The sequence below is a fragment of the Stenotrophomonas sp. YJH_SMC_16 genome, assembly GCF_059367875.1.
Genome location: NZ_JCAFRH010000013.1, coordinates 1 through 57,671, shown reverse-complemented (window position 1 = coordinate 57,671; position 57,671 = coordinate 1). Strand labels below are relative to the sequence as shown.

Annotated in this window: 44 protein-coding genes and 1 riboswitch (1 of these 45 running past the window's edge); of the genes, 26 read left to right on the top strand and 18 right to left on the bottom strand. The window is 67.1% G+C overall.

Going from position 1 to position 57,671, the window contains the following annotated elements; translation table 11 throughout:
• Together AC5P6E_RS20235 and AC5P6E_RS20230 are read left to right on the top strand one after the other, a co-directional pair.
• On the top strand, nucleotides 1-2,771 hold the 3' portion of the coding sequence (locus AC5P6E_RS20235; protein ID WP_019336387.1) for a hybrid sensor histidine kinase/response regulator. It extends 775 nt beyond the left edge of the window; the window shows 2,771 of its 3,546 coding nt (coding positions 776-3,546); its start codon lies beyond the left edge, outside the window; the stop codon is at nucleotides 2,769-2,771.
• A 96-nt stretch (nucleotides 2,772-2,867) separates the two neighbouring features.
• Nucleotides 2,868-6,395 carry a hybrid sensor histidine kinase/response regulator gene (locus AC5P6E_RS20230; protein ID WP_010482758.1) on the top strand — a complete coding sequence of 1,176 codons (3,528 nt, stop codon included), beginning with the start codon at nucleotides 2,868-2,870 and terminating at the stop codon, nucleotides 6,393-6,395.
• A gap of 517 nt (nucleotides 6,396-6,912) precedes the next feature.
• Here AC5P6E_RS20230 and mdtD read toward each other — a convergent pair.
• The 5 genes from mdtD to AC5P6E_RS20205 all read right to left on the bottom strand — a co-directional run bounded on the left by mdtD (nucleotide 6,913) and on the right by AC5P6E_RS20205 (nucleotide 11,535).
• Nucleotides 6,913-8,322 carry a multidrug transporter subunit MdtD gene (mdtD, locus tag AC5P6E_RS20225; RefSeq protein ID WP_029550647.1) on the bottom strand — a complete coding sequence of 470 codons (1,410 nt, stop codon included), beginning with the start codon at nucleotides 8,320-8,322 and terminating at the stop codon, nucleotides 6,913-6,915.
• Nucleotides 8,323-8,414: 92 nt separating this feature from the next.
• Nucleotides 8,415-9,497: a uroporphyrinogen decarboxylase gene (gene hemE, locus AC5P6E_RS20220; RefSeq protein ID WP_019336385.1), complete on the bottom strand. Its 1,083-nt coding sequence runs from the start codon at nucleotides 9,495-9,497 to the stop codon at nucleotides 8,415-8,417.
• A 26-nt stretch (nucleotides 9,498-9,523) separates the two neighbouring features.
• On the bottom strand, nucleotides 9,524-9,763 hold the full coding sequence (locus AC5P6E_RS20215) for a WGR domain-containing protein (protein ID WP_019336384.1): 240 nt from the start codon (nucleotides 9,761-9,763) through the stop codon (nucleotides 9,524-9,526).
• Between the two features lie 120 nt (nucleotides 9,764-9,883).
• On the bottom strand, nucleotides 9,884-10,996 hold the full coding sequence (gene aroB, locus AC5P6E_RS20210; RefSeq protein ID WP_019336383.1) for a 3-dehydroquinate synthase: 1,113 nt from the start codon (nucleotides 10,994-10,996) through the stop codon (nucleotides 9,884-9,886).
• Nucleotides 10,993-11,535 carry a shikimate kinase gene (locus tag AC5P6E_RS20205; protein ID WP_010482764.1) on the bottom strand — a complete coding sequence of 181 codons (543 nt, stop codon included), beginning with the start codon at nucleotides 11,533-11,535 and terminating at the stop codon, nucleotides 10,993-10,995. The genes aroB and AC5P6E_RS20205 overlap by 4 nt, the downstream gene beginning before the upstream one ends.
• A gap of 98 nt (nucleotides 11,536-11,633) precedes the next feature.
• Between AC5P6E_RS20205 and AC5P6E_RS20200 the strand changes: the two genes are divergently transcribed.
• Complete coding sequence (locus AC5P6E_RS20200; RefSeq protein ID WP_005410663.1) at nucleotides 11,634-11,837, top strand: dodecin family protein; 204 nt, start codon at nucleotides 11,634-11,636, stop codon at nucleotides 11,835-11,837.
• 6 nt (nucleotides 11,838-11,843) lie between these two features.
• Here the strand turns inward: AC5P6E_RS20200 and AC5P6E_RS20195 are convergent, their stop codons facing one another.
• On the bottom strand, nucleotides 11,844-12,671 hold the full coding sequence (locus tag AC5P6E_RS20195) for a kinase (RefSeq protein WP_262102848.1): 828 nt from the start codon (nucleotides 12,669-12,671) through the stop codon (nucleotides 11,844-11,846).
• Between the two features lie 40 nt (nucleotides 12,672-12,711).
• Here AC5P6E_RS20195 and pdxH point away from each other — a divergent pair, with 40 nt between their 5' ends.
• Nucleotides 12,712-13,311, top strand: coding sequence for a pyridoxamine 5'-phosphate oxidase (gene pdxH / locus AC5P6E_RS20190; protein ID WP_019336381.1), 600 nt, complete (start codon nucleotides 12,712-12,714; stop codon nucleotides 13,309-13,311).
• An 84-nt stretch (nucleotides 13,312-13,395) separates the two neighbouring features.
• Here the strand turns inward: pdxH and prpR are convergent, their stop codons facing one another.
• Entirely contained in the window at nucleotides 13,396-14,979 is a 1,584-nt protein-coding gene (prpR, locus tag AC5P6E_RS20185; RefSeq protein ID WP_019338679.1) for a propionate catabolism operon regulatory protein PrpR, read from the bottom strand.
• A 156-nt stretch (nucleotides 14,980-15,135) separates the two neighbouring features.
• On the opposite strand from prpR, the gene prpB reads away from it, so the two are divergent.
• The 9 genes from prpB (at nucleotide 15,136) to pbpC (ending at nucleotide 30,840) form a co-directional block, all read left to right on the top strand.
• The gene (gene prpB, locus AC5P6E_RS20180) at nucleotides 15,136-16,029 is read left to right on the top strand and encodes a methylisocitrate lyase (RefSeq protein ID WP_019338678.1); all 894 of its coding nucleotides are present in this window, start codon (nucleotides 15,136-15,138) and stop codon (nucleotides 16,027-16,029) included.
• A gap of 36 nt (nucleotides 16,030-16,065) precedes the next feature.
• Complete coding sequence (prpC, locus tag AC5P6E_RS20175) at nucleotides 16,066-17,223, top strand: bifunctional 2-methylcitrate synthase/citrate synthase (RefSeq protein ID WP_010482770.1); 1,158 nt, start codon at nucleotides 16,066-16,068, stop codon at nucleotides 17,221-17,223.
• A 97-nt stretch (nucleotides 17,224-17,320) separates the two neighbouring features.
• Nucleotides 17,321-19,939 carry a Fe/S-dependent 2-methylisocitrate dehydratase AcnD gene (acnD, locus tag AC5P6E_RS20170; RefSeq protein WP_010482771.1) on the top strand — a complete coding sequence of 873 codons (2,619 nt, stop codon included), beginning with the start codon at nucleotides 17,321-17,323 and terminating at the stop codon, nucleotides 19,937-19,939.
• A gap of 100 nt (nucleotides 19,940-20,039) precedes the next feature.
• Entirely contained in the window at nucleotides 20,040-20,297 is a 258-nt protein-coding gene (locus tag AC5P6E_RS20165) for a type II toxin-antitoxin system ParD family antitoxin (RefSeq protein ID WP_019338677.1), read from the top strand.
• Complete coding sequence (locus AC5P6E_RS20160) at nucleotides 20,284-20,610, top strand: type II toxin-antitoxin system RelE/ParE family toxin (RefSeq protein ID WP_019338676.1); 327 nt, start codon at nucleotides 20,284-20,286, stop codon at nucleotides 20,608-20,610. Before AC5P6E_RS20165 ends, AC5P6E_RS20160 begins: the two co-directional genes overlap by 14 nt.
• A 23-nt stretch (nucleotides 20,611-20,633) precedes the next feature.
• Nucleotides 20,634-21,812, top strand: coding sequence for a 2-methylaconitate cis-trans isomerase PrpF (gene prpF, locus AC5P6E_RS20155; protein WP_019338675.1), 1,179 nt, complete (start codon nucleotides 20,634-20,636; stop codon nucleotides 21,810-21,812).
• Between the two features lie 71 nt (nucleotides 21,813-21,883).
• Entirely contained in the window at nucleotides 21,884-23,344 is a 1,461-nt protein-coding gene (locus AC5P6E_RS20150; protein ID WP_019338674.1) for a bifunctional 2-methylcitrate dehydratase/aconitate hydratase, read from the top strand.
• 157 nt (nucleotides 23,345-23,501) lie between these two features.
• Nucleotides 23,502-28,409, top strand: coding sequence for an alpha-2-macroglobulin family protein (locus AC5P6E_RS20145; protein WP_329835642.1), 4,908 nt, complete (start codon nucleotides 23,502-23,504; stop codon nucleotides 28,407-28,409).
• A 49-nt stretch (nucleotides 28,410-28,458) separates the two neighbouring features.
• Nucleotides 28,459-30,840: a penicillin-binding protein 1C gene (gene pbpC / locus AC5P6E_RS20140; RefSeq protein ID WP_019338672.1), complete on the top strand. Its 2,382-nt coding sequence runs from the start codon at nucleotides 28,459-28,461 to the stop codon at nucleotides 30,838-30,840.
• 154 nt (nucleotides 30,841-30,994) lie between these two features.
• On the opposite strand, the gene AC5P6E_RS20135 is transcribed toward pbpC, so the two are convergent.
• Both AC5P6E_RS20135 and AC5P6E_RS20130 read right to left on the bottom strand, forming a co-directional pair.
• A complete protein-coding gene (locus AC5P6E_RS20135; RefSeq protein WP_010482780.1) occupies nucleotides 30,995-31,570 on the bottom strand; it encodes a ferritin-like domain-containing protein in 576 nt (191 codons plus the stop codon).
• 29 nt (nucleotides 31,571-31,599) lie between these two features.
• Nucleotides 31,600-32,082, bottom strand: coding sequence for a peroxiredoxin (locus AC5P6E_RS20130; RefSeq protein ID WP_043399087.1), 483 nt, complete (start codon nucleotides 32,080-32,082; stop codon nucleotides 31,600-31,602).
• A gap of 261 nt (nucleotides 32,083-32,343) precedes the next feature.
• Between AC5P6E_RS20130 and AC5P6E_RS20125 the strand changes: the two genes are divergently transcribed.
• Complete coding sequence (locus AC5P6E_RS20125) at nucleotides 32,344-33,237, top strand: DnaJ C-terminal domain-containing protein (protein WP_126560722.1); 894 nt, start codon at nucleotides 32,344-32,346, stop codon at nucleotides 33,235-33,237.
• A 144-nt stretch (nucleotides 33,238-33,381) separates the two neighbouring features.
• On the opposite strand, the gene pilH is transcribed toward AC5P6E_RS20125, so the two are convergent.
• Nucleotides 33,382-33,753: a twitching motility response regulator PilH gene (gene pilH, locus AC5P6E_RS20120; RefSeq protein ID WP_005410644.1), complete on the bottom strand. Its 372-nt coding sequence runs from the start codon at nucleotides 33,751-33,753 to the stop codon at nucleotides 33,382-33,384.
• 88 nt (nucleotides 33,754-33,841) lie between these two features.
• Complete coding sequence (locus AC5P6E_RS20115) at nucleotides 33,842-34,837, bottom strand: YhdH/YhfP family quinone oxidoreductase (protein WP_317614549.1); 996 nt, start codon at nucleotides 34,835-34,837, stop codon at nucleotides 33,842-33,844.
• Between the two features lie 153 nt (nucleotides 34,838-34,990).
• Here AC5P6E_RS20115 and hflK point away from each other — a divergent pair, with 153 nt between their 5' ends.
• The 5 genes from hflK (at nucleotide 34,991) to AC5P6E_RS20090 (ending at nucleotide 39,593) form a co-directional block, all read left to right on the top strand.
• Nucleotides 34,991-36,124 (top strand): FtsH protease activity modulator HflK, encoded by a 1,134-nt coding sequence (gene hflK, locus AC5P6E_RS20110; protein ID WP_043399081.1) that lies wholly within the window; start codon nucleotides 34,991-34,993, stop codon nucleotides 36,122-36,124.
• Complete coding sequence (gene hflC, locus AC5P6E_RS20105) at nucleotides 36,121-36,984, top strand: protease modulator HflC (RefSeq protein WP_010482785.1); 864 nt, start codon at nucleotides 36,121-36,123, stop codon at nucleotides 36,982-36,984. Before hflK ends, hflC begins: the two co-directional genes overlap by 4 nt.
• 67 nt (nucleotides 36,985-37,051) lie before the next feature.
• The gene (locus AC5P6E_RS20100; protein ID WP_005414170.1) at nucleotides 37,052-37,237 is read left to right on the top strand and encodes a DUF2065 domain-containing protein; all 186 of its coding nucleotides are present in this window, start codon (nucleotides 37,052-37,054) and stop codon (nucleotides 37,235-37,237) included.
• A gap of 273 nt (nucleotides 37,238-37,510) precedes the next feature.
• Nucleotides 37,511-38,803: an adenylosuccinate synthase gene (locus tag AC5P6E_RS20095; protein ID WP_005410639.1), complete on the top strand. Its 1,293-nt coding sequence runs from the start codon at nucleotides 37,511-37,513 to the stop codon at nucleotides 38,801-38,803.
• Nucleotides 38,804-38,930: 127 nt separating this feature from the next.
• A complete protein-coding gene (locus AC5P6E_RS20090; protein WP_495231286.1) occupies nucleotides 38,931-39,593 on the top strand; it encodes a hypothetical protein in 663 nt (220 codons plus the stop codon).
• Here AC5P6E_RS20090 and AC5P6E_RS20085 read toward each other — a convergent pair.
• Both AC5P6E_RS20085 and AC5P6E_RS20080 read right to left on the bottom strand, forming a co-directional pair.
• Nucleotides 39,529-40,179 carry a M23 family metallopeptidase gene (locus tag AC5P6E_RS20085; protein ID WP_054172316.1) on the bottom strand — a complete coding sequence of 217 codons (651 nt, stop codon included), beginning with the start codon at nucleotides 40,177-40,179 and terminating at the stop codon, nucleotides 39,529-39,531. The genes AC5P6E_RS20090 and AC5P6E_RS20085 overlap by 65 nt on opposite strands.
• 4 nt (nucleotides 40,180-40,183) lie before the next feature.
• The gene (locus tag AC5P6E_RS20080; RefSeq protein WP_495231284.1) at nucleotides 40,184-41,143 is read right to left on the bottom strand and encodes a L,D-transpeptidase family protein; all 960 of its coding nucleotides are present in this window, start codon (nucleotides 41,141-41,143) and stop codon (nucleotides 40,184-40,186) included.
• Nucleotides 41,144-41,378: 235 nt separating this feature from the next.
• Between AC5P6E_RS20080 and AC5P6E_RS20075 the strand changes: the two genes are divergently transcribed.
• Nucleotides 41,379-43,502 (top strand): methyl-accepting chemotaxis protein, encoded by a 2,124-nt coding sequence (locus AC5P6E_RS20075; RefSeq protein WP_010482791.1) that lies wholly within the window; start codon nucleotides 41,379-41,381, stop codon nucleotides 43,500-43,502.
• Between the two features lie 138 nt (nucleotides 43,503-43,640).
• Here the strand turns inward: AC5P6E_RS20075 and AC5P6E_RS20070 are convergent, their stop codons facing one another.
• Both AC5P6E_RS20070 and AC5P6E_RS20065 read right to left on the bottom strand, forming a co-directional pair.
• Nucleotides 43,641-44,135: a hypothetical protein gene (locus AC5P6E_RS20070; RefSeq protein WP_010482792.1), complete on the bottom strand. Its 495-nt coding sequence runs from the start codon at nucleotides 44,133-44,135 to the stop codon at nucleotides 43,641-43,643.
• A gap of 22 nt (nucleotides 44,136-44,157) precedes the next feature.
• Nucleotides 44,158-46,248, bottom strand: a complete 2,091-nt coding sequence (locus AC5P6E_RS20065; RefSeq protein WP_019338663.1) for a catalase — start codon at nucleotides 46,246-46,248, stop codon at nucleotides 44,158-44,160.
• A 114-nt stretch (nucleotides 46,249-46,362) separates the two neighbouring features.
• Here AC5P6E_RS20065 and AC5P6E_RS20060 point away from each other — a divergent pair, with 114 nt between their 5' ends.
• From AC5P6E_RS20060 to AC5P6E_RS20050, 3 genes are all read left to right on the top strand, one after another.
• Nucleotides 46,363-47,085 (top strand): AraC family transcriptional regulator, encoded by a 723-nt coding sequence (locus tag AC5P6E_RS20060; RefSeq protein WP_019338662.1) that lies wholly within the window; start codon nucleotides 46,363-46,365, stop codon nucleotides 47,083-47,085.
• A gap of 82 nt (nucleotides 47,086-47,167) precedes the next feature.
• A complete protein-coding gene (locus AC5P6E_RS20055) occupies nucleotides 47,168-48,535 on the top strand; it encodes an amino acid permease (RefSeq protein ID WP_043399061.1) in 1,368 nt (455 codons plus the stop codon).
• A gap of 140 nt (nucleotides 48,536-48,675) precedes the next feature.
• Nucleotides 48,676-49,086 carry a VOC family protein gene (locus AC5P6E_RS20050; RefSeq protein WP_005418291.1) on the top strand — a complete coding sequence of 137 codons (411 nt, stop codon included), beginning with the start codon at nucleotides 48,676-48,678 and terminating at the stop codon, nucleotides 49,084-49,086.
• 92 nt (nucleotides 49,087-49,178) lie between these two features.
• Here AC5P6E_RS20050 and gcvP read toward each other — a convergent pair whose 3' ends face one another.
• Nucleotides 49,179-52,046, bottom strand: a complete 2,868-nt coding sequence (gene gcvP / locus AC5P6E_RS20045; protein ID WP_019338660.1) for an aminomethyl-transferring glycine dehydrogenase — start codon at nucleotides 52,044-52,046, stop codon at nucleotides 49,179-49,181.
• 62 nt (nucleotides 52,047-52,108) lie between these two features.
• Nucleotides 52,109-52,211, bottom strand: a riboswitch (glycine riboswitch).
• Between the two features lie 301 nt (nucleotides 52,212-52,512).
• Between gcvP and AC5P6E_RS20040 the strand changes: the two genes are divergently transcribed.
• The 3 genes from AC5P6E_RS20040 (at nucleotide 52,513) to AC5P6E_RS20030 (ending at nucleotide 55,253) form a co-directional block, all read left to right on the top strand.
• Nucleotides 52,513-53,739, top strand: coding sequence for a multidrug effflux MFS transporter (locus tag AC5P6E_RS20040; RefSeq protein ID WP_010482798.1), 1,227 nt, complete (start codon nucleotides 52,513-52,515; stop codon nucleotides 53,737-53,739).
• 141 nt (nucleotides 53,740-53,880) lie between these two features.
• Nucleotides 53,881-54,777 carry a siderophore-interacting protein gene (locus AC5P6E_RS20035; protein ID WP_019338659.1) on the top strand — a complete coding sequence of 299 codons (897 nt, stop codon included), beginning with the start codon at nucleotides 53,881-53,883 and terminating at the stop codon, nucleotides 54,775-54,777.
• Between the two features lie 83 nt (nucleotides 54,778-54,860).
• Nucleotides 54,861-55,253, top strand: a complete 393-nt coding sequence (locus AC5P6E_RS20030) for a hypothetical protein (RefSeq protein WP_019338658.1) — start codon at nucleotides 54,861-54,863, stop codon at nucleotides 55,251-55,253.
• A gap of 121 nt (nucleotides 55,254-55,374) precedes the next feature.
• Here AC5P6E_RS20030 and AC5P6E_RS20025 read toward each other — a convergent pair whose 3' ends face one another.
• A complete protein-coding gene (locus AC5P6E_RS20025; RefSeq protein WP_241875326.1) occupies nucleotides 55,375-57,339 on the bottom strand; it encodes a M2 family metallopeptidase in 1,965 nt (654 codons plus the stop codon).
• 231 nt (nucleotides 57,340-57,570) lie between these two features.
• Entirely contained in the window at nucleotides 57,571-57,663 is a 93-nt protein-coding gene (locus tag AC5P6E_RS20020; RefSeq protein ID WP_495231278.1) for a hypothetical protein, read from the bottom strand.
• Nucleotides 57,664-57,671: the final 8 nt, after the last annotated feature.

Genomic DNA, 57,671 nt, shown 5'->3' with positions numbered 1-57,671 from the left:
GCTGGACCGACAGTGCACGCCTGCGTTCGGCACTGGTGCTGGCCGATCGCCAGGGGGGTTACTGGGCGGGCACCTCCGATGGCCTGTTGCGCGGAGATGCCAGCATGCTGCGGCGGCTCGACGGCGACCGTGGCAGTGGTTTCCTCACTGCCCAGAGCGGTGTGCTTGATCTGATGCAGGACCATGAGGGCGGATTGTGGGTGGCGCTGCTGACCCAGGGCCTGGCCTACCTGCCGCCGGACTGGCGCCGGTTTTCGATCTGGAACCAGCTTGACGGCAAGCCGCTGGACAGCCAGTACCTGTTGAGTGCAGCCAGTGATGGCCGGAATTACTACGTCGGCTCAGCGCATGGCGTGTACCAGCTGGACGCGCAGGGAGTGCTGAAGTTGTTGGCCAGCGATCGCGAGATCGGCCGCGGGGCGGTGTGGTCGGTGCTGCCGCGGCCGGACGGGCGCCTGTGGCTGGGGCGTGCCGGCCGCATCAGCGTGTATGACCCGGCCACCCGCGCGCTGCACGATTGGCATATCGATGGAGGGGCCGACCTGCGCCAGCGCATCGATCTGATGCGGCAGGCCCCCGATGGCACGGTCTGGCTGTCGGTGATGAACCTGGGCCTGCAGCAGCGCAGCGCCGATGGCCGCGTGCTGCGTAGTTTCCCGCTGGAGGATCTCCGCAAGACGGCCGATTCACCGGTTGAGCAGATCCGCTTTGATGCCCAGGGCAAGGCCTGGGTGATGGGCGACATGGGGATCTGGCGTGAACAGGCCGGGCGTTTCGAAGCGGTGCCGGGCGTTTCGCGTGGGCTGATCTACGATCTGGTGTGGGTGGATCCACAGCAGCTGTGGCTGGCCCGCCAGGGCGCGCTCGAGCGCTACCAGTGGGATGGCATGAGCCTGCGCCTGATCCAGCGCATCGATGGCAGTGCGGGCGTGCCGTCGGTGAGCATGGGGGGACTGGCGTTGGCCGAAGATGGCCGCCTGTGGGCGACCACGCCACGTGGCCTGCTGCGGTGGGACCCGAAGGCGCGCCGCCTGCAGCAGTTCAATGAACGCGATGGCCTGCCCGATGCCGAGTTCACCAGCCGGCCGCCAGCGGTGAATGCCGATGGTCGCGTGCTTGCGGTGGCCCAGACCGGCCTGGTGGTGTTCGATGTGAATGCTGCCGATGCCGTGTTGCCGCCGTCGTCGCTGGTGATCGCCGAGGTCCGCGTGCGGCGCGATGATGCCCGTGGCTGGCAACCACTGCCGACCACCGGCACGCTGTTGCTGGGGCCGGATGATCGTGATCTGCAGATCGATGCACGACTGCTTTCCTATGCCAATCCGCAGGGCAATCGTTACCGCTTCCGGGTGCAGGGCTATGACCAGAACTGGGTGGAGCAGGGCGGTGACGGCCAGCGCACGTTGTCGCGGCTGCCGACCGGCAGCTACGTCATTGAAGTCCAGGCAGCCACGGCCAGTGGCGCGTGGACGCCTTCGCAGCAGTTGCAGGTGAAGGTGCTGCCACCCTGGTGGCGCAGCGGCATGGCGATCTTCGGCTACCTCCTGATCGGCTCGCTGCTGCTGCTTATCCTGGTGTGGTCGATCCGTGCGCGCCTGCGCCGCCGCCAGCAATGGCAGTTGACCGTGCACAAGCAGCAGCTGGCAGAGCAGGCCTCACAGGCCAAGAGCCGGTTCCTGGCCACGCTGGGCCATGAGGTACGCACGCCGATGACCGGTGTGCTCGGCATGAGCGAACTGCTGCTGGCCACCCCGCTGGATGCGGTGCAGCGCAGCTATGCAGGCTCGATCCAGCAGGCTGGCAGCCACCTGCTGCGGCTGGTCAACGACGCGCTAGATCTGGCCCGCATCGAGGCCGGCCGGCTGGAGCTGGACCTGCGCCCGTTCGATCTGGCCGGCCTGCTCGACCAGGTGCAGGCGTTGATGCAGCCGATGGCGAAGCAGCGCAACCTGGAGTTCCAGCGTGGGAGCGATCCGCCGGGGCCGGTCAGCGTCAGCGGCGACGAGATGCGCGTGCGGCAGATCCTGCTGAATCTTCTGGGCAACGCAATCAAGTTCACCGAGCGTGGGCACGTCGGCCTGGCCGTGCGACTGGAGGAGAATGGCGGCGGCCTCTGCTTCGAAGTGCATGACACCGGCCCGGGCATCAACGCCGAGCAGCAGGACCGCCTGTTCCATCGCTTTGAACAGGCGGACGGCCCGCGCACTGCGTCGCGCTATGGCGGCAGCGGGCTGGGCCTGGCGATCTGCCAGGAGCTGGCCGTGGCCATGAACGGACGCATCGAAGTGGACAGCCAGCCGGGCAAGGGCGCGCGTTTCCGGGTGTGGTTGCCACTACCCTGGATCCGGCAGGCCACCAATGCGCCGGGCGAATCGCCGGTGCTGCCGATGCTGCCGCCACTGCGCATCCTGCTGGTGGAGGATGACGCGACCGTGGCGGAGGTCATCGCCGGCCTGCTGCGTGGCCGTGGGCACGATGTGGTGCACGTGCTGCATGGCCTGGGCGCGCTTTCGGAGATCGCCACCGATGGCTTTGACGTGGGCCTGCTGGATCTCGATCTGCCGGCGCTGGACGGCACCGCCATCGCCCGCCAGCTGCGCACCATGGGCTATGAACTACCCCTGGTGGCGGTCACCGCACGCTCCGATGCCTACGCTGAGACCCAGGTCCTGGCGGCCGGGTTCGATGGCTTCCTGCGCAAGCCGGTGACCGGTGACATGCTGGTGGCTGCCATTGCCCAAGCGCGCGCAAAACGGCAGACCACCCTTTGAATGCGGCAGTGCCGGGCGTGAACGGCGCGACTTTCGGTTTACCATGCCGACGCCCGTAGTGCGGGAATCATCAGAAGCAGCGTGAGGAGGCAATCGGTGGTGTATCTGCGGGCGGCGATGCTGCTGCTGGTCCTCCTGTGCTGCCTGTCGCCCGCTGCGGCGCAGCCGGTGCCACCGAGCCCGCGCCAGGTGACGGTGTTCGACGGCTTGCCGTCCAATACCGTGAACCGCATGGCCGAGGACCGTTACGGTTACCTGTGGATCGCCACCAACGACGGCCTGGCCCGCTACGACGGGCGCAACTACCGGATCTGGCGTTCGGAAGACGGCCTGCGCGACAACCGCATCTGGACGGTGCTGGTCGATGCCCGCAACCAGCTCTGGATCGGCACCGAGAACGCCGGTCTTGTACGGATGTCGGCCGATCGCCGCCAGCTGCATTTCTACGACCGCAGCAGCCAGCCGTTGATGGGCACCAACACGGTCTGGAGCCTGGCCACGACGCCGGATGGTTCGGTCTGGTTCGGCACCCACGAAGGTGGTCTGTACCGCCTGGACAACCAGGACCGGCTGCAGCGCTTCCTGCCCGAAGCGAACAACCCACGCAGCCTGCCGGCCGCATCGGTGCCGTACCTGGCAACCCTGGCCGATGGCAGCCTGTGGATCGGCACCAAGCATGGCGTCGCGCGCTGGACCGGCACAGACTTTGAACGGGTCGGTGCCGGCATCGTTCCCAGCCAGCTGATCAATGGCCTGACGGCCGAGCCCGATGGCAGCCTCTGGATCAGCACGATGGCCGGTGCCGTCGTGCGTCGCCCCGACGGTCGTTTCGAGGCGCCGTCCTGGAAGCTGCCCGAAGGCGAACAGGTGCTGGGCATGATGCTGCGCGACGAGCAGGGCGGGCACTGGCTGGACACCCGCACCGGCCTTGGCCGGGCGGTCGATGGCCAGTACCAGGCCGTGCCCCTGTACAGCGCCGTGGCGCGTGGTCCGGTGCGCCCGAACTGGACCGGCGCCTACGAGGATCGCGAGGGTGGTATCTGGCTGGCCAGCACCAACGCCGGCCTCTGGCACCTGCTGCCGCGTTGGTGGCAGTTCTCGGTGCTGTCGCGGCTGGAGGACGACCCCCGCTCGCTGCGCAACGCTTTCGTGCTGGGTACCAGCCCGTCCAGCAACGGCGGCATCTGGACGGTCGGCAGCCACGGCGCGCTGGACCGCTTCGATCCGAAGACCGGCAGCATCGAACAGCATCGCACCTGGGTCAACGGCATGCACTGGCTGACCTCGGTGCGCGAGGATCGCCGCGGCCAGGTCTGGATCGGTTCCAACGACGCACTGCTGCGCTATGACCCGAAGCGGCGTGATCTGCGCCGCTGGGGCCGGGATGCCGGCGCCGACGCGACCATGGAAGGGGTCATCGAATCGATGATGACCTGTGATGGTGACAGTCTCTGGCTGATGCTGTCGGCGGGTCTTCAGCAGCGCGATCTGGATGGGCGCCTGCGGCGCCAGCTGGACAATGGCCAGCGCGGATTGCAGCAGGGCCAGCTCAATCTCGACGTGGAATGCGGGCCTCAGGACCATATCTGGCTGGCCAGCAGCCGTGGCCTGCTGCAGTGGCTGCCGGAAAGCGAGCGTTTCCAGCCGGTGCCGGGTGCACCGGCGACCGCGATCCATGCTCTGCACGTGGGAAGCGATGGCCAGGTCTGGCTGTCCGAGGATGGCCGCCTGTCGCGCTACCGCTGGAGCCAGGGCCGGCTGGAGCGGCAGGCCGTGATTGGTGCCGAGCAGGGCTACCCGGCGATCTCCGCCTCGGGACTGGTGGTCGATGCCCAGGGGGTAGCGTGGGCAACCAGTGCGCGTGGCCTGGTGCGCATCGGTGCTGATGGCCAGAGCGTGCGCCTGTATGGCGTGCACGACGGCCTGCCGAGCCAGGAATTCCGTGAGCACACGCTGGTGATGTCGGGAGACGGCCATCTGGTGGCGGGTACGCCGGCCGGTGTGGTGGTGTTCGACCCGGAGCAGGTGCGGCCCTCGATGCGGCGTGCGCCGCTGGTGATCGAGCGGGTGGAGGTGCGCCGCAACGAGCAGGTGCTGGACCTCACCCACGACACGCCGTTGCAGATCGCCGATGGCGACCGCGATCTGCGCATCGTCGCGCGCCTGCTGTCATTCGCCGATTCGGCGTCCAATACCTATCGTTACCGGTTGGCCGGCTACGACCCGGACTGGGTGGAAGTGGGACCGGCCGGTGAGCGCCTGTTCTCGCGGCTGGCACCGGGCAGCTATCGGCTGGAAGTGCAGGCGCGGTCGGCCGACCATGTCTGGTCACGGGTGCAGAGCCTGGAATTCCGCGTGCAGCCACCGTGGTGGCGCAGCTTGTCCGGCCTGCTGGTGCTGGCCTCGTTCGCGCTGCTGCTGACCAGCTGGTTCGCTTGGCTATACCGTCGTCGCCTGCAGCGCCGCCACGCCTATCAGCTGGCGCTGCACAAGCAGGAGCTGGCCGAACAGGCATCGGCCGCCAAGACCCGCTTCCTGGCCAACCTTGGCCATGAGATCCGCACGCCGATGACCGGTGTGCTGGGCATGAGCGAGCTGCTGCTGTCCTCGCCTCTGGATCCGCAGCAGCGCGGCTATACGCAATCGATCCGCCATGCCGGCGAGCACCTGCTGCACCTGGTCAACGATGCGCTGGACCTTGCGCGGATCGAATCGGGTCGTCTGGAATTGCAGCACAAGCCGTTCGCACTGAGCAGCCTGCTGCAGGACCTGGCCGCGCTGATGGGGCCGTTGGCGGCGCAGAAGGGCCTGCGTTTCACCCTCGACAACCAGCTGCCCCCCGGCCTGCAGGCCACCGGCGATGCAATGCGGGTCCGTCAGATTCTGCTGAATCTGCTCTCGAATGCGGTCAAGTTCACCAGCCGCGGCACCATCACCCTGCACGCGCGCGGCGACGCCGAGCTGCGATCGCTGCATTTCGAGGTGCGCGACACCGGCCCCGGCATCAGCCAGGAGCAGCAGCAACGCCTGTTCCGCCGCTTCGAGCAGGCCGATGGTGCACGTACCGCCGCCCAGTACGGCGGCAGTGGCCTGGGCCTGGCGATCTGCCGCGAACTGGCGCATGCGATGCAAGGGCGCATCCAGGTGGAGAGCCAACTCGGTCGCGGCACCTGCTTCGGCGTGACGTTGCCGTTGCCGATGGTGGTCGATGCCAATGCCGAAGCAGATGGTGAAACGCACCGCGAGGACGCGGCGAACATGCCGCCATTGCGGGTACTGCTGGTGGAGGACGATGCGACCGTGGCCGACGTGGTGCGCGGGTTGCTGAGTGCGCGCGGGCACGAGGTCGTGCATGCGGGGCATGCGCTGGCGGCACTGCGCGAAATCAGCGCCGGTGATTTCGACGTCGGCCTGCTGGATCTTGACCTGCCGGGCCTGAGCGGCTTCGAGCTGGCCCAGCACCTGCGCAACCAGGGCTACATGCTGCCGCTGCTTGCCGTGACCGCGCGGACCGATCCGGACCTGCAGCAGCAGGTGGAAGCGGCCGGCATCGGCGGTTTCCTGCGCAAGCCGGTGACCGGTGAGCTGCTGGTGGAAGCGATCGCCCGGGTGATGGGCAGGTAGGGGTTCGGCAGGGCCTGCGGCCCTGCACCCGCTACACGCAACGGCAACAGCTGAAGCAACAGCCGAAGCAAAAGCTGGCTTCCTGTGGGATGGCGGGGTGGATCCGGTTGTGGGAGACGCCGTAAACCCATCCATGGGGGCTTGGCCGCGGCATCCATGCCGCGGACACTCCCGCAACCGGACCCACCCCGCCTTCGACAGAATCCTGCGATCTGCAGTAGATCCACGCCATGCGTGGATGCGTTTCGATTTCAATTCGAAATATTCGATCTCGATGGAGATTCATCCATGCATGGCGTGGTTCTACAGGCCACCGGGAAACTGTCGAAGGCGGGGTGCCGTGGGTTTGCGGGGTGTGAGCCGCATGGATGCGGCGACCAAGCCCCCATGGACGGGTTCACGGCGGCCCCGCAAACCCACGGTACCCCGCCATCCCACGGAATTCTGCTTTGGCTGTTGCTTCAGCTGTTGCCGTTGCGTGTAGCGGGTGCAGGGCCGCAGGCCCTGCCGAACCCCCTTATTCCGCTACGTGCTCGACCTGCCGTGGCTCCGGCTTGGTATCGGGCAGCTGCCAGAAGATCATCGTCGAAGTCAGCGTGATCGCGCCCACGCACAGGAACGTCGCATGCAGCGCCGCGGTCGCGCTGTTGCTGTCCAGGTGGTTGCCGAACGCGGCCAGCAGGCTGCCCGCAGCGGCGGCACCGAAACCAGCGGCGAGCATCATCACCATCGACAGCAGGCTGTTGCCGGAACTGGCGAATTCGCGGTCCAGGTCGCGCAGCGTCACGGTGTTCATCACGGTGAACTGCAGTGAATTGACCGCACCGAAGAACGCCAGCTGCAGCAGGCGCCACGCCAGGTGCTGGCCCGGTGTCATCAGGATGAAGCTGGCCATCGCCAGGCCGACCAGCACGGTGTTGACCATCAGCACGCGGCGGTAGCCGTAGCGCTCAACCAGCTTTACCGCCAGCTTCTTCGACACCATGCCGGCCGCTGCCACTGGCACCATCATCAGGCCGGCGTTCATCGGGCCCAGGCCCAGGCCGACCTGCAGCAGCAGCGGGATCAGCATCGGCATGGCGCCGCTGCCGATGCGCGAGAACAGGTTGCCGAGGATACCGATGCGATAGCTGGGCACGCGGAACAGGGCCAGCGAGAACAAGGGGGCGGTGGAGTTGGCGGCGTGCAGCCAGTAGCCCACCAGCGCAGCCAGGCCGGCCACGGTCATCAGCATCACCAGCGCATGTGGCGTGCCGAGTCCAGAGATGCCGTCCAGCGCCAGTGACAGCACCACCATCGCGAAGGCCAGCATGATGTAGCCACGCAGGTCGAAGCGGGTGCGATGGCTGGCGTAGTGGTCGGGCATGATCTTCATCGCGGCGATGAAACCGATCACGCCGATCGGCAGGTTGATCAGGAACACCCAGTGCCACGAGGCGATCTCGACCAGCCAGCCACCCAGCGTGGGACCGATCAACGGGCCGACCAGCGCGGGGATGGCGATGAAGCTCATCGCACGCAGGAAATCCTCGCGCGGCACCGAACGCATCACCGCCAGGCGACCGACCGGCAGCAGCATCGCACCGCCGATGCCCTGCAGCACGCGCGCACCGACCAGCTGGTGCAGGTGCTGGGCCAGCGCGCAGGCCAGCGAGCCGAGGGTGAACAGGATGATCGCCACCAGGAAGGTGCGGCGGGTGCCGTAGCGGTCAGCGATCCAGCCGGAGGCGGGAATGAAGGTAGCCACCGCCAGCGCATAGCTGAACACCACCGACTGCATCTGCAGCGGGCTTTCGCCCAGGCTGGCGGCCATCGCCGGCAACGCCGTGTTGACGATGGTCGAGTCCAGCATCTGCATGAAAATCGCCAACGAAACCAACCACAGCAGGGGGCGCTGGCGGTTGTAGGTCGATGGCGATGTGGACATGGGGCGCGGCCGGTGCAGCGTTGGGGAGACCATGATCGCGCACTGCGGGTCACGGCGCGATCAACATCGCGCCGCAACCGCATGCGCAAGGTTCAGCGCTGGCTGTGCGCGTGCACCGCGTCGACCAGCACCTGCACGTGCGCCGGGTCCATGTCCGGCGACATGCCGTGGCCAAGATTGAACACATGGCCCTCGCGCGAACCACCGTTGCCCGCGGCATAGGTGTCGAGCACGCGTGCGGCAGCGGCGGCGATCGCATCCGGCGAGGCGTACAGCGTGGTCGGGTCGAGGTTGCCCTGCAGGGCAACGCGGCCACCGGTGCGGCGCATGGCCTCGTCCAGGTCCAGCGTCCAGTCCAGGCCCAGCGCATCGGCGCCGGTCTGCGACAGCGCTTCCAGATGCAGGCCGGTGCCCTTGCCGAACAGGATCAGCGGCGTGCGCTCGCTGCCTTCGCCACGCTCCAGGCCCTCGGCAATGCGCTGCAGGTAACGCAGCGAGAACTCGCGGTACATCGACGGCGACAGCACGCCACCCCAGGTGTCGAACACCTGCAGCGCCTGCGCACCAGCCGCACGCTGCGCGCCGAGGTAGGCGATCACCGCTTCAGTGGTGACCTCCAGCAGGCGGTGCAGGGCCTGGGGGTGGTTCAGCGCCATCGCCTTGATGCGCGCAAAGTCCTTGCTGCCGCCGCCTTCCACCATGTAGCAGGCCAGCGTCCACGGGCTGCCGGAGAAGCCGATCAACGGCACCTGGCCATCCAGTTCGCGGCGGATCAGGCGCACCGCGTCCATCACATAGCCCAGGTCCTGTTCCATGTCCGGCACGGCCAGCCTGGCGATGGCCGCTTCATCACGCACCGGGTGGCGGAACTTCGGGCCTTCGCCTTCGACGAAGTACAGCTCCAGGCCCATCGCGTCGGGAATGGTGAGGATGTCCGAGAACAGGATGGCCGCGTCCAAGGGGAAGCGGCGCAGCGGCTGCAGGGTGACCTCGCAGGCGATCTCCGGATTCTTGGCCATGGCCAGGAAGCTGCCGGCCTTGGCCCGGGTCGCGCGGTACTCCGGCAGGTAGCGGCCGGCCTGGCGCATCAGCCAGACGGGGGTGCAGTCCACCGGTTCGCGGCGCAGGGCGCGCAGCAGGCGATCATTGCGGAGAGGGCTGGTCACGATGGGCATTCCTTGGACGAAAGTTGGCAGCGGCGTCAGTCGCCGTGCGAAAGGATCTGGAAGCCGCGATGCAGTTCGGCATCGCGGGCCTTCTCGAAAGCATGGCGGGCTTCGTCGGCCTGCAGGAACAGCTCGCGCCGCAGCTGCGAGCGGGCACCGACACGGCCGCTTTCGCGCAGCAGTTCCCAGCCGCCGAACAGGTCCGGCTGCAGGCTCAGGCGCAGGAAGCGCGGTGCCTGCGCACCGGCGTCGGGATGTTGCAGGTAGACGTGCATGGCGCCGATTGTATCGCCCCGGGGCGGCACGGACCTGTAGAGCCGAGCCCACGCTCGGCTGCGCTTCATGCCGCAGCACAATCCGTCAGCGCCGGGCCATGCCCGGCGAACGCGGAAAGGTCAGCCCGCGCCCAGCACCTTCAGCACCGCCTCCTCATCCACGTCCGGCACCACCTCGGCACGGCCCATGCCGCGCCACAGCACCAGGCGCAGGCGGCCGGCCACGTTCTTCTTGTCCAGCCGCATGCGGCCGAGCAGGGCCTGTGGGTCGAGCCCGGCAGGGATCGCCACCGGCAGCTGCAGCTTTTCCAGCAGCGCCTGCAGGCGCACGCGGTCGGCATCCTCGGCCAGGCCCAGGTCGGTGGACAGCTTCGCCGCCAGCACCATGCCCACGGCCACGGCCTCGCCATGGTTCAGTGCATCGCGGCCCGGGGCCGAATAGCCCTGTTCGGTCTCGATGGCATGGCCGAAGGTATGGCCGAGGTTGAGCAGGGCGCGCTCGCCCTTCTCGAACGGATCGCGCTCGACGATGGCAGCCTTGTGCCGGCAGCTGCGCGCGATGGCTTCGGAAAGCACGTTGTCTTCACCGGCGATCAGCGCATCGGCATGCTGCTGCAGCCATTCGAAGAACATGGCATCGCCCAGCGCGCCGTACTTCACCACTTCGGCCAGGCCGGCACGCAGTTCGCGCGGCGGCAGCGTAGCCAGCACGCGGGTATCGGCAATGACCGCGCGCGGCGGATGGAAGGCGCCGACCAGGTTCTTGCCGGCCGGAATGTCGACCGCGGTCTTGCCGCCCACCGACGAATCGACCATCGCCAACAGGGTGGTCGGCAGCTGCACGCAGTCCACGCCGCGCATCCAGCAGGCGGCTGCAAAACCGGCGAGATCACCGACCACGCCGCCGCCGAGGGCGAACACGCAGGCGTCGCGGGTGGCGCCAAGCGCGGCCAGTGCTTCGATCGCACGGCCGAACTCGGCCAGGGTCTTGGAGGCTTCGCCTGCGGCCAGCACGTGCTCGCCGACGATCAGGTCGGGGCGTGCGGCCAACAGCGTCTGCTTCACGGCGTCCAGATAGCGTGGGGCCACTTCGCTGTCACTGAGCAGCAGCACGTGGCGGCCGCGAACATGCGAGGCCAGCGCAGCGCCGTCGGCCTGGGCACCGGCGCCGATGGTGATGGTGTAAGGGCGGTCGCCGCCAACGGCGACCTGCAGCAGGGCGGGGGAAGTCATGCGGTCAGGTCCTGGCGCTGCCATTGCGTGGCCAGCTTGACCACCAGGTGGGCGGTCGCGTCGGCAGCGGTATACGGGTCGGTATCGAGGGTGAGGTCGGCCAGTTCGCGGTACAGCGGGTCGCGGTGTGCGGCCAGATCGTGCAGCACCTGCTCGCGGTCCGGGCGCTGCAGCAGCGGCCGGCCCTTGTCGCGGGCCAGGCGTTCCAGCTGCGCGGCCACGCTGACCCGCAGGTAGACCACGAAGCCGCGCTGGGCGATCAGTGCACGATTGCCAGGATCCAGCACCGCGCCGCCACCGGTGGAGACCAGCTGGCCGCGGCCTTCCAGCACGCGCGCAAGCGCCTCGCGTTCATGGCTGCGGAAGCCGGCTTCGCCGGAGTGCTCGAAGATGGTCGGGATACTGGCGCCGGCGGCATCAACGATGGCCTGGTCGACGTCGACGAAGTCCAGCGTGAAGCGCTCGGCCAGGCGGCGGCCGATGCAGGTTTTGCCGGCGCCCATCGGGCCGATCAGGATCAGGTTCGGAGCAGGATTCATGCTCTCTGATGCTAACACCTCCGTGCCCTGGCCTTTACGTTCTTCACGTCAGGGTAGGCGTTCCTGCGGGGTCTCCCGCGCCAGCCGGAGTACAGGCCATGACGGTCGCCAAGGTCATCGAAATCACCGCCTCCTCGCCGAAAAGCGTGGAGGACGCCGTGCGCAGCGGGCTGAAAAAGGTCTCCGAGACGGTCAAGGGCATCCAGGGCGCCTGGGTGAACGAGACCAAGGTGGTCACCAATGGCAGTGGCGAGATCACCGAATGGCGGGTCAACCTGCGGGTGACCTTCCTGGTGGAATAGGCGCGCTCAGCGCACGTCCTGCACCTGTCGCTGGCCGTCCAGCACCACCACGTGGTCGGCCAGAGCGGGCAGGGCACGCAGCGCCTGGCGGCTGACCCGCTCGTAATACTGCACGAAGCGCTCCAGCTGTGGCCGGCTCATGCCGTGCCGGCCCGGCTGCGCGGCCTGCAGGTTCTGCTCCTGCTGCCAGCGCCAGCGTGGTACCACCGAGAAATCCGGTGGCTGCAGGAACCACAGGCGGTCGCAGCGCTGCCACAGCGCAGGATAGTCGCGGGCCAGCGCCTGGTTGCACCAGCGCCGCCAGCGGCCATCGGCGTCGGCCTCGCGTTCCAGCGCGTTCAACGGGCTGTCCAGCGCGTCGTCATCCTGCGCAGGCGTGCCCAGGAACCAGCCTTCGAACACCAGCAGGTCCAGCGGTTGTTGCAGCTGCGACCATTGCGCTTCGGGCAGGCGTTCATCGGCCAGCTTGTCGAAGCGCGGCATCGCGAAGGGCTGGCGTGCGGCCACTGCATCCAGTACCGCGTGGGCCAGCGGCAGGTCATGGGTGCCAGGCGGGCCGCGGGTGATCAGCAGTGGGTGCACCTGGCGGGCCAGCCGTTGGCGCTGTGCGCGGGTCAGGTAGACATCATCGATCGACAGCGTGGCTGCGCTCAGGCCGCGTGCCTGGGCGCGGGCCACCACCTGCGCGGCCAGCGTCGATTTGCCGCTCCCCTGCAGGCCGCTGATCGCCAATACTGGAACCGCTGCGCCGCTGCCCAGCGCATCGTCCAGCGCCTGTTCGGCCAATGTTTCGGGGAATCCTTTCACCTGGGGCATATACGCAGCAGCGGCCATGCAGCCACAATAGCCCAATCCGTGTGAGAAGAACGCAATCATGAGCGACCTGTACGCCGAAGCCCTGTCCACGTTTGCCGGCCTGTTCGAAGAGGCCAAGCAGAGCCGCGAGGTCGAGCCGAATGCGATGACCGTGGCCACCGCCGATACGCAGGGCCGTCCCTCGGCACGCACCGTGCTGCTGAAGGCGTTCGATGAGCGCGGCTTCGTGTTCTACACCCATCTGGACAGTCACAAGGGCCAGGAACTGCAGGCCAATCCGCAGGCGGCGCTGTTGTTCCTGTGGCGCAGCCTGCGCGAGGCCGGCATCCAGGTGCGCATCGAGGGGCGCGTGGAGCAGGTGGCCGACGCCGAAGCCGATGCCTATTTCTCCAGCCGTCCGCGCATGAGCCAGATCGGCGCGTGGGCCTCGCAGCAGTCGAAGACGCTGGCGACGCGTGAGGAGTTCGATGCCCGCGTGGCGGAGGTCGAGGCACGTTTCGACGGCAAGGACGTGCCGCGTCCGGACGGCTGGAGTGGTCTGCGGGTAGTGCCTGACCGTATCGAATTCTGGTACGGCGCGCAGTTCCGCCTGCACGAGCGCTGGTGCTATGAAGCCGGTGCCGAAGGGCGCTGGAGCAAGCGCCTGCTGTATCCGTAAGTCGGGGCGGTGCCGGGGCTGCGGTAGAGCCGAGCCCATGCTCGGCTGTTGTCCCTGCAGAAGCAGCCGAGCATGGGCTCGGCTCTACAGACCCTCCGCGCGCAGCCAGCGCCATAGCGTGGTGCGTGATACGCCCAGCGCCTGTGCCATGCCCTCGCGGTCATTGCGATGTTCCTGCAGCAGTGCTTCCAGCTGCGCACGCGGCGGGCGCTTGCCGTTGCTTTCCAGCGGCAGTGCCGTCGCGCCTTCGCTTGTCAGTTCGGGCGCAAGCTGCAGCAGTCGCGCGGCATCAATAGGCCCTTCAGCCGGCTGCCAGTGGATGCGCAGGCGATCCACCAGATTGCGTAGTTCGCGCACGTTGCCGGGCCACTCGGCGGTGGTCAACATTGCCATCGCAGCTTCGTCCAGTGGCGCGTCGATGCCGCGCAGCTGGCGGAAGAAGTGCTGTGCCAGCAGCGGAATGTCCCCGCGCCGGGCACGCAGCGAGGGCAGGGCGATGCGCAGCGCGGCCAGGCGGTAATACAGATCGCGGCGGAAGCTCCCGGTCGCCGCGCGCTGCTCCAGCGATTGCAGGGTGGCGGCCACCACGCGGAGGTCGACCGGGGTCGGTTCGGTTGCGCCCACGCGCAGCACTTCGCGCTCTTCCAGCACGCGCAGCAGGCGGGTCTGCAGCGGCAGCGGCAGTTCGCCGATCTCATCCAGGAACAGGGTGCCGCCATCTGCGGCCTCGACCAGGCCGACGCGGCCGCCGCGCCGCGCGCCGGTGAAGGCGCCATCGCTGTAGCCGAACAGCTCCGCCTCCAGCAGCGATTCGCTGATGGCGCCACAGTTCAGCGCGACGAAGCGCCCACGACGACCGCTGGCGGCGTGCAGCTGGCGTGCCACCAGTTCCTTGCCGGTGCCGGTTTCGCCACTGACCAGCACGGTGCTGTCGTGCGGTGCATAGAGCGCGATCTGTGCGCGTACCTGTGCCATCGCATCGCTGTCGCCGAGCAGTTCATGCGCGTCGGCCCGTACTGCCGGGCGCCGGCGTGGGGTGGATCGGTTGCCACTGGAGCGGGCCAGCGTCTGGGTCAGTTCCAGCGCATGCTCGAACGCCTGCCGCACCGAGTCGGCCGAGTACAGCAGCACGCCGGGCAGGCCGGCCTGTTCGGCGTGATCGATGGCCATGCCGGTGCCGACGATCACTTCGATGCCATTGGCGCGCAGGTCAGCGATGCAGTCGCGGGCGTCCTCGCGGGTGACGAAACGGCGATGCTCGATATCCAGGCCGAAACTCTGCTGGAAGTTGCTGAACACCGGTACGTCGCTGGCGTGGGTGACCAGGCCGATGCGGCTGGCGATCCGTCGTGCCCGGGCCAGCGCTTCCATCAGGTCGAAGCCGTTGGCCTGGATCGGCACCAGCGGCAGCTCCAGCCGGCTGCGCAGCCAGGCGGCATTGGAGCCACCGGCGATCACCACGTCGCAATGCTCACGGCGCAGGCGCTGGCCGATCACCTCGACGGCTTCCTCGAAGCCGAGATTGATCTGCTCGATGCGCGCGCGGCGGTCGAACTCCGGAATGACGTCGCCCAGCAGGCCGGTCAGCCGCGAGACACTGACCGTCCAGATCACCGGGCGGCCGGGGTCGGCATCGGTGTGGCGCAGGGGCGAGCGGGGCAGATACATGGTGGCTCGGACCGGGAAGAGTGTTTCATGATACATCTGTTTCAGTGTTTCATATGTTTCACTGATGCGGGTCAGTCATCCCCGTGAAATCAAGCGCTTGCAGGTTGGCATGGTGTTTGCGCCTACACACACACGTTCTCCAACCTGGATTGCCGCATGACCGCTTCCACTCCTTTCTCTGCCGGTGCCCGCTTCCGTGAGGCGCTGGCTGCCGAATCGCCGCTGCAGGTGATCGGCGCGATCAACGCCAACCACGCCCTGCTGGCCAAGCGCGCCGGCTTCCGCGCCATCTATCTGTCTGGTGGCGGTGTTGCCGCCGGCTCGCTGGGCCTGCCGGATCTGGGCATCAACACCCTGGAAGACGTGCTGGTGGACGTGCGCCGCATCACCGATGTCTGCGACCTGCCGCTGATGGTCGACATCGACACCGGCTTCGGCCCGAGTGCGTTCAACATCGCGCGCACCGTGAAGTCGCTGATCAAGGCCGGCGCGGCCGCCTGCCACATCGAAGACCAGGTCGGCGCCAAGCGCTGCGGTCACCGCCCGGGCAAGGAGATCGTCTCGCAGGGTGAAATGGTCGACCGCGTGAAGGCGGCTGCCGATGCCAAGACCGATCCGGAGTTCTTCCTGATCGCGCGCACCGACGCCATCCAGGTGGACGGCGTGGACAAGGCCATCGAGCGCGCCATCGCCTGCGTCGAGGCCGGTGCCGATGGCATCTTTGCCGAGGCCGCCTACGACCTGGACACCTACCGCCGCTTCGTCGACGCGGTGAAGGTGCCGGTGCTGGCCAACATCACCGAGTTCGGCGCCACCCCGCTGTTCAGCCGCGATGAACTGGCTTCGGCCGGTGTTGCCATCCAGCTGTTCCCGCTGTCTGCCTTCCGCGCCGCCAACAAGGCCGCCGAGAACGTCTACCAGGCGGTGCGCCGCGATGGCCACCAGCGCAACGTGGTGGAGACCATGCAGACCCGCGAAGAACTCTACGACCGCATCGGCTACCACGCGTTCGAGCAGCAGCTCGATGCACTGTTCGCCGCCAAGAAATAAGCAGTACCCTGCACCATCAAGTTTTCGGAGGGAAACATGAACGATACGACCGCAACCCCGACCTTCAAGCCGAAGAAGTCCGTCGCCCTGTCCGGCACCGCTGCCGGCAACACCGCGCTGTGCAGCGTGGGCCGCAGTGGCAACGACCTGCACTACCGTGGCTACGACATCCTGGACCTGGCCAACACCAGCGAGTTCGAGGAAATCGCCTACCTGCTGGTGCACGGCAAGCTGCCGACCCGCGCCGAGCTGGTTTCCTACAAGGCCAAGCTGAAGTCGCTGCGTGGCATTCCGGCCGCGGTGAAGGCCGCGCTGGAAGAGCTGCCGCCGTCGGCGCACCCGATGGACGTGATGCGCACCGGCGTGTCCGTGCTTGGCTGCGTGGCGCCGGAGAAGGACGATCACAACCACCCCGGCGCGCGCGACATCGCCGACAAGCTGATGGCCTGCCTCGGTTCGATGCTGCTGTACTGGTACCACTGGAGCCATAACGGCCGCGCCATCGATGTGGAAACCGATGACGACTCGATCGGTGGCCACTTCCTGCACCTGCTGCACGGCGAGAAGCCGCAGGAGTCGTGGGTGAAGGCGATGCACACCTCGCTGATCCTGTATGCGGAACACGAGTTCAACGCCTCGACCTTCACCTGCCGTGTCATCGCCGGTACCGGCAGTGACATGTACAGCGCGATCTGTGGTGGCATTGGTGCCCTGCGCGGTCCGAAGCACGGTGGCGCCAACGAAGTGGCGTTCGAAGTGCAGAAGCGCTACGACACCCCCGATGAGGCCGAGGAAGACATCAAGGCCCGCGTCGAGCGCAAGGAAGTGGTGATCGGTTTCGGCCACCCGGTCTACACCGTCTCCGATCCGCGCAACAAGGTGATCAAGGACGTGGCCCGCGAGCTGTCCGAAGAACAGTCCAGCATGAAGATGTACGACATCGCCGAGCGCCTGGAATCGGTGATGTGGGACATCAAGAAGATGTTCCCGAACCTGGACTGGTTCAGCGCCGTCAGCTACCACATGATGGGCGTGCCGACCGCGATGTTCACCCCGCTGTTCGTGATCGCCCGCACCGCCGGCTGGAGCGCGCACATCGTCGAGCAGCGCATCGACGGCAAGATCATCCGCCCGAGCGCCAACTACATCGGTCCGGAAGACCGCGACTTCGTCGCCATCGACAAGCGCGTCTGATCCACCTGCTGTACCCATCCGGCCGGCCGCGTGCCGGCCGGATGCTTTCGCCGCCGCACCGCCGGCACCCGGCCCGCCTCAAGCACTCCGCCAGCCCATGAATACCGATTACCGCAAGAACCTCCCCGGCAGCGCGCTGGACTATTTCGACGCGCGTGCCGCTGTCGATGCGATCCAGCCCGGCGCCTACGCCACCCTGCCGTACACCTCGCGCGTGCTGGCCGAGAACCTGGTGCGCCGCTGCGATCCGGCCACGCTCAGCGATTCGCTGAAGCAGCTGATCGAGCGCCGTCGCGACCTCGATTTCCCGTGGTTCCCGGCGCGCGTGGTGTGCCACGACATCCTCGGCCAGACCGCACTGGTCGATCTGGCCGGGTTGCGCGATGCGATCGCCGACAAGGGCGGCGACCCGGCCAAGGTCAATCCGGTGGTGCCGGTGCAGCTGATCGTCGATCACTCGCTGGCGGTGGAGTGTGGCGGTTTCGATCCGCAGGCGTTCGAGAAGAACCGCGCGATCGAAGATCGTCGCAATGAAGACCGTTTCCACTTCATCGACTGGACCAAACTGGCCTTCGAGAACGTGGACGTGATTCCGCCGGGCAACGGCATCATGCACCAGATCAACCTGGAGAAGATGTCGCCGGTGGTCTACGTGCAGGACGGCGTGGCCTTCCCGGATACCTGCGTGGGCACCGACAGTCACACCCCGCACGTGGATGCACTGGGCGTGATCGCAATTGGTGTTGGCGGCCTGGAAGCAGAGAACGTGATGCTGGGCCGCGCGTCGTGGATGCGCCTGCCCGACACCGTCGGTGTCGAACTGAGTGGCCGCCCGCAGCCGGGCATCACCGCCACCGACGTGGTGCTGGCCCTGACCGAGTTCCTGCGCAAGGAGCGCGTGGTCGGAGCCTGGCTTGAATTCTTCGGCGAGGGTGCTGCGGCACTGACCATCGGTGACCGCGCCACCATCTCCAACATGTGCCCCGAATACGGTGCCACCGCCGCGATGTTCTACATCGACGCACAGACCACCGATTACCTGCGCCTGACCGGTCGCGAGGAATCGCAGGTGGCGCTGGTGGAAAACTATGCACGCACCACAGGCCTGTGGGCCGACGACCTGGCCACCGCGCAGTACGAGCGCGTGCTGCGCTTCGACCTGTCCAGCGTGGTGCGCAACATGGCGGGCCCGTCCAACCCGCACAAGCGCGTCGCCACTTCAGAGCTGGCCGAGCGCGGCATCGCCGACGAGGCCAAGCTGGCAGCGGGCAAGGCCGAGCAGGCGCAGGGCCTGATGCCGGATGGCGCGGTGATCATCGCCGCCATCACCAGCTGCACCAACACCTCCAACCCGCGCAACGTGATCGCCGCCGCACTGCTGGCGCGCAAGGCCAATGAACGTGGCCTGCTGCGCAAGCCGTGGGTGAAGTCCTCGTTGGCGCCCGGCTCGAAGGCGGTGCAGCTGTACCTGGAAGAGGCCGGCCTGCTGCCGGACCTGGAAAAGCTGGGCTTCGGCATCGTCGCCTTCGCCTGCACCACCTGCAACGGCATGAGCGGCGCGCTCGATCCGGCCATCCAGCAGGAGATCATCGACCGGGACCTGTACGCCACGGCCGTGCTGTCGGGCAACCGCAACTTCGATGGCCGCATCCACCCGTATGCGAAGCAGGCTTTCCTGGCGTCGCCGCCGCTGGTGATCGCCTATGCCATCGCCGGCACCGTCCGCTTTGATATCGAGAAGGACGTGCTGGGCGTGGACGCCGATGGCAACGAGGTGCGCCTGAAGGACATCTGGCCGAGCGATGCCGAGATCGACGCGGTGGTGAAGGCCTCGGTGAAGCCCGAGCAGTTCCGCAAGGTCTACAACCCGATGTTCAACGTGCGCGTGGAGAACGGTGCCGCGGTCAGCCCGCTGTACGACTGGCGCCCGCAGAGCACCTACATCCGCCGTCCGCCGTACTGGGAGGGCGCACTGGCCGGTGAGCGCACGCTGGCCGGCATGCGCGCGCTGGCGGTGCTGCCGGACAACATCACCACTGACCACCTGTCGCCGTCCAACGCGATCCTGGCCTCCAGCGCCGCCGGCGAGTACCTGGCGAAGATGGGCCTGCCGGAAGAGGACTTCAATTCCTATGCCACGCATCGCGGTGATCACCTGACTGCGCAGCGCGCCACCTTCGCCAATCCGAAGCTGTTCAACGAGATGGTGCGCAACGACGATGGCAGCGTGAAGCAGGGTTCGCTGGCGCGCGTGGAGCCGGAAGGCAAGGTGATGCGCATGTGGGAAGCGATCGAGACCTACATGGAGCGCAAGCAGCCGCTCATCATCATTGCCGGTGCCGACTACGGCCAGGGCAGCTCGCGCGACTGGGCCGCCAAGGGCGTTCGCCTGGCCGGCGTGGAAGCGATCGTGGCCGAGGGCTTCGAACGCATCCACCGTACCAACCTGATCGGCATGGGCGTGCTGCCGCTGGAGTTCAAGCCGGGCACCACCCGCCTGACCCTGGGCATCGATGGCACCGAGACCTTCGACGTGGTGGGCGAGCGCACCCCGCGCGCCGACCTGACCCTGGTCATCCACCGCCGCGACGGCCAGGACCTGATCGTGCCGGTCACCTGCCGCCTGGACAGTGACGAGGAAGTGGCGATCTACGAAGCCGGCGGCGTGCTGCAGCGCTTTGCCCAGGATTTCCTGGAAGGCGCCAAGGTGGCGTGATACCGGCCTGAATGCCTGCCCCCGGAGGCCGGGGGCGGGCTTGTCCGACACCTGGGCAGGGCGCACACTGACTTGGCAAAAACTGCCAATGGAGAGTCTCATGGCCACCATGAACATTTCGCTGACCGACCCGCTCAAGCAGTTCGTGGACGAGGAAGTGCGTGAAGGCGGCTATTCCAGTACGTCGGACTACGTGCGTGACCTGATCCGCCAGCGCCAGCGCAGCAAGGCCGAAGAACTGCTCAAGCAGCTGATTGCCGAGGGGCTGGCTTCTGGGCCTGGCGTCCCGGTGACGGCCGACACATTCGAGCGCATGCGTCGTGAACTGACCGAAAGGATGGAGCGTGAAGGCGATTGAATGGCGACCCAGGGCCGAAGCCGACGCAGCCGATGCCGCGCTGTGGTTCGCACGGCAGGGTGGGCTGATACTGGGTCGGCGCTTTCTCGCCGAGTTGGAGGCCACGCTTCAACGCATCGCGGTATTTCCAGGCTCGGGTTCCACCCGGCACGCCGACCTCGCAGCACAGCTGCCGGTGCCGTTGCGGTTCATGCTGGTTCCGGGCTTCGAACGGTACCTCGTCTATTACCTCGATCTACCGGACCGCGTGGACATCATGCGTGTGTGGTGCGTTGATCGTGGTCTTGACGCACTGATGCAAGACATTTCCTGAAATCCAAACGCGTGGATCCGACGATGACCTTCCTCCCGCAACTCCGTATTCCCGCCACCTACATGCGCGGCGGCACCAGCAAGGGCGTGTTCTTCCGCCTGCAGGACCTGCCCGAGGCCGCGCAGGCGCCGGGCGCCGCACGCGATGCACTGCTGATGCGCGTGATCGGCTCGCCCGATCCTTATGGCAAGCAGACCGATGGCATGGGCGGCGCCACCTCCAGCACCAGCAAGTGCGTGATCATCTCCACCGCCTCGGTGCCAGACCACGACGTGGACTATCTGTACGGCCAGGTCTCGATCGACACCGCCTTCGTCGACTGGAGCGGCAATTGCGGCAACCTCAGCACTGCGGTCGGCCCATTCGCGATCGCCAACGGGCTGATCGATCCCGCCCGCGTGCCGCGCGATGGCCTGTGCACCGTGCGCATCTGGCAGGCCAACATCGGCAAGACCATCATCGCCCACGTGCCGATGCGCGATGGCGAAGTGCAGGAAATCGGCGATTTCGAACTGGATGGCGTGACCTTCCCGGCCGCCGAGATCCAGCTGGAGTTCATCGATCCGTCCGATGACGGCGATGCGGGCGCGATGTTCCCGACCGGCAACCTGGTCGACACCCTGGACGTGCCGGGCGTGGGTAGTTTCGAGGTGACCATGATCACCGCCGGCATTCCGACCATCTTCCTCAATGCGGCCGACCTGGGCTACACCGGCACCGAACTGCAGCCTGCGATCAACGAGGACAAGGGGGCGCTGGAGCGCTTCGAGAAGATCCGCGCCTACGGCGCCTTGCGCATGGGGCTGATCAAGAACCTGGAAGATGCGGCCACGCGCCAGCACACGCCGAAGGTGGCCTTCGTGGCACCGGCGCAGGACTATGTGTCGTCCAGCGGCAAGGCCATCCCGGCCTCGGCCATCGACCTGCACGCGCGTGCGTTGTCGATGGGCAAGCTGCACCACGCGATGATGGGCACTGCCGCCGTGGCGATCGGTACCGCGGCGGCGATTCCGGGCACCCTGGTCAATCGCGCCGCCGGTGGCGGCGAACGTGAGGCGGTGACCTTCGGCCATCCCTCGGGCACGTTGCGCGTGGGTGCGCAGGCTGGTCTCGTTGACGGCCAGTGGACAGTGACCAAGGCCATCATGAGCCGCAGCGCCCGTGTGCTGATGGACGGCAAGGTGCGGGTGCCGGCCGAATAGTGCTCTGGTAGATGCCAGCCTTGGTTGGCATGGTGCACGGGCAACCGTGCACCGCAACGAGGAGATCGACGATGTCCGACAACCACACCCCATCCAACGAGCGTGCAGCGTGGGATGCACTGCTGGTGGATATCGTCGATTATGTGCGCGATGCCCGCATCGACTCACCGCTGGCGTTCCAGACCGCGCATCACTGCCTGCTTGATACGCTGGGCTGCGGCCTGGAAGCGCTGTCCTTCCCGGCCTGCAGCAAACTGCTCGGTCCACTGGTGCCGGGCATCAGCGTGGTCGACGGCGCGCGCGTACCGGGCACGCACTACGTGCTGGACCCGGTGCAGGCCGCCTTCAACATCGGCGCAATGGTGCGCTGGCTCGATTTCAACGACACTTGGCTGGCCGCCGAATGGGGCCATCCATCGGACAACCTGGGCGGCATCCTTGCCGTCCTTGACTGGCTGGGGCGCAACGCGCAGGCCCTGCGTCGTCCGCCGCCGACCGTGCACGACGTGCTGCTTGCGATGATCAAGGCGCACGAGATCCAGGGCGTGCTGGCGCTGCAGAATTCCTTCAACCGCGTCGGGCTGGACCATGTGGTGCTGGTCAAGGTGGCCACCACCGCGGTGGTCTCGCAGCTGCTCGGGCTGGATCGCGAACGCATGCTCAATGCAGTGTCGCTGGCCTGGATAGATGGCCAGGCGCTGCGAACCTACCGTCACGCGCCCAATACCGGCTCGCGCAAGAGCTGGGCCGCTGGCGATGCGACCAGTCGTGGCGTGCGTCTGGCGCTGATGGCAGCCAGCGGCGAGATGGGCTATCCCAGCGTATTGAGTGCACCGACATGGGGTTTCGAGGCCGTATCCATGCACGGTCAGGCACTGACACTGGGGCGACCGCTGGGCAGCTATGTGATGGAGAACGTGCTGTTCAAGATCAGCTACCCGGCCGAGTTCCACGGCCAGACTGCAGTGGAGGCGGCGGTCACGCTGCACCAGCAGCTGCGCGCGATGGAACGGCGGGTCGAGGACATCGCGCACATCGCCATCCGCACCCAGGAAGCCTGCATCCGTATCATCGACAAGCAGGGGCCGTTGCATAACCCGGCCGACCGCGATCACTGCGTGCAGTACATGGTCGCCATCGCGTTGCTGCACGGGCGGTTGGTGGCCGAGGATTACGAGGACGACGTTGCCGCCGATCCGCGCATTGATGCGCTGCGCGCGAAGATGGCCTGCCATGAAGACCCGCAGTTGAGCGCGGATTATCTGGATCCGGACAAGCGCAGCATCGCCAACGGCCTGAGCGTGCGCTTTACCGACGGCAGCGAGCTGCCCGAGGTACTGGTGGAATACCCGCTCGGCCACGCCCGGCGCCGCGAGGAAGGCATTCCGCTGCTGATGGACAAGTTCCGCCGGCACCTGGCCCATCGCTTCCCGACCGCCCAGCAGCAGCGCATCTGGGCCGCTTCACTGGACCCGGTGACGCTGGCGGCGATGCCGGTGACCGACTACGTGGACCTGTACCTGCCGGGGTGAGGCCGCTCTGGTAGATGCCAACCTTGGTTGGCATGGGGTGCGCCAACCAAGGTTGACGGCTACCGGGTCCCGGGCGGGACCGGGTTTCCGACCGCCGGGGCGTCAACACCTTGACGCGGCCTGCCTATAATGGCCACCTCGATCAAGGAGTGACGACATGAGCGGTCCGGCACGGCGGAAGCGGTGGGGATGGGCGGCGGCGGTACTGGCAGGAGGCCTGTTGCTGGGTCTGGCCGGCTGCCGCAACGACAGCGGGCAGCTGCCCAAGGCCAGCGGTGAAGCCATCACCACCAAGGCCGAGCAGGTGAAGGAGTTCACCCTGCTGCGTGCCTACCCGGACCAGAAGAATGACGGCTTGTCGCTGGCGCTGGAGTTCTCGCGCCCGCTCGTCGGCACCCAGGATTTCGACAAACTGGTGCGCTTCGAGGAAAAGGTCGGCACCGACGACAGCAGCTGGACGCTGTCCGATGACGGCCTGACCCTGCGTTACCCGTTCGTCGAGGCCGGCAAGGAGTTCAGCCTGGTGGTTTCGCCGGACCTGCTGGCCGCCGATGGCAGCCGCCTGGGCAAGGAACTGAAGCAGAAGGTGTTCAGCGGCGAGCTGAAGCCGGTGGTCGGCTTCGCTTCGCAGGGCAGCGTGCTGCCGGCCAAGGACAGCCGTGGCCTGCCGGTGGTGTCGGTGAACGTGCCGGAGGTCGACGTCGAGTTCCTGCGCGTGCGCGAGAAGGACCTGCCAACCTTCTTCAGCCAGTACCAGCGCGGTGGCCGCCGCGGCAGCTGGGAGCTGAGCAGCGACTACGAGCGCACCCCGATCAACAAGCTGGCCGAGCCGGTCTACGTCAACCGCTTCATCCTGGGTGGCAAGCAGAACGAGCGGGTGCTGACCTACCTGCCGACCCAGGACATCAAGGAACTGCAGGAGCCGGGCCTGTACTTCGCCCTGCTCAAGCGCACCGGTGACTACGAGGGCGAGTTCGATACCGCGTTCTTCTCGGTCAGCGACATCGGCCTGCATACCCGCGCCTACAAGGACAAGCTGTTCGTGCACACCGCCGGCCTCAAGGACGGCGCACCGCTGAAGGGCATCGACCTGCGGGTTCTCGATGCCAAGGGCGAGGTGGTGCTGAAGGGCAGCACCGACGGCAACGGCAATGCGCTGCTGAACTACACGCTGGATGCCACCCACGTGCTGGTCGCCAGCACTGGCAAGGACACCAGCTTCCTGCCGTTCAACCAGCCGGCGCTGGACCTGAGCGAATTCGCCGTGGCCGGCCGTGACAATGCCTGGTTCGACGTCTACGCCTGGTCCGGCCGCGACCTGTACCGCCCGGGCGAGACCGTGCGCCTGTCCGCGCTGCTGCGTGACAACGATGGCAAGCCGGTCAAGGCGCAACCGGTGTTCCTGCGCCTGAAGCAGCCCGACGGCAAGACTTTCCGCGAGACCCGCCTGCAGCCGGGTGACCAGGGCTACATCAATTTCGAGCAGGTGATCCCCGCCGAGGCGCCGACCGGGCGCTGGCAGATCGAGTTCCGCACCGACCCGGCCAGCAAGGAAGCGATCCAGGGCATGACCCTGCGCATCGAGGAGTTCCTGCCCGAGCGCATGAAGCTGGATCTGGACAGCGTGCAGAAGACGCTGAAGCCGGGTGAGGACCTGCGCCTGCAGGCCAATGGTGCCTACCTGTATGGTGCGCCGGCCGATGGCAACCGCTTCACCGCGCGCATGGCAGTGGCGGCCGAGCAGCAGCCGGTGGAGGGCCTGCCGGGCTACTTCTTCGGTGACCCGACCCTACAGCTGCCGCGCGAAGCCAAGGACGTGATCGACACCACGCTGCCGGCCAACGGCCAGCTGCGCGAGGATGTGGCATTGCCGGAGGAGGCGGCCAAGGCCAAGGCACCGATTGCAGTGGTGCTGTCCGGCAGCCTGTACGAGACCGGCGGCCGTACCGTCACCCGCACCTTGAAGCGGGTGATGTGGCCGGCCAATGCGCTGGTTGGCGTGCGCCCGCTGTTCAATCCCGAAGACGGTGCCGATTCCAACGGCAATGCGCGCTTCGAGCTGATGCGCGTGGATGCAGCGGGCAAGCCGCAGCCGGCCAAGGGCCTGAAGATCACCCTGGTGCGCGAACTGCGGGACTACCACTGGACCTTCAACGACAACCGCTGGGACTACGACTTCACCCGCCGTTTCGAGAACAAGGAAACGCGCACCGTCGATGCCGGCGGCAGCGCGGTGGCCTTTGATTTCCCGGTGGAGTGGGGCGAGTACCGGGTGGACGTGTTCGATCCGTCCACCGGCCTGACCAGCCGCTATCCGTTCCGTGCGGGCTGGAGCTGGGGTGATGACAACCGCGGCCTGGACGCGCGCCCTGACAAGATCAAGCTGGGCCTGGACAAGACCGGCTACAAGGCAGGCGACACGCTCGAGGTGACGGTGACCCCGCCGCACGCCGGCAAGGGCATCCTGATGGTCGAGACCGACCGCATGCTGTACGTGCAGGGCATCGACGCCAAGCCGGGGTCGACCTTCAAGATTCCGGTCACCGCCGACTGGGAGCGCCACGATGTGTACATCACCGCGCTGGTGTTCCGTGGCGGCAGTGCGCCGAGCAAGATCACTCCGGCCCGTGCGGTGGGCGTGGTGCATGTGCCGATGGACCGCAAGGGCCGCACCGTGGCCGTCGGCCTGGCAGCGCCCAAGCAGATGCGACCGGAACAGGACCTGCCGGTGACGGTCAGCGCACCGCAGCTGGCCGGCAAGGTGGCGCACGTCACCGTCTCGGCGGTGGACGTGGGCATCCTCAACATCACCCGTTTCCCGGTGCCCGACGCCGGCGCGCACTTCTTCGCCCAGCGTCGCCTCGGCATCGATGCCTACGACATCTACAGCCGGGTGATCGAGAGCTTCGATGGCGGCAGCGGCAAGCTGAAGTTTGGTGGCGACATGGCGCTGCAGGCGCTGCCGCAGGCCAAGCGCCCGACCGCACGCGTGCAGACCGTGGACCTGTTCTCCGGCCCGGTGCAGCTGGATGCCAAGGGCATCGCCCGCATCCGCCTGAAGGTGCCGGACTTCAACGGCACCCTGCGCGTATCGGCGCTGGTCTACAGCGATGACCAGTACGGCAAGCGCGATGTGGAGACCGTGGTGCGCGCGCCGATCCTGGCCGAAGCCAGCATGCCGCGCGTCCTGGCCCCGGGCGACCGCAGCACCGTGACCCTAGACGTGCAGAACTTCACCGGCAAGCCGGGGCAGTTCAACGTGAAGGTGGAAAGCGAGGGCCCGTTGAACCTGGGTGAGGGCAGCCGCAGCGTGCAGTTGAATGCCGATGCCAAGACCACGCTGAGTTTCCCGCTGTCCGCGCGTGAGGGCCACAGCGTAGCCAAGGTGCGGGTGCGGGTGGACGGCAACGGATTCAAGGCCGACCGCCGCTACGAGCTGCCGGTGCGTGCGGCGTGGCCGCAGGTGCTGCGCTCGCAGGTACGCACGCTGGATCCGCTGGCCGCGGTCAGCCTCGACAACAGCCTGACCGACGGCCTGATGGCCGAGTCGGTGAACGCGCGCCTGCTGGTCAGCCCGCTGCCGCCAATCCCGTTCGCCAGTGCCCTGCAGGGCGCGTTGAACTACCCATACGGCTGCGCCGAGCAGACCACCAGCAAGGGCTACGCCGCACTGATCCTGGACCAGGCGACGTCGTCGATGCTCGGGGCTGACGGGTTGGATGCCAAGACCCGCCGCGAGCGCATGGAAGGCGCGTTCGGTCGCCTGGCGTCGATGCAGGTGGCCAACGGCAACTTCTCGATGTGGGGTGACGACGGCTACGTGAACCCGTGGCTGACCCCGTACATCACCGAGTTCCTGCTCGATGCCAAGGACGCCGGCTTCGCGGTGCCCGACAACGTACTGCAGAAGGCACTCAACCGCCTCAGTGAGGACCTGCTGTCCGGTGGCAATCAGTTCTACGGCCAGGATGACCGCGAGAAGCTGAAGTTCGCCAACCAGGCGTATTCGGGCTATGTGCTGGCCCGGGTCAACCGGGCGCCGCTGGGTACCCTGCGCACGCTGTACGACAACGAGCGCAGCAAGGCGGTCGGTGGCCTGTCGCTGGTCCACCTGGGCGTGGCGCTGTCACTGCAGGGTGATGCCAAGCGTGGCCAGGCGGCACTGGCGGCGGCGTTCGCCAAGTCCAGCAGCGAGCGCCCGTCGTACTTCGGCGACTACGGCAGCGCGATCCGCGATGACGCACTGATGATCGCGCTGACGCACGAGAACAAGCTGGCCAAGCCCGCCTGGGACGCACGTGCGGTCGATCTCGGCCGTGGCCTGGATGCCCGCCGCAATGCCGGCTGGATGTGGCTGAGCACCCAGGAGCAGGTGGCGATCGCCCGCCTCGGCAAGGCCCTGGCCGCCAACCAGAAGGCGCTGGTGGCCGGTGAGCTGGTGATCGGTGGCAGCACCGAGGCGATCAGTGAGCGCAAGCTGTTCGGCCGCAACTTCACCGGCAGCGAACTGGCCAGCGGCGTGCGCTTCACCCCGCAGGGCCAGCCGCCGATGTTCGCCAGCATCGACGTGGCCGGCATCCCGCGCAGCGCGCCGGCACCGGACAACAGCGTGCTGGGTGTTGAACGCAGCTACTTCGGCACCGATGGCAAGCGGTGGACGCCGCGCCCGCTGAAGGAAGGTGAAGCGCTGATCGTGCGCGTAACCGTCACTGCCGACACCACGATGCCCGATGCACTGCTGACCGACCTGCTGCCGGCCGGCCTGGAGATCGAGAACTTCAACCTCGGTGATGCCAAGCAGTGGGCCGACGTGGTGGTCGATGGCATCACCATCAGCGACCGCAGTGAAGCGGCCGATACCAAGCACGAAGAGTTCCGCGACGACCGGTACGTGGCAGCGCTGAAGCTGTCGCGTGGCAGCAAGGCCAACGTGTTCTACCTGGTACGCGCGGTGACCCCGGGAACCTACTCGGTGCCGCCGCCGCTGGTGGAGGACATGTACCGGCCGCAGCTGCGCGGCGTCGGCCGCAGCAACCCGACCACGATCACGGTGGTACAGCCGTGACCGCGCGGACGGGCCGCGACGGCGCGGCCCGTCCTGATGGCAATTCGCAATGAATGACGCAATGAAGACCCGGCTGGCGGCCCTGCGCCGCCGGCTGCGGCCGCTGTGGCCGTGGTTGCGCTGGGGCACGGCCGCCTCGCTGGCGCTGCTGCTGGTGCTGGACTTCGCTTTCCCGCCGCCGCTGCCGAAGCAGCGTGATACCAGCACCCTGGTGGTGGCCGCCGACGGCACGCCGCTGCGTGCCTTTGCCGATGCCGAGGGCGTGTGGCGCTATCCGGCTTCGATCGACAGCGTCTCGCCGCTGTACCTGCAGGCGTTGCTGACCTACGAAGACCGCTGGTTCTGGCGCCATCCGGGCATCAACCCGCTGGCGATCCTGCGTGCCAGCGGCCAGTTGCTGCGCGGCGGCCGCATCGTGTCCGGTGGCTCGACCCTGACCATGCAGGTTGCCCGCATCCTCGACCCGCATACGCGCACGCCCTGGGGAAAGCTCAAGCAGATGCTGCGTGCGGTGCAGCTGGAAGTGCATCTGAGCAAGCAGCAGATCCTGGCCCTGTATCTGGAGCGCGCGCCTTACGGCGGCACCATCGAGGGCGTGGAAGCGGCCAGCTGGGCCTATCTAGGCAAGCCGGCGGCGCAGCTGTCGCATGCCGAGGCCGCGTTGCTGGCGGTGCTGCCGCAGGCGCCAAGCCGGCTGCGCCCGGACCGCCATCCGGAAGCGGCGCAGAAGGCGCGCGACAAGGTGCTGTCACGCATGGCCGAACTGGGTGCGTGGACGCCGGAGGAAGTGGAGGACGCGCGCATCGAGAACGTGGTGGCGCGCTCGCTGCGGCCGCCGCTGCATGCGGCACTGCTGGCGCAGCGGCTGCATTCAGCGCAGCCGGGCAAAGCGCGCATCCAGAGCAGCATTGATATCGGCCTGCAGCGCACGCTGGAAGAGCGCGTGGCCAGCTACTTCTCGACGCTGCCCGAACGCACCTCGGCCGCCCTGCTGGTGGTCGACAACCAGACCCTGCAGGCACGTGCCTATGTCGGCACGCTGGCGTTCGGTGACCGCCAGCGGCTGGGGCACGTGGACATGGTGCAGGCCTGGCGCTCGCCGGGGTCCACGCTCAAGCCGTTCCTGTATGCGATGGCACTGGATGACGGCCTGATCCATTCGGAAAGCCTGCTGGTGGATGCGCCGCAGAGTTTCGGCAGCTACCGCCCCGGCAACTTCGACATGGCCTTCAACGGACCGATCGGCGCTTCCAGTGCATTGCGCCTGTCGCTCAACGTACCCTCGGTAGATCTGCTGCAACGGGTCGGTGCTGCGCGTTTCGCCGCTCGCCTGTCGCACTCCGGCATCCAGCTGCGTTTCCCGCCGGGCAGCACGCCTAATCTGTCGCTGATCCTCGGCGGCACCGGCGCGCGGTTGGAAGACCTGGTCGGCGCGTTCGCCGCGCTCAACCGCAATGGCATCGCCGGGCGCGTGCGTTACACCGACGATGAGCCAATGATCGAGCGGCGCCTCGCTTCGCCCGGCGCAAGCTGGATCGTCCGCGAGATGCTGGAATCGAATCCGCGGCCGGGCTATGGCGTCGGGACGTTCGATGTCGGTGGCCGCCCGCGTGTGGCGTGGAAGACCGGCACCAGTTACGGGTACCGCGATGCGTGGGCCATCGGCAGTACCCGTCACTACACAGTGGGCGTGTGGGTGGGGCGACCAGACGGCACGCCGTTGCCGGGCCAGTATGGTGCGGTTACCGCACTGCCGCTGATGTTCGAAGTGGTGGACAGCCTGCCGCGCCAGCGTGGCGATTCCGCTGCTGCGCCAATGCCGGCCAGTGTCAGCCAGGAAGACATCTGCTGGCCGACCGGCGAACGTGCCGAGGGACTGCCAGCTGCGCTCTGCCAGCGCAGGATGCAGGCCTACCTGCTGGACGGTGCAGCACCACCGACCTTCCCCGAGCGCGAGGCGCGGCGCTGGCAGCCGGGGCGGCAGCGTTACCTGGCCGATGCGCGGACCGGTCTGCGTGTCTCCGCTGATTGCCGTTTGCCGCATGAGGAAGTCGCGCGTGAGATCGCTCGCTGGCCGGCGCTGTTGTCGCCGTGGTTGTCCAAGGCCACGCGCGAGGCCTCGCAATTGCCAGCGCTATCGCCTGACTGCCGCGACGATGGGCGTGAGGCCAGTGTCGCGTTGCACATCGATGGCCTCAATGATGGCGCAGCACTTGCGCGTGCACCCAACGCCGAACATGGCGTACGCCTGCAGCTGCGCGCGCTGGGCAGCGAGCAGGCGGTGGACTGGTTGCTGGATGGACGCTGGATTGCGCAGACCCACGGCGCGCAGTTGATGCAGCGCGAGTTCGCCGATCCGGGAGCACACACCCTGACCGCTCTGGCGGCAGATGGCGCGTGGACCCAGGTACGGTTCAACGTCCTCCGGTAGGTGCCAACCTTGGTTGGCACTTCCCGTATGACTGCCACGCTGTTGTAGAGCCGAGCCCATGCTCGGCTGCTCCTTCGACGTGCATGCAGCGGTAAGCCGAGCATGGGCTCGGCTCTACAACGCGGCAGATGGCAGCGAGCGTGTGGCGTAACCGCTATTCCCCGATCCAGCCATCCAGCAGGTCGGCGAATTCGTCGGCGTGTTCTTCTTCCTGCGCCAGGATCTCTTCGAGGATGCGTTTGGTGGTGGTGTCGCGGTCGCCGATGAAGTTGATCATCTCGCGGTAGCTGTCGATGGCAATGCGTTCGGCCACCAGGTTCTCGCGCACCATGTCGCGGAGGTCGCTGCCTTCCTTGTACTCGGCGTGCGAGCGCGCGGTCAGCGTATCCGGGTTGAAATCGGGCTCGCCGCCGAGCTGGACGATGCGCTCGGCCAGCTTGCCGGCGTGTGCCTGCTCCTGCTGTGCGTGCTCCAGGAACTCGGCCTTGACCGCGTCGGCCAGCATGCCCTTGGCCATGAAAAAGTGCCTGTAGTAGCGCAGCACGCACACGTACTCGGTGGCCAACGCGTCGTTGAGCAGCTTGATCACTGCCTCGCGGTCGGCATTGTAGCTGTCGGTGATCGCACCATCTTCGATGTTGCGCCGGGCGCGTTCGCGCAGGGTCTTGCGGTCGCTGATGCCGGGAACCTTTGCGGCAGGCTTTGTGGCTTTGGCTGGCTTGCTGGACATGGCTGGCCGTTTCCTCTTGCGGTGGAAGATCAGGTGGGCAGGTGCTCCAGCACGTACTCGGCTGAAGAGACTTCGAACTGGCCCGGCTGTTCGACCCAGGCCGCACGCACCACGCCATCGACCACGTACAGCGCGAAGCGGCGCGAGCGGATGCCCATGCCCGAGGCGCTGGCGTCGAGCTCAAGGCCGAGCGCGCGGGTCAGTTCGGCGTTGCCGTCGGAGAGCATCAGCAGGCCGTCGGGCACGCTCTGGTCGGCAGCCCAGGCCTTCATCACGAACGGGTCGTTGACGGCCATGCAGTAGACATCGATGCCGCGCTGGCGGAAGTCCTGGAATTTCTCGACGTAGCCGGGCAGGTGGCGCGCCGAGCAGGTCGGGGTGAACGCGCCGGGCACGGCGAACAGCACCACCTTGCGCGCATCGAACAGCGAATGCGTATCGAGTGTTTCGATGCCCTCGCGGATGCGCTTGAGGGTCACTTCCGGAATGCGGTCGCCGACATGGATGGTCATGGGGAACTCCTTGCTGGGGCAGGCTAGTGGGCCGGATGGGACAGGGGCGTCAAGACATTGGAAAACCTGCGTGCAGGCCCCATCTTCGGGCTTTGCGGCAGGGGCTTCCAGCCACAGCGTGGGGCATGGGCATGGCAGCCGCATTGCGCAGGATCAGTCGGCCTCACCGGCGCCGCACGAGGCCCGGCGTAGCATCGCCGGCGCGTAGAATGAACCCGGGGCGGCGCCACCGGCGCGGCCGAAGCGAATCGAGGTAGCTGGATGGAATTCAAGGATTACTACGCCACCCTGGGGGTGGAACCGAGCGCGGGCGAGGCGGAGATCAAGACCGCCTACCGCCGGCTGGCACGCAAGTACCACCCGGACGTCAGCAAGGAGGCCGGGGCCGAAGACAAGTTCAAGGCGGTCAACGAGGCCTACGAGGCGCTGCGCGACCCTGAAAAGCGGGCGGCCTACGACCAGCTGCGCGCGCAGGGCTATCGCCCGGGCGAGGAGTTCAACGTGCCGCCGAACTACGGCGGCGCCGGGGGGTTCAATTTCGAGGAAGTGTTCGGCGGCGGCGGCCCCAACGGCGGCTTCAGCGACTTCTTCGAAAGCCTGTTCGCGCGCCAGCGTGGCGGTGGCGGCGCTGGTCCGGGGCCGGGCTTCAGCAGCCAGGGCCATGCGCCCAATCGCGATACCCGCGCCAAGCTGTCGGTACCGCTGGAAGCGGCCTACAACGGTGACAGCCTGCGCATCACCGTCAACGGCAAGCAGCTGGACGTGCGCGTGCCCAAGGGCATCCGCCCGGGCCAGGTGATCCGCCTGGCAGGGCAGGGCAACCATGGCGGCAACCTGCTGCTGGAAGTGGAATACGCCGCGCACCCGCAGTTCGAGGTCGATGGCCGCAACATCCTCTATACGCTGCCGGTCACACCGTGGCAGGCCGCGTTGGGGACCAGCATCAGCGTGCCGACCCTGGGCGGTGCGGTGGAGCTGAAGATTCCGGCCGATTCCGATGCCGGGCGCAAGCTGCGCCTGCGTGGCCGTGGCCTGCCGGGCAATCCGGATGGCGACCAGATCGTCGAGATCGAGATCGTGGCCCCGGCCGCGACCGATGAGGCGCAGAAGAAGGCCTACCGGAACCTGGCCAAGGCGTTCGGCGAGTCAATCTGAGGCTTTGGTATCTAGAGTCGAGCCATGCTCGCCTGCTCTTGCTGAGTCGAGCATGGCTCGACTCTACAGAAGTGTGCCAACCAAGGTTGGCACCTACCAAACAAGAGCGTGCCGACCGAGGTTGGCACCCACCAGAACAGTGTGTCAGCCCTGCCCGGCGAACACCCGTTCCAGCACCTCGGACAGTTCATCTTCCGAGAACGGCTTGGTGATGTAGGCCTTGGCGCCCTGGCGCATGCCCCACATGCGGTCGGTGTCCTGGTCCTTGGTGGTCACCAGGATCACCGGGATATGCCGGGTCGCCTCGTCGCGGGCGAGGGTACGGGTGGCCTGGAAGCCGTTGAGGTTGGGCATCACCACGTCCATCAGGACCAGGTCGGGCAGCTCGGCCTTGGCGGTTTCGACCCCGGCGGCGCCATCGGTGGCGGTCAGGATCTGGTGCCCGAGCTTCTCGACGATGCGCTGTATCCCCAACAGCTGCGACGGTGAGTCGTCGACGATCAGAATGCGTGCCATGTTGTTCCCCATGTAATGCCCGCAGTGTAGTGCGGGCCCATTACCGGCGGGAGGGCCGCGTCTGCCGTCCGTCGCCTGCCTGCGACGTTCAGTCGATCCGTACCACGGTGCGACCCAGCGAACCGCCCGCCAGCATCCGTTCGAATACGGCAGGAAGGCCATCGAGGCCGACTTCGGCGGTGCAGATGCGGTCCACGTGCTGCGGCTTCCAGTCACTACCCAGCCGCGACCACACTTCCTCACGCAGTCCGCGTGGCGCATTGGCCGAGGACACGCCCAGCAGCGAGACACCGCGCAGGATGAACGGCATCACCGTCATGTCCAGCGTCGGACTGGCTGCCAGGCCGGCACTGACCACGCTGCCGTAGGGCACGGTCTGCGCCAGCAGGCTGGCCAGCATGTCGCCTCCGGCATTGTCGAGGCCACCGCCGAAGCGCGCCGACTGCAGCGGGCCGGTATCGGCCAGCGCGTCGCGTGGCAGTACCTCGGTGGCGCCGATGCTGCGCAGGAAATCGGCCTGGTCCTGCTTGCCGCTGACCGCGTGCACGCTGTAGCCGGCACGGCTGAAGATCGACAGCGCCAGCGCACCGACGCCGCCGCTGGCACCGGTGACTGCCAGCGGGCCGAGTTCCGGGGTCTGCCGGTTGTCCTGCATGCGCAGCAGGGCCAGCGCCGCAGTGAAGCCGGCGGTGCCCAGCACCATCGCCTCGCGCGGGGTCAGCCCGGCCGGCTGGGCGATCACCGCGCGCGATTCCAGCCGCACGTACTGGCTGTAGCCGCCATCACGGGTCTCGCTGAGGCCGCAGCCGGTGGCCAGCACCGCATCGCCTTCACGCCAGTCCGGGTCGGAGCTGGCGACCACGGTACCGGCCACGTCGATGCCGCCCACGAGCGGGAAGCGGCGCAGGATTTTCCCCTTGCCGGTACCGGCAAGGGCATCCTTGTAGTTGACCGAGGACCAGTGGGCGCGGATCAGCACCTGTCCGGGGTTGAGGTCGTCGATCCGGAGCTGGGCAAGGCCGCTGCGGTAGCCGGCGTCGTCGTTTTCGATGCGGAAGGCGGTGAACGGGGTGGTGGGGGCCATCGGCGTTGCCTGACTTCGAGGAAAACGCCACCTTACCCCGTTGCCCCCCTTTCGATCCTGCCGATCCGCCCCATCTTGTATGATCGGTGATGGTTTCACGGCTGGCGGTGCGGGAAGGGCCCGCGCCGCAGCCCACATCTTGATGGAGCGTGCATGGCCTGGAATACACCCGGCGGCAACAAGGGCGGACAAGGCCCCGAGGACAATCGACGCGGGCCCTTCGGGTCGCGCGGCGGTGGCAATGGTGGTGGCTGGGGCGGACTGCCCGGGCCGCTGAAGGACCTGTTCGACGGTGGCATCGTGCGTTGGGTGGTGGCAGCCGTGGTGTTGCTGGTGCTGTTCTCCAGCTTCCAGCTGATCGGCGAACAGCAGCGTGGCGTGGTGCTGCGCTTCGGCCAGTTCTCGCGCATCCTGCAGCCCGGCCCGAACTTCAAGCTGCCGTGGCCGATCGAATCGGTCACCAAGGTCAATGCCACCGAGATCAAGACCTTCTCGATCCAGGTGCCGGTGCTGACCCGCGACGAGAACATCGTCAACGTCTCGCTGAACGTCCAGTACCGCATCGACGACCCGCAGCAGTACCTGTTCGGCACGGTCGATGCCAACCAGGTGCTGGAGCAGTCGGCGCAGAGCGCGGTGCGCGAAGAAGTGGGCCGAGCTGATCTCAACGCCGTGCTGAACAACCGTGGCCCGCTGGCCGTGGCTGCCGAAGAGCGCCTGCAGGCGCTGCTGAAGGCGTTCAAGACCGGCCTGACCGTGACCGGCCTGACCCTGCAGGACGCCCGTCCGCCAGAAGAGGTCAAGCCGGCCTTCGACGAGGTCAATGGCGCCCAGCAGGTCAAGGAACGCCTGATCAACGAAGCCCAGGCCTACGCCGCCAAGGTCGTGCCGGAAGCCCGAGGCCAGGCCTCGCGTGCCCGTACCACTGCCGAAGGCTACAAGCAGGCCGTGGTGTCCAAGGCCGAGGGTGACGCGCAGCGCTTCAGCCTGTTGCAGGCCCAGTACAAGGACGCCCCGGAAGTGACCCGCAAGCGCCTGTGGCTGGAGACCGTGCAGCAGGTGCTGAGCGAGAACCGCAAGGTGATCGGTGGTGATGGCCGCCAGCTGATCTACGTGCCGATGACCGGCGATACCCGTCCCACCACCTCGGCTCCGCCGGGAGTGACGAACCCGGAGGTGGTGATGCCGTCGCTGCCGGGTGCAGCGGCGGAAGCTTCCCGTGATCCGGGCCGGCCGGTGGGCCGCCCGACCGGGCGACCGAGCGGCCGTGAGGAGGGCAGCCGATGAAGAGTCCTATCTGGATCGCCGTGATCGTGGCGGTGGTGCTGGGCCTGCTCGGCTCGGTGTACGTGGTCCGTGAGGACCAGACCGCCATGGTCCTGAACCTGGGCAAGGTGGTGCGTTCGGACATCAAGCCGGGCCTGCACTTCAAGGTGCCGGTGGTGGAAACGGTGAAGGTCTTCGACCGCCGCTTCCAGGTGCTCGACACCGCGCCGGCGCGCTACTTCACCGCCGAGCAGAAGGACGTCAGCGTCGACTTCTTCGCCATCGGCTACATCTCCAACGTGGGCGACTACTTCCGTGCCACCGGCGGCGATCCGCGCATCGCCAATGCCCGCCTGGCACCGATCATCACCGACTCGCTGCGCAACCAGATCAACTCGCGCACGCTGCAGCAGCTGGTTTCCGGCGACCGCAGCGAGCTGATCGCCGAGCAGCTGAAGGGGATCAACGAAGCGGTGGCCGGCCTCGGCATGCAGATGATCGACCTGCGCATCAAGCAGGTGGACCTGCCGACCGACAGCCAGGTGATCAACGACGTGTACGAGCGCATGCGCGCCCAGCGCAAGCAGGAAGCCGCCAAGCTGCGCGCCGAAGGCGAGGAGCAGTCGCTGACAATCCGCGCCCAGGCCGACCGTGACAGCACCGTGCTGATCGCCGAGGCTGAGCGTGATGCCCAGCGCCTGCGTGGTGAAGGCGATGCCGATGCCGCCCGTATCTACGGCAAGGCCGGCTCGGCCGATCCCTCGTTCTACGCGTTCTACCGCAGCCTGGAGGCCTACCGTGGCTCCATGACCGACGGCAACGGCGTGATCGTGCTGGACAAGAACGACCCGTTCCTGCAGTACCTGAAGAACGACCGCTGAGGTCGCAGGGCATTACCCCACGGGGCCCGGCTGAATGCCGGGCCCCGTGCTTTTTCCGGAGTCCCCCATGAAAGATCTGTTCGCTGCCGTCTGCCTGGTGGCGGTGCTGGAAGGCCTGTTCCTGTTCGTCGCCCCGTTCGCCTGGAAGCGCATGGCCGAGCGCCTGCTGGACCTGCCCAGCCCGGCCCTGCGCAGCTTTGGCGGGCTGGTGCTGCTGGCCGGCCTGAGCCTGCTGTGGTGGGTGCGGCATTAGCAGGGGTCAGATCCCTTTCCGGAGGAAAGGGATCTGACCCCGTTTCGGGCCCCTGACCGGTGGGTAAAGCCGCCCGTCGGAAAGGTGGCACCCGACCCCGGAAACCCGGATAATGCACAAAAGCCGGACGGGCCTCCCCGTTCGGCTTTTTCCGTGTCTGGGCCTTCCATCGCCGGCTGCTCCCCGTTTGGAGCCGCCCTCCAGGTGCTGGCCAGCCCCGCCACGGTTTACCCGTCCGCGGCCCCGATGGCCGCAACATATGAGGAGCCCGTCATGGGTCAGTCTGTCGTAGTGCTTGGTGCCCAGTGGGGCGATGAAGGCAAGGGCAAGATCGTCGATCTGCTCACTGAGGAAATCGGCGCCGTCGTGCGCTTCCAGGGCGGCCACAACGCCGGCCACACTCTGGTCATCAACGGTAAGAAGACCGTCCTGCACCTGATCCCGTCGGGCATCCTGCGTGACGACGCGCTGTGCCTGATCGGCAACGGCGTGGTGATCTCGCCGGCCGCGCTGCAGAAGGAAATCGCCGAGCTCGAAGCCTCCGGCGTGGAAGTGCGTTCGCGCCTGAAGATCTCCCCGGCCGCGCCGCTGATCATGCCGTACCACATCGCCCTGGACCAGGCGCGCGAACGCGCTGCCGGCGGCAAGGCGATCGGCACCACCGGCCGTGGCATCGGCCCGGCCTACGAAGACAAGGTGGCGCGCCGCGGCATCCGCATCGCCGACCTGCACTACCCGAAGCAGCTGGAAGAACTCCTGCGCACTGCGCTGGATTACCACAACTTCGTGCTGACCAAGTATCTGAACACCGATGCGGTCGATTTCCAGAAGACCTTCGACGAAGCGCTGGCCTTCGGCGAATACGTGCAGCCGATGAAGTCCGACGTGGCCGGCATCCTGCACGACCTGCGCAAGCAGGGTAAGCGCGTGCTGTTCGAAGGTGCGCAGGGTGCGCTGCTGGATATCGACCACGGCACCTACCCGTACGTCACCAGCTCCAACACCACCGTCGGCGGTGCACTGGCCGGTTCCGGCGTCGGCGCCGATTCGATCGACTACGTGCTGGGCATCGCCAAGGCCTACGCGACCCGTGTCGGTGGTGGCCCGTTCCCGACCGAGCTGGACGACGAAGTCGGCCAGGGCATCCGTGACCGCGGCGCCGAGTACGGTGCCTCGACCGGCCGTCCGCGTCGTTGCGGCTGGATGGACATCGTCGCGCTGAAGCGCGCCGTGGCCATCAACGGCATCAGCGGCCTGTGCATCACCAAGCTGGACGTGCTGGACGGCATGGAAAAGCTGAAGGTCTGCATCGCCTACGAATACAACGGCAAGCGCACCGAGTACGCGCCGCTGGATGCGCAGGGCTGGGAAGAGTGCACCCCGGTGTACCTGGAGTTCCCGGGTTGGAGCGAGAACACCCACGGCATCACCAACTGGGACGACCTGCCGCCGGCCGCCCGTGCCTACCTGCGTTCGCTGGAAGAGCTGGCCGGCTGCCCGATCAGCATCGTCTCCACTGGCCCGGACCGCGACCACACCATGGTCCTGCAGGATCCGTTCGCCTGAGTACGTGACCGGTAGCGCTGGGCCACACCCGGCGTCGCTGCAAGAAGAAGCCCCGCGAACGCGGGGCTTTTTCGTTACTGTGTCGCCAGTGCCGGCGAGGAAGCGAAGCGATGACCAGGATGTCAGCGTGAAAGGCGAGACCGTGGTGCGGATCACCCTATGGGTGTTGTGGAGCCTGTGGGGCATCGCCTGCGCGGTTCTGGCGCTCGGCGCCATCGCCAACCATCTGGCCTCGCGCACCCAGACCCTGCCGCTGCTGCTGAGCCCCGGCGCGACGGCTGAGGTGACGGTCTACCGCTTCATCGATGACCAACTGCGACTGCGCCTGCTGTATGCCGCAGACGGTATTGAGGCTGACCCTGAAGTGCTGCTGCGCATCGATACTCCCACCGATCATGGAGACTTCCGCGCAGCAGAGCGTTCGGGAGTGGCCGGGCAGGGTGTCAACCGCAGGCTGGCATCGGTTGAGTCCAGCGGGCTCATGGCGTCCTACTTTGGATATGGCCGCGGCGATGCATTGCCACGCGGACGCTCATGGCTGCGGGTAACCGTACTGGAGGTGGACCCGGCGCTGGCGGGCAGGGCGGCCGTGATCGAGCTGCAGCCCCCACTGGACCTGCTGAAGCTGACCGACCTGGACTACGTCTGGCTGTGGCCGTTCTTCTTCTGGAAGGTGGCGGCGCTGTTCCTGCTGATTCCGGGGGCTGCCTTGGCGGTGTTCACGTTCACCTTGCGGCGCTGGCAGCGCCGGGCGTCGAAGCAGCCGATTTCAGCAGCGGATACGGGTTGATCGATTCCCCCTTCCACCACTGCTTCTCCGGCCCCAGTACGTGTACTTCGAAATGCAGGTGCGGGGCCTGCGCGCTGGCATTACCGGTGCTGCCCACATAACCAATCACATCCCCGCGTTTGATCACCTGCTTTTCGCTCAGGCCATCGGCATAGCGCTGCAGGTGCGCGTAGTAGTAGCACCAGCGTCCGCTGGGCTCGAACTGGTAGATGGTCAGCCCACCGCGCTTGCTGTCGAACAGTTTCTCCACCGTGCCGTCGGCCACCGCGAGTACCGGCGTCCCGGCATCGGCCATGATGTCGATTGCATCGTGCACGCGGCCCTCGCTGCGTGCATCGGTGAAGGTGTCGCGCAACTGCGAGGGAAGTACGCCTTGCACCGGCAGCAGCAGACCGTCCGGTGCTGCGTCGACGCTGGCCGGCAGCGACGCGCGTGGTGTAGCCGCTTCCGCCGTCGGCGTTGCCATCACGGTGAGCGGCGTTGCAGGCGTGGACACCGCCGTAGTTTCAGCGGCATCGCGGCGCAGCCACCAGCCCAGCCCCAGTCCCAGCACTACACCGATCACGATCAGCTGCGAAAGACGCATCGGCTCACTCCTGCATCACCACGGGGACGGAGGTATCCACCGCATCGGCCACGCGCAGCGCATCCCAGTTGGTCATGCGCACGCAGCCATGCGATTCGGTCTTGCCGACATGGCCGGGCACCGGCGTTCCGTGCAGGCCATAGTGGGGTTTGGACAGATCGATCCAGACCCTGCCGACCGGGTTGTTCGGGCCGGGCGGCAGCGTGACCTTCTTCTCGCCCTTGCGTGCATCCCAGAACAGTTTCGGGTTGTAGTGGAACGGCGGGTCACGATACACGCCGAGAATCTTCCATTCGCCGATCGGCAACGGATCATGCTGGCTGCCGGACGACACCGGCACCTGCGCGATCACCTTGCCCTGCACATCCAGCAGTTGCAGGGTGGAATCGGACTTGTCGACCACGATCTTCGCCGCCTCCGGCAACGCCCCCGGTGCGATGTTGGGCACCTGGATGCGATTGCCGGCCTTGGCCAGATCGACGCCGGGGTTGAGCGCCTTCAGCAATGCCGGCGAAGCATGGAAACGCTCGCCCAGTGATTCCTCGACGCTGCTGTAGCCCAGTGCCTTCAGCTTGGCCTGCGCGGCCGGCCCTTTCGGAACCGGCTGGAACGGGCCGGCCACGTCCTCGGCGGTCAACGTGTAACTGGCAAGCGGTGTGGTCGCATCGGCCTGCAGTGCTTTCCAGGTGGCATCGTCCAGCTCTCCGCTCACTGTCAGGCCGTGGGCCGCCTGGAAGCCGGCCACGGCCAGACGCTGGTTGCTGCCGACTTCACCATCGATCTCGCCCGGGGAGAAATTGGCGCGATCCAGCAGCACCTGGGCGTGCAGCGGCGAGCGCGCCGCGGTATCGGGTCCGGTCTTCTCGGCAATGGGCTCCGGCAGCTGGACCGGCGGGGGCACCTGCGCGAAGGCGGGGGACATCAGCAAGGACAGGGCGAGCAGGGCGGGGCGACATACGGGCATGGAGATCTCCGGCAGATGGCAGCTCCACCCTGCCCGGAGAGGCTGCGCAGCCCCCGTGAAAGCAACCTGATGCCGGCATGAGCAGTGCGGTCCCGGCGGGCGGTTGGACCTTGCCGCAGAAGCGCGGCGCGTGGCCTCACCAAGGTGAACGGCTGCCGACGCGCGTGCGTGTTGCCGATCAAGATTGCCGGTGGCACGGCCGATAGGGGCGCATCCCCCCGTTTTGGATGTACCGATGAACTACTTGAGGAATGTCAGGGTTGCCTGGCGTCTTGGGCTGGGCTTTGGCCTGTTGCTGCTGCTGGTCGCCGCCGTGGTGGCCACCGGCGCCACCGCCAGTGTCGTGCAGAAGCGCGCGATGCAGCAGGTGGTCGACGTCAGCGTGGCCAAGGTGCGCCTGCTGTCGCAGATGCTCGATGCCAACAACCAGATGATGGTGGTGCGCCGTGAAATGCTGATCCGCCAGGGCGAAGCGCGCGACAGCGACGAGCAGCGCATCGCCGATCTGGTCAAGCGCTATGAGGCCAGCTGGACCGCCTATCAGGCACTGCCGGGTGATGCGGAGGGCAAGGCCATCGCGGAAACCATCGCGGCCAAGCGCGCCATCGCGCGCCCGCTCAACAAGCAGACCAGCGAACTGATGGAGCAGGGCGACTACCCGGGCGCCGTGGCGCTGACCCTGGGCCCGGTGCAGGAAGCGGCCAATGGCTGGAACAAGGCGCTGTCCGACGGCGTGGACTTCGAAGAGAAGGAAAGCCGCGATGCAGCCGCCGAGGCGATCAGGCTGGGCGAGCGCAGCCTGCTGCAGCTGCTGGTGCTGGGCGGCGTCGCACTGCTGGTCGGCATCGGCGCCTCGGTGATGATCGGCCGCAGCCTGACCGGCCCGCTGGCCCGCGCGGTGAACCTGGCCGAACGGCTGTCCAAGGGCCAGCTGGACCAGGAGTTCCGTCTGGGTGGCCGTGATGAGCTGACCCAGCTTGGCGAGGCGATGGCCAGCGTGCGGCAGAGCGTGCAGGCGGCGATCGGCGCGCAGCTGCAGATGGCCGAACAGCATGAGGCGGGCGCGATCCGCTATCGCATGGACGCCAGTGCGTTCCCTGGCGATTTCGGCCGCATGGTGCAGGCGACCAACAGCCTGGTCGAATCGCACGTGCAGGTGGAACTGCTGATGGCTGAAGTGATGCAGCGTTACGCCATCGGTGACCTCAGCCGCGACCTGCCGGACTACCCGGGCGAGAAGGGCACGCTGACCCGCACCCTGGCCGCGGTGAAGCGGAGCCTGATGGCGATCAACGCGCAGATCGATGAACTGGCCCGCGCCGCGCGTGCCGGTGATTTCAGCATGCGTGGCGATGCCACTGCGTTCCAGTTCCAGTTCAAGGCGATGGTCGAGCACCTCAACGGCATGATGGCCAGTTCGCAGTCCAGCATTGCCGATGTCTCCGACGTGCTGCGCGCGATCTCGCACGGCGACCTGACCGCACGCATGGATGGCGAGTACGACGGTGTGTTCGCCCGCATGCGCGACGACGCCAACACCACCACTGCGCAGCTGACTGGCATCGTGCGGGGCATCCAGGTGGCTGCCGACAGCATCAACAACGCGGCGCAGGAACTGGCCGCCGGCAACAACGACTTGTCGCGCCGCACCGAGCAGCAGGCCGCCAATCTGGAAGAAGCGGCCGCATCGATGGAGGAACTGACTTCCACCGTACGCCAGAACGCCGAGCTGGCACGTCAGGCCGACAGCGAAGCGCATGCCGCCGGTGCCGCGGTGCGCGAGACCGAGCAGGCGATGGCACAGATGGCATCGGTCATGGGCGAGATCGATCAGTCGTCGGCTCGCATCTCGGAGATCTCCACGGTGATCGACGGCATCGCGTTCCAGACCAACATCCTGGCGTTGAATGCTGCAGTGGAAGCTGCGCGCGCAGGCGAGCAGGGCCGTGGTTTTGCCGTGGTCGCCAGCGAAGTGCGCACGCTCGCGCAGCGTGCCGGTGTCGCCGCCAAGGAAATCAAGGAGCTGATCGAAGACGCCGCTGCCAAGGTGAAGAGTGGCCTGGCGGTGACCGTTGAATCGGAGGCCGCGATCGCGCGCGTGGCCCAGGCCAGCTCGCGCACCACCCAGCTGATGAGCGACATCGCAGCGGCCAGCAAGGAACAGGCCGCCGGCATCGAGCAGGTCAACCAGGTGGTGGTGCAGATGGATCAGGTGACCCAGCAGAACGCGGCCCTGGTGGAAGAAGCCACTGCGGCGAGCCGCGCGCTGGAAGAACAGGCGCATGCGCTGACCACGTCGGTGGCGGTATTCAAGGTGGAAGGCGCGGCGGTCTCTGCTGTGCCCCGTCGCGCAGCCTGAGCGGGCAGTGCAGCGACAGGAATACGGCCGCCTTGAGCGGCCGTATTTCGCTGGAAGGAGCCCGTCTACTGCTGAAGGCCGTGCTGACGCAGCCGAAGTTGCCGCATGGATGAGGACGCTCCCCCCCTGACCGACGCTTCAGGCGCGCGCACGCGTACGCGTACGCGCAGCTTTCTTCGCCGCCGCCTTGCGCACGGTCTTCTTCGCGGCCCGCGTCTTGGCTGCCTTCTTTGCGGCGGCGCTCCGCGAGGCGGCCGTACCCGTCTTCCTGGCCGCAGCCTTCTTCGCCGTCTTCTTTGTGGCCTTCTTTGTCGCGGTCTTGCGAGCCGGTGCCTTCTTCGCCACCGCCTTCTTCGCAGGTGCCTTCTTCGCTGCCGTCGCCTTGGTCGTGGCCTTCTTTGTGGCCGACTTCCTGGCAGGCGCCTTCTTGGCAGCCTTCTTGCTGGTCGCCTTCTTCGCGCCCTTGCGGGCACTGCCGCTACGTTTGCCGCCACCGTCCTGCTTGTTCACGGTGGCCCAGGCAATGCGCTCGGCGGTGCCTTCACTCGCGCCGCGATCACGTTCGCTTTCCTCGATGTGCTCGGCCTGGCGCTTCTGTTTCTCGGTATATGCGGATTTGTCACCACGGGGCATGACGGATCTCCTGTCGTAGTAGTCAGGCCAGCAGGCGCAGCTTCGGTTCACGCGCCCATTGGCGGGTGGCGGCCGCCGCCAGGAAGGCCTTGGCGTCTTCCGCTTCGACGATGCCGGCATCGTTGCCGACCCGCGCCGCCTTCAGCAGCGTCTGGCCGCCTGCGTCGCTGGCGATGGCCTTCAGGTGCGCCCACGCCTGGCTGACGAATTCGACGGCTGCACTCTCTTTCGACAAGGCCTTCGCGGCTTCCGGGCTGAGCACCACGGCCACCGCATCGAACACAGCCGATGGCGTGCCCGCCAGTTGCCCATCCGCCGCCTGCATCGCCCCATCGCTCAGCGTGGCGCCGCCTACTTTGGGCGCGACCAGCTTCACGTCTGCACCCGCCTTCCGGGCCGCTTTGCTCAGGCTGGCCATCACGCGCGCGTCGGAGCCCTCATCAAACAGGATGCCGATGCTGCGCCCTTGCAGGGTGGGCTTGTTGCGCCCGATCACGCGCACCTCGGGAGCGGCAGGCATGTCCTGCACCGGCGTGGCGGTCGGCGCGGGGTCGGGCAGTGCAGGCAACGCGAGCCCATCAGCTACGCGCTGCGCCAGTGATTCGTCGATGTTGCGCAGGTGGCTGACGGTACGCTCCCGCACCTTCAGCGTTTCCACCTTGGACAACTCGAACACCAGCGCCGATGCCAGGTGCGCCTGCTCCGGCTTTTCCAGGCTGCGGAAGAACATGCGGGCTTGGCTGTAATGGTCGGCGAAACTCTCCGCGCGGGTGCGGCCCTTGCGGCCATCGTCGGCGCTGGCATGGCTGCGGAATCCGGCAGGCGTCTCGCGCGGGGTGTCCTCCTGCAGCGAACTGGGATCGTAGGCCACCCGGCCCTTGGGCACCTGCATCTGCATGTGGCCGTCGCGCTGATGATTGGCAAACGGGCACTTGGGCGCATTCACCGGGATCTGGTGGAAGTTCGGGCCACCCAGGCGCAGCAGCTGGGTGTCCAGATAGGAGAACAGGCGCCCCTGCAGCAGCGGGTCGTTGCTGAAGTCGATGCCCGGTGGCACGTTGGCCGGGCAGAACGCCACCTGCTCGGTCTCGGCGAAGAAGTTGTCCGGCCAGCGGTCCAGCACCATGCGCCCGATGACCTGCAACGGCACCAGCGATTCGGGAATGATCTTGGTCGGGTCCAGATGATCGAACGGGAATGCGTCGGCCTCTTCTTCCGTAAACAGCTGCACTCCCAGCTCCCATTCGGGAAAGTCGCCGCGCTGGATGGCCTCGAACAGGTCGCGGCGATGGAAGTCATTGTCGGCTGACTGCAGCTTCAGCGCTTCGTCCCAGACCGTTGACTGGACGCCCAGCTTTGGCCGCCAATGGAACTTGACGAAGGTCGACTCGCCCGCCTCGTTCAGCAGGCGGAAACTGTGCACGCCGAAGCCTTCGATCATGCGCAGCGAGCGCGGAATGGCACGGTCGCTCATTGCCCACATGATCATGTGCATCGACTCGGGCATCAGCGAAATGAAGTCCCAGAAGGTGTCGTGGGCCGAGGCGGCCTGCGGGAAGGCACGGTCCGGTTCCATCTTCACTGCGTGCACCAGGTCCGGGAATTTCATGGCGTCCTGGATGAAGAACACCGGAATGTTGTTGCCGACCAGGTCCCAGTTGCCCTCCCTGGTATAGAACTTGACCGCGAAGCCGCGCACGTCGCGCGGGGTATCCACCGAGCCTGCGCCACCGGCCACGGTCGAGAAGCGGGTGAATACGGGTGTCTTCACCCCTACCTCGGTCAGGATGCGCGCGCGGGTATGGGCGGCCAGTGACCGGGTCAACTCGAAGTAGCCATGTGCTGCGCTGCCACGTGCATGCACGATGCGCTCGGGAATGCGTTCGTGATCGAAGTGGGTGATCTTTTCACGCAGGATGAAGTCCTCCAGCAGCGTGGGCCCCCGAGGCCCCTGTCGCAGGGAGTTCTGGTTGTCTGCCACCGGGATGCCCTGATCGGTGGTCATCACCGGATGGCTGCCCCCGGCCTGCTGGTGGAGCTCATCGCCATTGCCCCGTGGGTGGCTTTCGGGCGGGGTGGTTGCGCGCTTGCCGGTCGGCTTGCTGGCGGCCATGGAGGGTGGCTCCGGATCGTCAAAGGGAACCACGACACTGGAACCGAGCCCGTTAAACCCCGGTCCGGCAAAGGTGAACGTACGGGCAAAAGCGGGCTCGGGTATGCTTGCCGCATGCGAGTCGAGCCCGCCGACATCGAAGCCTTGTTCGACGCCATCCCGGACGTGCTGTTCTTCATCAAGGACCGCCAGGGGCGGTACACCCACGTCAACCAGACCATGCTGCGACGGCTGGGCCTGCGCGCGCGCAAGGACGTGATCGGGCGCACGGCGGCCGAGATCTACCCGACCGGCCTCAGCGCGGACTATGTCGACCAGGATGCCCGCGTGCTGTCCGGCGAGGTGATCGAGAACCTGATGGAGCTGCACCTGTTCGCCAACCGCGAACCGGGCTGGTGCCTGACCTGCAAGCGCCCGCTGCTGGTCGATGGCGCCATCGAGGGCCTGATCGGCATTTCCCGCGACCTCGGCCAGAAGGACAGCCTCGGCACCCAGTACGAGCAGCTGCGGCTGGCGCTGGCCCACCTCAACGCGCACTACGCCGAGAACGTGCGCATGCAGACCCTGCTGGACATCACCGGCTTTTCGCTGTCCAAGCTGGAGCGCAGTTTCCGCAAGGTGTTCCAGATGACCCCTCAGCAGGTGCTGACCCGGCTGCGCATCCAGATGGCCATGCACCTGCTGCACGGCGACGACAGCATTGCCTGCATCGGCCAGGCCTGCGGCTTCAGCGACCAGAGCGCCTTTACCCGCAAGTTCAAGGCTGAAACCGGTTTCTCGCCGCGCGCCTACCGCGCCCGCATCGGCGGCAGTGTCGGCGAGCCAGCGCTGGCCTGAGCCGCCTGCTGCGCTGTGCCTATCCCCGCAGGCATGGGACAGGGTAAGGTGTCGCCCCTGTAGCCCGCCGCCAGCCCCGCCGATGCCCAACTCGATTCCGACCGCTTCGCCGTCCCGCCTCGGGCATTCGCTCAAGCCCCGCCAGCTGATCATGATGGGCCTGGGCAGCGCCATCGGCGCCGGCCTGTTCCTCGGTTCGGGCGTGGGCGTGCAGGCGGCCGGTCCGGCAGTGCTGGTGTCGTATCTGGTCGCAGGCGCGCTGGTGATCATCGTGATGAACGCACTTGGCGAGATGGCGGCGGCCAAACCGACCAGCGGCGCGTTTTCGGTGTATGCGGCCGACGCCATGGGCGCCACCGCCGGTGCCACGGTCGGCTGGTTGTGGTGGGTGCAGCTGGTGATCGTGATCGCCGCCGAGGCGGTGGGCGCGGCCGGGTTGCTGGCCACGGTCTGGCCTGCGGTGCCGGTACCGATGGCAGCGCTGGCCTTCATGCTGTTCTTCACCGCGATCAACCTGCTCGGGGTGAAGAACTTCGGCGAGTTTGAGTTCTGGTTCGCCATCCTCAAGGTCGCGGCGATCCTGGCGTTCATCGCCATCGGCGTGGCGCTGCTGATGGGCTGGCTGCCGCAGGTGACCTCGCCGGGCTTGAGCAACTTCACCGAACATGGCGGCTTCGCACCCAAGGGTCTGGCCGGTATCGGTGCCGCGCTGCTGGTGGTGGTGTTCGCCTTCGGTGGTACCGAGATCGTGGCCGTTGCGGCGGCGGAGACCGAAGATCCGGAGCGCAGCATCGCCCGTGCCATCCGCACCGTGGCGTGGCGCATCCTGGTGTTCTACATCGGCTCGCTGAGCGTGATCATCGCTGTGGTGCCGTGGACCAGCGAGGCGCTGAAGTCGCCGTTCGCCGCCGTGCTGGATATCGCCCGTATTCCGGGTGCCGGCACTGCCATCACCCTGATCGCGGTGATCGCGCTGCTGTCGGCGCTCAATGCCAACCTCTACGGCGCCTCGCGCATGATGTACTCGCTGGCGCAGCGCCGTGAAGCGCCGGCCGTGCTGGGCTGGACCGATCCGCGCCAGGTGCCGGTGATCGCCGTGCTGGCCAGCGTGCTGTTCGGCTTCGCCGCCACGGTGATGGAACTGCTGTTTCCGGACCGGGTGCTGCCGGTACTGCTGAACATCGTCGGTTCCACCTGCCTGCTGGTGTGGACGCTGTCGCTGGTCTCGCAGCTGGTGCTGCGCCGCCGCGCCGATCGCCTGGGCACTCGCCTGCCGTTCCGCATGGCCGGTTTCCCGTGGCTGACCTGCTGCGCGCTGGCGATCCTGGCGCTGATCTTCGGCCTGCTGCTGAGCGAGGCGCACACCCGCCTGCAGTTCCTGTCGATGGTGGCGCTGACCGCCACGATCGCCGCTGGCAGCGCCATCGCGCGGCGCATGCGCGAGGCGTGATTCTGTAGAGCCGTCCCTACGGTCGGCTGCTGTTCGCGCGGCCGCCAGCCGAGCATGGGCTCGGCTCTACAGCAGGCATACATCCGCCGTGCCATCCTGATCGCGTGGGCCGCCAGCGGCCCGTCGACCGGGAGTACCGCATGCTGCGCAGCCGTCCTTTCCTGATGTTCACCGGCCAGGCTGAGGCCGCCCTGGCCCTGTACGCCGAAGCCTTCGCCGATTTCCGCCTGCTGGCCCTGCAGCGCCACCCCGAGGGCGCCGGTGCCGGTGTGCCCGGGCAGGTCCGCCAGGCCATCTTCCTGCTGGGCGGCACCCACTACCTGTGCTTTGACAGCCTGGACGTGCACGACTTCACCTTCAGCCCGTCGATCTCGCTGTTCGTCGAGTGTTCCGGTGCCGAGCAGTTCGAGCGCGCCGCGCGTGTGCTGGGCGAGGGCGGCCACTGGTTGATGCCGGTGGGCGACTATGACTTCAGCAACCGCTACGGCTGGGTGCAGGATCGCTTCGGCGTGTCGTGGCAGTTGAGCCTGGGGCAGATGCCGGACCCGTGATCGGATGTTTGTGGGTGTGGACTTTGGTCCACACACCCTCATGAAAACGGCCCGCTTGCGCGGGCCGTTCTCTTTACCGATGCAGCGAGTAATCAAGCCTCGACTTCATCATCCTTGTAGGCATCGACCGGAATGCAGGCGCACATCACGTTCTTGTCGCCGTACACGTTGTCCACGCGCGCCACCGGCGGCCAGTACTTGCTCTGCTTCAGGCTGGCCAGCGGGAATGCAGCCAGTTCACGCGGGTAGGCGTGGGTCCACTCGCTGGCGGTCACCGCGGTGGCGGTGTGCGGCGCGTTCTTCAGCGGGTTGTCCTCGCGGTCCAGGCGGCCGTCTTCGATCGCGGTGATCTCCTCGCGGATCTGGATCATCGCGTCGATGAAGCGATCCAGCTCGTGCAGCGATTCGCTCTCGGTCGGCTCGACCATCAGCGTGCCAGCCACCGGGAAGCTCAGGGTCGGGGCATGGAAGCCGAAGTCGATCAGGCGCTTGGCCACGTCCTCGGCGCCGATGCCGCTGGTCTTCTCCAGCGGGCGCACGTCCAGGATGCACTCATGCGCCACCAGGCCGTTGCGGCCGGTGTACAGGGTCTTGAAGTGCGGTGCCAGGCGCTTGGCGATGTAGTTGGCGTTGAGCTGCGCGACCTGGGTGGCCTTGCGCAGGCCTTCGCGGCCCATCATCGCGATGTACATCCAGCTGATCGGCAGGATCGAGGCGCTGCCGAAGCTGGCCGCGCTGACCATGCCGACCGGGCCGTTGTCACCCAGCTTGCCCGGCAGGAACGGCGCCAGGTGCTCCTTGACCGCGCACGGGCCAACGCCCGGGCCGCCACCGCCGTGCGGGATGCAGAAGGTCTTGTGCAGGTTCAGGTGCGAAACGTCCGAACCCCACTTGCCCGGCTTGGCCACGCCGACCAGGGCGTTCATGTTGGCACCGTCGGTGTACACCTGGCCGCCGTGCTTGTGGATGATCTCGCAGATCTCCACCACCTCTTCCTCGAACACGCCGTGCGTGGACGGGTAGGTCATCATGATCGCGGCCAGGCGGTCGCTGTACTTCTCGGCGTTGAGGCGGATGTCCTCGACATCGACGTTGCCGTTGGCATCGGTCTTGGTCACCACCACCTTCATGCCGCACATCTGTGCCGAAGCCGGGTTGGTGCCGTGTGCCGAATCCGGGATCAGGCAGATGTCACGGTGATCTTCGCCGCGCGAACGGTGGTAGGCGCGGATCGCCAGCAGGCCGGCGTACTCGCCCTGCGCGCCGGAGTTCGGCTGCAGGCTGACCGCGTCGTAGCCGGTGCATTCGACCAGCATCGCTTCCAGCGTGTCGATCAGTTCCTTGTAGCCCAGCGCCTGGTCGGCCGGCACCAGCGGGTGGATCTGCGAGAACTCCGGCCAGGTCACCGGGATCATCTCGGCGGTGGCGTTGAGCTTCATGGTGCACGAGCCCAGCGGGATCATCGTGCGGTCCATCGCCAGGTCCTTGTCGGCCAGCGAACGCAGGTAGCGCAGCAGTTCGTGCTCGCTGTGGTGGGTGTTGAACACCGGATGGGTCAGGAACGCGGACTGGCGCAGCAGGCCGGCCGGCAGCGCGTCGGCGGTGCTGGCATCCAGCGCGTCGACGTCCAGCGAAGCACCGAACACTGCAGCCACGGCGACGATGTCGGCGCGGGTGGTGGTCTCGTCCAGGCTGATGCCGACCGAGTCGCTGTCAATCGCGCGCAGGTTGTAGCCGGCGGCGCGGGCCTTGGCATGGATCTCATCGGCGTGCACGCCGGTGACATGCAGGGTGTCGAAGAAGTCGCCACCAACCTGCACGCCGGCATTGCGCAGCGCTGCGGCCAGGATCGAGGCCAGGCGATGGGTGCGGCGGGCAATGCGGGTCAGGCCTTCCGGGCCGTGGTAAACGGCGTACATCGAGGCCATCACCGCCAGCAGCACCTGCGCGGTACAGATGTTGGAAGTCGCCTTCTCGCGGCGGATGTGCTGCTCGCGGGTCTGCAGGGTCAGGCGGTAGGCCGGGTTGCCCTGGGCATCGACCGAAACACCGATCAGGCGGCCCGGCATCGAGCGCTTGTAGGCGTCACGGCAGGCCATGAAGGCGGCGTGCGGGCCACCGAAGCCGAACGGCACGCCGAAACGCTGGCTGTTGCCGACCACGATGTCCGCGCCCCATTCGCCCGGGGCGGCCAGCAGGGTCAGGGCCAGCAGGTCGGTGGCCACGGCCACCAAGCCGCCGCGTGCGTGCACGGCATCGACCAGCGCCTTGTAGTCGCCCACCTGGCCGAAGGTATCCGGATACTGCAGCAGCAGGCCGAAGGCTTCCGCTTCCAGCGCTTCGGCCGGGGTGCCGACGCGCAGCACGATGCCCATGGGCTCGGCGCGGGTACGCAGCAGTTCCAGCGTCTGCGGATGCACGGCGTCGTGCACGAAGAAGGTGTCCGACTTGGACTTGGCCGAACGCTTGGCCAGGGTCATCGCTTCAGCAGCGGCGGTGGCTTCGTCCAGCAGCGAGGCGTTGGCGATTTCCATGCCGGTCAGGTCGGCGCACAGGGTCTGGAAGTTGATCAGCGCTTCCATGCGGCCCTGCGAGATTTCCGCCTGGTACGGAGTGTAGGCGGTGTACCAGGCCGGGTTTTCCAGGATGTTGCGCAGGATCACGTTCGGCGTGTGGGTGCCGTAGTAGCCTTGGCCGATGAAGCTGCGCAGCACGGTGTTCTTGTCGGCGATCGCACGGATCTTCGCCAGTGCCTGTACTTCGGTCATCGACTCCGGCAGCGCCAGCGGTGCCGGCGACTTGATCTTGGCCGGTACGATGGCATCGGTCATGCCATCCAGCGACGCGTGGCCGACGACATCGAGCATCTGCGCGATCTCGGCGTCGTTGGGGCCGATGTGGCGCTCGACGAACGCGTTGTGGTGCTCGAGCTCACGCAGGGAAGGGGTGTTCTGGGACATGGCGAAGGATCCGTCAGGAAAGGGCACACGCACGGGCACAAGCCGCCGGTCGGCGGTCTGCGGGGCGCCCCTCTGTCCTTTTGCCTGAGAGTTTAAAAGCGCGGAAAACCGCAGCTTCGTGCCCCTTCGGCGCCGGATCGAACCGGTCTCTCCAGAGTTGTGTTACGGGTGGTATCGGGCCTGAGCGATTACGGGCGTTGCGCCTTCGGCAGCGGTGTTCCGCTTCTCCCACCGTGTTGCCCGCCGATTATAGCCCGTTGCGGGCCCGGCCAGCGGCCGCCGGTCGGTGCCGCCGCGCCTGAATGGCCGATGGCCCGGCCGTGCGTTTTGTGCAGTGCTGCATGGCATCAGGCGCAATCCCCACCTATGATGGGCGGATACCCGAATTCATCTGGCGCCGTCCCCGTTGTTGCGGGACCGGCGCCCGCCGTGCGTGCCCCGCATGGCCCTGCCGGACGCTTCCTCCATGACCGCCGCTGTTGCCCCTTCCACCCGCCGCATGGCCCTGCTGCTTGCCGGCCTGGCCATGTTCGGCCCGTTCTCGATCGACACCATCTTCCCGGCGTTCCCGCAGCTGGCCCAGCGCCTGGCGGTGGACGAAGTGGCGGTGCAGCAGACCATCAGCGTGTACCTGCTGTTCTATGGCCTGATGAGTCTGGCGCACGGCCCGCTGTCCGATGCCTGGGGCCGCAAGCGGGTGATCCTGGGCGGCCTGGTGGTGTTCGTCGGCGCCTCGGTCGGCTGCGCGCTGTCCACCGACCTGTCCACGCTGCTGGCGTTCCGCGCGCTGCAGGGCCTGTCGGCGGGTGTCGGCATGATCGTCGGCCGCGCGGTGATCCGCGACCTGTACCACGGCCACGATGCCCAGCGGCTGATGAGCCAGGTGTCGATGCTGTTCGGCATCGCTCCGGCCATCGCACCGATCATCGGTGGCTGGATCCTGCTCAGTGGCGCCGGCTGGCCGCTGATCTTCTGGTTCCTGGTGGTGTTCGGGCTGGTGCTGTTGGCGGCCACCGCGCGCTTCCTGCCGGAAACCCATGCGGTCGAGGCACGGGTGCCGCTGTCGCCGCGCGTGCTGCTGCGTGACTACGTGCGCATCGGCTTCAACCCGCGCTTCCTGCGCCTGGCGCTGGCCGGCAGCATCGGTTTCGGCGGCATCTTCCTGTACATCTCCTCGGCACCGGTGTTCGTGATGCAGCACCTGCACCTGGGCGAGGGCGGTTTCGCCTGGTTGTTCATCCCCACCATCGGTGGCATGACCACCGGCTCGTTCCTGTCCGGGCGCATGGCCGGGCACACCACGCCCACACGCCAGGTCGCCATCGGTTTCAGCCTGTGCGCGCTGTCGGCGCTGCTGAATGTCGGCTACGTGGCGCTGTCGCCGCAGTTCGTGCTGCCGTGGGCGGTGCTGCCGATCTTCCTGGGCGGCATGGGCATGGCCCTGATCTTCCCGATCCTGGCCTTGGCGGTGCTGGACATGTACCCGCACCAGCGCGGCCTGGCCTCGTCGCTGCAGGCCTTCGTGCAGCTGATGATCAGCACCGTGGTGGCCGGCGTGGTGTCGCCGCTGCTCAGTGCCAGCCCGCTGCACCTGGCGCTGGGCCAGGCCGCGTTCTTCGGCGCCGGATTCGTTTTCTGGTACTGGGAACACCAGCGTGAACGCGCGGCGCAGGCAGCCTGCACGGGCCATTGAGCAGCGCGCAGGGGTAGGGCAGGCCGCGATGCCCGTAACGCTTGCGGCGAGCAACGACCGGACTAGGCTGGGGACTCCAGCCAGCCGGTGCGTGGATGCACGACAGCCAGCCGATCCGATGTCGTTGCATGAGGTTCCCCCATGGCTGCGCAGCAGACCTATCGCCTGTTCGAGGTGGCGCTGAAGGAGCGCCGCGTTCTTTCCCCTTCCCTGGACCGCATGGTGTTCACTGGTGCCGACGTGGCGCGGATGAAGACCGAAGGCCCGGACCAGCGCATCAAGGTGTTCTTCCCCTTGCCCGGCCAGGACGTGCCGCAGGTGCCCAGCGGCGAGGACTGGTATCCGCGCTACCGGGCGCTGCCGGACGACCAGCGCCCGCCCATGCGCACCTACACCATCCGCCACCTGCGCGCCGAGCAGGGCGAGGTCGACGTTGATTTCGTGCTTCATGGCGAGACCGGGCCGGCCTCGCGCTGGGCCATCCACGCGCGACCGGGCGACCGCGTAGTGCTGCTGGCCCCCGATGCCGACTGTGCCGACAGCAGCGAAGGCTGGGAATGGAAACCGCCGGCGGGAGTCGGCCAGGTGCTGCTGGTGGCGGATGAAACCGCGCTGCCGGCGGTGGCCGGAATTCTTGAGGAACTGGCGGCCATGGTCGACCCACCGCGCACGCTGGCGCTGCTGGAGGTGGCGCAGGCCGGTGATGCGGTGCACCTGAAGGCGCCCTCCAGCGCCGAGCTGGTCTGGCTGCCGCGCGGGCAGGCCGCCTACGGACAGCCGTTGCTGCAGGCGGTCCAGGCGCGGTTGGCAGCGACCTCGAGCGTGGCTGCCGGCGATGCGCTGGAGGAGATCGACGTCGATACGCAGATCCTCTGGGAGCAAGCTGATACCCGCGTGGCCGGTCCGCTGTATGCCTGGGTGGCGGGTGAGGCGGGGGCGGTGATGGCGATCCGCCGCCACCTGGTGCGCGATTGCGGGCTGGACCGCCGCGCGATCACCTTCATGGGCTACTGGCGGCATGGCAAGGTGCTGGACTGACCTGACTGGATCGAGCACGCGTGAAGCAGCGCTGCGGGCGGGGTGCGCTATCCTTGCGCCCCCCTTCGCAGCGGTACCGCACCATGTCCACCAGTTCCAAGACCCGCCGCGACCAGCGCCGTCGCCAGGAAAAGCAGGCCGCCAACAAGGCCGCCGCGCAGGCGTCGCCGGTGGAACCGCATGCCGAACTGCGCGATGCTCAGCGCACCCTGCTGGCCGGTGTCGTGCGCCGCGACGGCGAATGGGTGCTGGGCATGGACGGCCGAATCGCGGGCCACAGCGAGAGCGCTGCGCAGGTGCTGGCGCTGATCATGCAGGCCGGTGAGCTGCACGAGCGCAATGGCACGCCGGTGCGCCTGATGTACTCCGATGCACTGCGCGATGCTGCACAGGCCGAAGCGCAGGAGAAAGGCCAGACCTTCGAGGAATTCAAGGCCGAGCTGGCCGCGGCGATGGCGGCGAAGAAGAACAGCTGATCCGCCGTGGGTAGCGCCGGGCCATGCCCGGCGAGCGCAGCGGTGCGATGAAGAGCCGCCGGGCATGGCCCGGCGCTACCGGAAACATCAGGGGCGGATCCTCGCGGACCCGCCCCTTTTCTCATTTTGCTGCCGGGGCCGCGTTGGCCTGCCAGCCGCACATCTGGCCTTCGTTCTGCTGCTTCAGCCACTCGTTGACCGGGGTGAAGTACTCGATCATCGGGCCGGCATCGAGCTTGTCGGCACCGGTCAGTTCCTTCAGCGTGGCCTGCCACGGCTGGCTGGCACCCTTGCTCAGCATCGCCCAGTACTTCTGGCCGGCTTCCTTGTTGCCGTAGAAGGTGCACTCATGCAGCGGGCCCTTGTAGCCGGACGCGTCGCACAGGCCCTTGTAGAACTGGAACTGCAGGATGCGCGCCAGGAAGTAGCGGGTGTACGGGGTGTTGCCCGGCACGTGGTACTTCGCGCCCGGATCGAAGAACTCTTCGCCACGGGTGCTGGCCGGCGCCACGCCCTGGTACTTGGCCTTCAGGTCCCACCACGCCTTGTTGTAGTTGTCGGCGGTGATCGAGCCATCGAACACGCCCCAGCGCCAACGGTCGATCATCAGCCCGAACGGCAGGAACGACACGCCCGACAGCGCCATGCGCATCTGGTTGTTGATGACCGCCTCGCGGCTTTCGGTCGGCGCATCGACCAAGCCGATCGAGCTGAGGTACTTGGGCGTCATCGCCAGCACGATGGTGTCGCCGATTGCTTCATGGAAGCCATCGTTGGCACCGCCCTGGAACAGCGGCGGCAGCGGGTTGTAGGCCAGGTCGTAATAGATGTGGCCCAGCTCGTGGTAGATGGTGGTGAAGTTCTCTTCGTTCGGCTTGATGCACATCTTGGTGCGCACGTCGCCTTCCATGTTCATGTCCCAGGCGCTGGCGTGGCAGACCACGTCGCGGTCGTCAGGCTTGATGAACTGGGTCTTTTCCCAATAGGACTGCGGCAGCGACGGCATGCCAAGCGACACGTAGAAGTCCTGCGCGCGCTCGGTCATCTGCTTGGCGGTACGCAGTTCGGCCTCACGCTGCGCCTTGTACTGGGCGGCCACGTTGGCGTCCTTGCCGGCCTTGGCCAGCGCCGCGCTCAGGTTGGTCTGGTACTGCTTTTCCAGCGCTGCGGTGATGTCCAGGCTGCCAGCGCCCGGATACGGTTCCAGCTGGTCCCACAGGTTCGACCAGTCCTGCTGCCACATGTTGCCCAGCAGGTGCGCGGCGATCAGGCCGTTGCCCACTTCGGCCTTGTCCTTGCCGTAGGTCTTGTCCAGCTTGCCGCGTGCGTAGCAGTGCAGCTGCTCGTACATCGGCTTGACCTGTTCCCACAGGCGATCGGTTTCCGGGCCGATCTGCTCCGGCGGCATGTCGTAGCCGCTGCGCCACATCTGGCCGGCATCGGTGAAGCCCATGCCCTTGGCACCTTCGTTCACCAGGCCGACGAACTTCTGGTAGTCGCCGCGCATGCTCTTGGTGGTGCTGTGCCACCCCTGCCAGGCGTCGAGCTGCTTGTCGTAATCGCGGCTGCGTGCCAGCACCTGTTCCAGCTCGCCCAGCTGGCGGCAGGAGTTGGGATCGTTGGCGTCGGTGCAGTACTTGCCGGCACCGTAGCTGCCTTCCATGCGGGTGGCGATCTGGGTCAGCTCGGCCAGCTTGGCCGGATCGCGCGGCGCCGGCATCGAGGACATCAGTTTCAGCAGGTGGATCGCGCGCTTGCTGTCCTCGCTCATCGGCTTGCCATCGAACTTGGCGGCCTGCTCGATCCAGCTGTTGAGCTGGGTCAGCGAGCGCTCGTTGGCCTTGGCCGCGATGCGTTCGGAGTCACTGTTGATGTAGGTGGAGGACAGCCACTGCGCCGAGGTCATCTCCGGGTAGGCGGCCTTGAATTCGGCATTGATGCGGGCCACGAACTGGTCGGCGGTTTCGCCGGCCGGGGCGCTGCTGCTGGCGGTATCGGTGCCTGGGGTGGGTTCCTTCTTGCAGGCGGCCAGGGCCAGCGTGGCGGCGGCGACAGCCGAGGCCAGCAGGAGATGACGGTGTTTCACGGGCGGTCCTTGGGTGGTGAACGACGGCCGAAGGCTAGTGGGCCGTCGCTGCCACCGCAAGTGGCGGAAGTCGGCCGGGCGGCGCCCGGCACCCGCAGAGGCCTTCGAGCAACGGCAAAGCCGAAGCAACAGCAACAGCGGACTATCCGTGGTTTGGCGGGGCGGGTCCGGTTGCGGGGGGCGCCGTAAATCTGTGGTGGTCAAGTATTTTTGGACACTCCCAAAGGGAGTTCAGGCCACCTGCTCTTCACAAAGCGCAGGTGGCACAAGGCCGTTGGCACTGTGCGGCCGACGGTGGTTGTACCAGTCCACGAATTGCTCGATGTCTGCTG

Coding starts and splice junctions, on each gene's coding strand:
- AC5P6E_RS20095 (WP_005410639.1), top strand. CDS start 37,511: ATGGGTCAGTCTGTCGTAGTGCTTGGTGCCCAGTGGGGCGATGAAGGC.
- AC5P6E_RS20130 (WP_043399087.1), bottom strand. CDS start 32,082: ATGACCATCCATGTCGGCGACCGCATTCCGGAAGTGACCCTCAAGCGC.
- AC5P6E_RS20080 (WP_495231284.1), bottom strand. CDS start 41,143: ATGCCCGTATGTCGCCCCGCCCTGCTCGCCCTGTCCTTGCTGATGTCC.
- aroB (WP_019336383.1), bottom strand. CDS start 10,996: ATGACTTCCCCCGCCCTGCTGCAGGTCGCCGTTGGCGGCGACCGCCCT.
- AC5P6E_RS20085 (WP_054172316.1), bottom strand. CDS start 40,179: ATGCGTCTTTCGCAGCTGATCGTGATCGGTGTAGTGCTGGGACTGGGG.
- prpB (WP_019338678.1), top strand. CDS start 15,136: ATGACCGCTTCCACTCCTTTCTCTGCCGGTGCCCGCTTCCGTGAGGCG.
- AC5P6E_RS20135 (WP_010482780.1), bottom strand. CDS start 31,570: ATGTCCAGCAAGCCAGCCAAAGCCACAAAGCCTGCCGCAAAGGTTCCC.
- AC5P6E_RS20065 (WP_019338663.1), bottom strand. CDS start 46,248: ATGGCCGCCAGCAAGCCGACCGGCAAGCGCGCAACCACCCCGCCCGAA.
- acnD (WP_010482771.1), top strand. CDS start 17,321: ATGAATACCGATTACCGCAAGAACCTCCCCGGCAGCGCGCTGGACTAT.
- AC5P6E_RS20150 (WP_019338674.1), top strand. CDS start 21,884: ATGTCCGACAACCACACCCCATCCAACGAGCGTGCAGCGTGGGATGCA.
- mdtD (WP_029550647.1), bottom strand. CDS start 8,322: ATGTCCACATCGCCATCGACCTACAACCGCCAGCGCCCCCTGCTGTGG.
- AC5P6E_RS20215 (WP_019336384.1), bottom strand. CDS start 9,763: ATGCACGTCTACCTGCAACATCCCGACGCCGGTGCGCAGGCACCGCGC.
- AC5P6E_RS20195 (WP_262102848.1), bottom strand. CDS start 12,671: ATGGCCGCTGCTGCGTATATGCCCCAGGTGAAAGGATTCCCCGAAACA.
- AC5P6E_RS20040 (WP_010482798.1), top strand. CDS start 52,513: ATGACCGCCGCTGTTGCCCCTTCCACCCGCCGCATGGCCCTGCTGCTT.
- AC5P6E_RS20125 (WP_126560722.1), top strand. CDS start 32,344: ATGGAATTCAAGGATTACTACGCCACCCTGGGGGTGGAACCGAGCGCG.
- pilH (WP_005410644.1), bottom strand. CDS start 33,753: ATGGCACGCATTCTGATCGTCGACGACTCACCGTCGCAGCTGTTGGGG.
- AC5P6E_RS20165 (WP_019338677.1), top strand. CDS start 20,040: ATGGCCACCATGAACATTTCGCTGACCGACCCGCTCAAGCAGTTCGTG.
- AC5P6E_RS20050 (WP_005418291.1), top strand. CDS start 48,676: ATGCTGCGCAGCCGTCCTTTCCTGATGTTCACCGGCCAGGCTGAGGCC.
- AC5P6E_RS20055 (WP_043399061.1), top strand. CDS start 47,168: ATGCCCAACTCGATTCCGACCGCTTCGCCGTCCCGCCTCGGGCATTCG.
- AC5P6E_RS20115 (WP_317614549.1), bottom strand. CDS start 34,837: ATGGCCCCCACCACCCCGTTCACCGCCTTCCGCATCGAAAACGACGAC.
- AC5P6E_RS20070 (WP_010482792.1), bottom strand. CDS start 44,135: ATGCCCCGTGGTGACAAATCCGCATATACCGAGAAACAGAAGCGCCAG.
- pdxH (WP_019336381.1), top strand. CDS start 12,712: ATGAGCGACCTGTACGCCGAAGCCCTGTCCACGTTTGCCGGCCTGTTC.
- AC5P6E_RS20100 (WP_005414170.1), top strand. CDS start 37,052: ATGAAAGATCTGTTCGCTGCCGTCTGCCTGGTGGCGGTGCTGGAAGGC.
- AC5P6E_RS20205 (WP_010482764.1), bottom strand. CDS start 11,535: ATGAATCCTGCTCCGAACCTGATCCTGATCGGCCCGATGGGCGCCGGC.
- prpR (WP_019338679.1), bottom strand. CDS start 14,979: ATGTATCTGCCCCGCTCGCCCCTGCGCCACACCGATGCCGACCCCGGC.
- AC5P6E_RS20060 (WP_019338662.1), top strand. CDS start 46,363: ATGCGAGTCGAGCCCGCCGACATCGAAGCCTTGTTCGACGCCATCCCG.
- AC5P6E_RS20200 (WP_005410663.1), top strand. CDS start 11,634: ATGACGGTCGCCAAGGTCATCGAAATCACCGCCTCCTCGCCGAAAAGC.
- prpC (WP_010482770.1), top strand. CDS start 16,066: ATGAACGATACGACCGCAACCCCGACCTTCAAGCCGAAGAAGTCCGTC.
- pbpC (WP_019338672.1), top strand. CDS start 28,459: ATGAATGACGCAATGAAGACCCGGCTGGCGGCCCTGCGCCGCCGGCTG.
- gcvP (WP_019338660.1), bottom strand. CDS start 52,046: ATGTCCCAGAACACCCCTTCCCTGCGTGAGCTCGAGCACCACAACGCG.
- hflK (WP_043399081.1), top strand. CDS start 34,991: ATGGCCTGGAATACACCCGGCGGCAACAAGGGCGGACAAGGCCCCGAG.
- AC5P6E_RS20030 (WP_019338658.1), top strand. CDS start 54,861: ATGTCCACCAGTTCCAAGACCCGCCGCGACCAGCGCCGTCGCCAGGAA.
- hflC (WP_010482785.1), top strand. CDS start 36,121: ATGAAGAGTCCTATCTGGATCGCCGTGATCGTGGCGGTGGTGCTGGGC.
- prpF (WP_019338675.1), top strand. CDS start 20,634: ATGACCTTCCTCCCGCAACTCCGTATTCCCGCCACCTACATGCGCGGC.
- AC5P6E_RS20145 (WP_329835642.1), top strand. CDS start 23,502: ATGAGCGGTCCGGCACGGCGGAAGCGGTGGGGATGGGCGGCGGCGGTA.
- AC5P6E_RS20035 (WP_019338659.1), top strand. CDS start 53,881: ATGGCTGCGCAGCAGACCTATCGCCTGTTCGAGGTGGCGCTGAAGGAG.
- AC5P6E_RS20075 (WP_010482791.1), top strand. CDS start 41,379: ATGAACTACTTGAGGAATGTCAGGGTTGCCTGGCGTCTTGGGCTGGGC.
- hemE (WP_019336385.1), bottom strand. CDS start 9,497: ATGCCCATCGTGACCAGCCCTCTCCGCAATGATCGCCTGCTGCGCGCC.